Source organism: Paenibacillus sp. sgz302148, from assembly GCF_056120465.1.
In genome coordinates this window covers 1-57671 of the sequence record NZ_JBVYOJ010000023.1, presented here as the reverse complement: position 1 = coordinate 57671, position 57671 = coordinate 1, and the positions used below count along the sequence as shown (strand labels likewise).

Annotated in this window: 56 protein-coding genes, 1 rRNA gene and 2 other annotated features (1 of these 59 running past the window's edge); of the genes, 47 read left to right on the top strand and 10 right to left on the bottom strand. The window is 48.7% G+C overall.

Annotation, left to right across the window (positions count from 1 at the left end; genetic code table 11):
• The 5 genes from AC0LWM_RS27270 to AC0LWM_RS27250 all read left to right on the top strand — a co-directional run.
• Window positions 1–752, top strand: the 3' portion of a protein-coding gene (locus AC0LWM_RS27270) for an NAD-dependent epimerase/dehydratase family protein (protein ID WP_474678188.1). 172 nt of this gene lie to the left of the window's left edge; only the last 752 of its 924 coding nucleotides appear in the window; the start codon falls outside the window, past its left edge; its stop codon occupies window positions 750–752.
• Between the two features lie 104 nt (window positions 753–856).
• Window positions 857–1579, top strand: a complete 723-nt coding sequence (locus AC0LWM_RS27265; RefSeq protein ID WP_474678187.1) for an ankyrin repeat domain-containing protein — start codon at window positions 857–859, stop codon at window positions 1577–1579.
• Window positions 1580–1764: 185 nt separating this feature from the next.
• Complete coding sequence (locus AC0LWM_RS27260; RefSeq protein WP_474678186.1) at window positions 1765–2712, top strand: aminoglycoside phosphotransferase family protein; 948 nt, start codon at window positions 1765–1767, stop codon at window positions 2710–2712.
• A gap of 82 nt (window positions 2713–2794) precedes the next feature.
• Complete coding sequence (locus AC0LWM_RS27255) at window positions 2795–3319, top strand: hypothetical protein (RefSeq protein ID WP_474678185.1); 525 nt, start codon at window positions 2795–2797, stop codon at window positions 3317–3319.
• 164 nt (window positions 3320–3483) lie between these two features.
• Window positions 3484–3870, top strand: a complete 387-nt coding sequence (locus tag AC0LWM_RS27250; protein WP_474678184.1) for a YmaF family protein — start codon at window positions 3484–3486, stop codon at window positions 3868–3870.
• Between the two features lie 5 nt (window positions 3871–3875).
• On the opposite strand, the gene AC0LWM_RS27245 is transcribed toward AC0LWM_RS27250, so the two are convergent.
• Window positions 3876–4700 carry a DUF2935 domain-containing protein gene (locus tag AC0LWM_RS27245; RefSeq protein ID WP_474678183.1) on the bottom strand — a complete coding sequence of 275 codons (825 nt, stop codon included), beginning with the start codon at window positions 4698–4700 and terminating at the stop codon, window positions 3876–3878.
• 224 nt (window positions 4701–4924) lie between these two features.
• On the opposite strand from AC0LWM_RS27245, the gene AC0LWM_RS27240 reads away from it, so the two are divergent.
• From AC0LWM_RS27240 to AC0LWM_RS27230, 3 genes are all read left to right on the top strand, one after another.
• A complete protein-coding gene (locus tag AC0LWM_RS27240; protein ID WP_474678182.1) occupies window positions 4925–5389 on the top strand; it encodes an SRPBCC family protein in 465 nt (154 codons plus the stop codon).
• Between the two features lie 257 nt (window positions 5390–5646).
• Window positions 5647–7308 carry an RNA polymerase sigma factor gene (locus AC0LWM_RS27235; protein ID WP_474678181.1) on the top strand — a complete coding sequence of 554 codons (1662 nt, stop codon included), beginning with the start codon at window positions 5647–5649 and terminating at the stop codon, window positions 7306–7308.
• Window positions 7309–7333: 25 nt separating this feature from the next.
• Complete coding sequence (locus AC0LWM_RS27230; RefSeq protein ID WP_474678180.1) at window positions 7334–9784, top strand: hypothetical protein; 2451 nt, start codon at window positions 7334–7336, stop codon at window positions 9782–9784.
• A gap of 195 nt (window positions 9785–9979) precedes the next feature.
• Here the strand turns inward: AC0LWM_RS27230 and AC0LWM_RS27225 are convergent, their stop codons facing one another.
• A complete protein-coding gene (locus AC0LWM_RS27225) occupies window positions 9980–10879 on the bottom strand; it encodes an SDR family oxidoreductase (protein ID WP_474678179.1) in 900 nt (299 codons plus the stop codon).
• A 28-nt stretch (window positions 10880–10907) separates the two neighbouring features.
• Window positions 10908–12551 carry a thiamine pyrophosphate-binding protein gene (locus tag AC0LWM_RS27220; RefSeq protein WP_474678178.1) on the bottom strand — a complete coding sequence of 548 codons (1644 nt, stop codon included), beginning with the start codon at window positions 12549–12551 and terminating at the stop codon, window positions 10908–10910.
• Between the two features lie 143 nt (window positions 12552–12694).
• On the opposite strand from AC0LWM_RS27220, the gene AC0LWM_RS27215 reads away from it, so the two are divergent.
• From AC0LWM_RS27215 to AC0LWM_RS27160, 12 genes are all read left to right on the top strand, one after another.
• On the top strand, window positions 12695–12907 hold the full coding sequence (locus AC0LWM_RS27215; protein WP_474678177.1) for a hypothetical protein: 213 nt from the start codon (window positions 12695–12697) through the stop codon (window positions 12905–12907).
• A 16-nt stretch (window positions 12908–12923) separates the two neighbouring features.
• The gene (locus AC0LWM_RS27210; RefSeq protein ID WP_474678176.1) at window positions 12924–13205 is read left to right on the top strand and encodes a spore coat protein; all 282 of its coding nucleotides are present in this window, start codon (window positions 12924–12926) and stop codon (window positions 13203–13205) included.
• Window positions 13206–13398: 193 nt separating this feature from the next.
• Window positions 13399–14055, top strand: coding sequence for a radical SAM protein (locus tag AC0LWM_RS27205; protein WP_474678175.1), 657 nt, complete (start codon window positions 13399–13401; stop codon window positions 14053–14055).
• A gap of 17 nt (window positions 14056–14072) precedes the next feature.
• A complete protein-coding gene (gene nrdD, locus AC0LWM_RS27200; RefSeq protein ID WP_474678174.1) occupies window positions 14073–16007 on the top strand; it encodes an anaerobic ribonucleoside-triphosphate reductase in 1935 nt (644 codons plus the stop codon).
• Between the two features lie 58 nt (window positions 16008–16065).
• Complete coding sequence (locus tag AC0LWM_RS27195; RefSeq protein WP_474678173.1) at window positions 16066–16476, top strand: BlaI/MecI/CopY family transcriptional regulator; 411 nt, start codon at window positions 16066–16068, stop codon at window positions 16474–16476.
• 3 nt (window positions 16477–16479) lie between these two features.
• A complete protein-coding gene (locus AC0LWM_RS27190; protein WP_474678172.1) occupies window positions 16480–17322 on the top strand; it encodes a M56 family metallopeptidase in 843 nt (280 codons plus the stop codon).
• 123 nt (window positions 17323–17445) lie between these two features.
• Window positions 17446–18147: a YceI family protein gene (locus AC0LWM_RS27185; RefSeq protein ID WP_474678171.1), complete on the top strand. Its 702-nt coding sequence runs from the start codon at window positions 17446–17448 to the stop codon at window positions 18145–18147.
• Between the two features lie 199 nt (window positions 18148–18346).
• Window positions 18347–18868: a TetR/AcrR family transcriptional regulator gene (locus AC0LWM_RS27180; RefSeq protein WP_474678170.1), complete on the top strand. Its 522-nt coding sequence runs from the start codon at window positions 18347–18349 to the stop codon at window positions 18866–18868.
• 132 nt (window positions 18869–19000) lie between these two features.
• Window positions 19001–19957 (top strand): SDR family NAD(P)-dependent oxidoreductase, encoded by a 957-nt coding sequence (locus AC0LWM_RS27175; RefSeq protein WP_474678169.1) that lies wholly within the window; start codon window positions 19001–19003, stop codon window positions 19955–19957.
• A gap of 59 nt (window positions 19958–20016) precedes the next feature.
• Window positions 20017–20577 (top strand): NAD(P)H-dependent oxidoreductase, encoded by a 561-nt coding sequence (locus tag AC0LWM_RS27170; protein ID WP_474678168.1) that lies wholly within the window; start codon window positions 20017–20019, stop codon window positions 20575–20577.
• A gap of 68 nt (window positions 20578–20645) precedes the next feature.
• Window positions 20646–22112 (top strand): DHA2 family efflux MFS transporter permease subunit, encoded by a 1467-nt coding sequence (locus AC0LWM_RS27165; RefSeq protein ID WP_474678167.1) that lies wholly within the window; start codon window positions 20646–20648, stop codon window positions 22110–22112.
• A gap of 48 nt (window positions 22113–22160) precedes the next feature.
• Entirely contained in the window at window positions 22161–23102 is a 942-nt protein-coding gene (locus AC0LWM_RS27160) for a hypothetical protein (RefSeq protein ID WP_474678166.1), read from the top strand.
• A gap of 61 nt (window positions 23103–23163) precedes the next feature.
• On the opposite strand, the gene AC0LWM_RS27155 is transcribed toward AC0LWM_RS27160, so the two are convergent.
• A complete protein-coding gene (locus tag AC0LWM_RS27155) occupies window positions 23164–24990 on the bottom strand; it encodes an APC family permease (protein ID WP_474678165.1) in 1827 nt (608 codons plus the stop codon).
• 191 nt (window positions 24991–25181) lie between these two features.
• Between AC0LWM_RS27155 and AC0LWM_RS27150 the strand changes: the two genes are divergently transcribed.
• Entirely contained in the window at window positions 25182–26486 is a 1305-nt protein-coding gene (locus AC0LWM_RS27150; protein ID WP_474678164.1) for an MFS transporter, read from the top strand.
• A 105-nt stretch (window positions 26487–26591) separates the two neighbouring features.
• On the opposite strand, the gene AC0LWM_RS27145 is transcribed toward AC0LWM_RS27150, so the two are convergent.
• Window positions 26592–26693 (bottom strand): YjcZ family sporulation protein, encoded by a 102-nt coding sequence (locus tag AC0LWM_RS27145; RefSeq protein WP_474678163.1) that lies wholly within the window; start codon window positions 26691–26693, stop codon window positions 26592–26594.
• A 195-nt stretch (window positions 26694–26888) separates the two neighbouring features.
• Window positions 26889–27121 (top strand) — a binding site (T-box leader).
• Window positions 27122–27177: 56 nt separating this feature from the next.
• Between AC0LWM_RS27145 and gltX the strand changes: the two genes are divergently transcribed.
• The 13 genes from gltX (at window position 27178) to AC0LWM_RS27080 (ending at window position 39556) form a co-directional block, all read left to right on the top strand.
• Window positions 27178–28827 (top strand): glutamate--tRNA ligase, encoded by a 1650-nt coding sequence (gene gltX / locus AC0LWM_RS27140; RefSeq protein ID WP_474678162.1) that lies wholly within the window; start codon window positions 27178–27180, stop codon window positions 28825–28827.
• 312 nt (window positions 28828–29139) lie between these two features.
• Window positions 29140–29844, top strand: a complete 705-nt coding sequence (locus AC0LWM_RS27135; protein ID WP_474678161.1) for a response regulator transcription factor — start codon at window positions 29140–29142, stop codon at window positions 29842–29844.
• Window positions 29841–31223, top strand: a complete 1383-nt coding sequence (locus tag AC0LWM_RS27130) for an ATP-binding protein (protein WP_474678160.1) — start codon at window positions 29841–29843, stop codon at window positions 31221–31223. The genes AC0LWM_RS27135 and AC0LWM_RS27130 overlap by 4 nt, the downstream gene beginning before the upstream one ends.
• Window positions 31207–31776 carry an undecaprenyl-diphosphatase gene (locus AC0LWM_RS27125; protein WP_474678159.1) on the top strand — a complete coding sequence of 190 codons (570 nt, stop codon included), beginning with the start codon at window positions 31207–31209 and terminating at the stop codon, window positions 31774–31776. The genes AC0LWM_RS27130 and AC0LWM_RS27125 overlap by 17 nt, the downstream gene beginning before the upstream one ends.
• Window positions 31777–32008: 232 nt before the next feature.
• Window positions 32009–32449, top strand: a complete 441-nt coding sequence (locus AC0LWM_RS27120) for a phosphatase PAP2 family protein (RefSeq protein WP_474678158.1) — start codon at window positions 32009–32011, stop codon at window positions 32447–32449.
• A gap of 65 nt (window positions 32450–32514) precedes the next feature.
• Window positions 32515–33249, top strand: coding sequence for a class I SAM-dependent methyltransferase (locus AC0LWM_RS27115; protein WP_474678157.1), 735 nt, complete (start codon window positions 32515–32517; stop codon window positions 33247–33249).
• A 146-nt stretch (window positions 33250–33395) separates the two neighbouring features.
• Window positions 33396–34124, top strand: coding sequence for a hypothetical protein (locus AC0LWM_RS27110; protein ID WP_474678156.1), 729 nt, complete (start codon window positions 33396–33398; stop codon window positions 34122–34124).
• Window positions 34121–34672: an RNA polymerase sigma factor gene (locus tag AC0LWM_RS27105; protein WP_474678155.1), complete on the top strand. Its 552-nt coding sequence runs from the start codon at window positions 34121–34123 to the stop codon at window positions 34670–34672. Before AC0LWM_RS27110 ends, AC0LWM_RS27105 begins: the two co-directional genes overlap by 4 nt.
• Window positions 34669–34923 (top strand): hypothetical protein, encoded by a 255-nt coding sequence (locus tag AC0LWM_RS27100; RefSeq protein WP_474678154.1) that lies wholly within the window; start codon window positions 34669–34671, stop codon window positions 34921–34923. Before AC0LWM_RS27105 ends, AC0LWM_RS27100 begins: the two co-directional genes overlap by 4 nt.
• Before the next feature lie 60 nt (window positions 34924–34983).
• Entirely contained in the window at window positions 34984–35451 is a 468-nt protein-coding gene (greA, locus tag AC0LWM_RS27095) for a transcription elongation factor GreA (protein ID WP_474678153.1), read from the top strand.
• Between the two features lie 127 nt (window positions 35452–35578).
• On the top strand, window positions 35579–36538 hold the full coding sequence (locus AC0LWM_RS27090; RefSeq protein ID WP_474678152.1) for a hypothetical protein: 960 nt from the start codon (window positions 35579–35581) through the stop codon (window positions 36536–36538).
• Between the two features lie 7 nt (window positions 36539–36545).
• Window positions 36546–38537: an excinuclease ABC subunit UvrA gene (locus tag AC0LWM_RS27085; RefSeq protein ID WP_474678151.1), complete on the top strand. Its 1992-nt coding sequence runs from the start codon at window positions 36546–36548 to the stop codon at window positions 38535–38537.
• A gap of 5 nt (window positions 38538–38542) precedes the next feature.
• Entirely contained in the window at window positions 38543–39556 is a 1014-nt protein-coding gene (locus AC0LWM_RS27080) for an excinuclease ABC subunit UvrA (RefSeq protein ID WP_474678150.1), read from the top strand.
• An 18-nt stretch (window positions 39557–39574) separates the two neighbouring features.
• Here AC0LWM_RS27080 and AC0LWM_RS27075 read toward each other — a convergent pair whose 3' ends face one another.
• Window positions 39575–39988, bottom strand: coding sequence for a hypothetical protein (locus AC0LWM_RS27075; RefSeq protein WP_474678149.1), 414 nt, complete (start codon window positions 39986–39988; stop codon window positions 39575–39577).
• 343 nt (window positions 39989–40331) lie between these two features.
• Between AC0LWM_RS27075 and AC0LWM_RS27070 the strand changes: the two genes are divergently transcribed.
• The 3 genes from AC0LWM_RS27070 (at window position 40332) to AC0LWM_RS27060 (ending at window position 43188) form a co-directional block, all read left to right on the top strand.
• Window positions 40332–41228, top strand: a complete 897-nt coding sequence (locus tag AC0LWM_RS27070; RefSeq protein WP_474678148.1) for a cation diffusion facilitator family transporter — start codon at window positions 40332–40334, stop codon at window positions 41226–41228.
• A 118-nt stretch (window positions 41229–41346) separates the two neighbouring features.
• The gene (locus AC0LWM_RS27065) at window positions 41347–41460 is read left to right on the top strand and encodes a YjcZ family sporulation protein (RefSeq protein ID WP_474678147.1); all 114 of its coding nucleotides are present in this window, start codon (window positions 41347–41349) and stop codon (window positions 41458–41460) included.
• A 252-nt stretch (window positions 41461–41712) separates the two neighbouring features.
• The gene (locus AC0LWM_RS27060) at window positions 41713–43188 is read left to right on the top strand and encodes a protein adenylyltransferase SelO (RefSeq protein WP_474678146.1); all 1476 of its coding nucleotides are present in this window, start codon (window positions 41713–41715) and stop codon (window positions 43186–43188) included.
• A 163-nt stretch (window positions 43189–43351) separates the two neighbouring features.
• Here the strand turns inward: AC0LWM_RS27060 and AC0LWM_RS27055 are convergent, their stop codons facing one another.
• The gene (locus AC0LWM_RS27055; RefSeq protein ID WP_474678145.1) at window positions 43352–44014 is read right to left on the bottom strand and encodes a DUF1232 domain-containing protein; all 663 of its coding nucleotides are present in this window, start codon (window positions 44012–44014) and stop codon (window positions 43352–43354) included.
• A 552-nt stretch (window positions 44015–44566) separates the two neighbouring features.
• Window positions 44567–44829 (top strand) — a binding site (T-box leader).
• Between the two features lie 158 nt (window positions 44830–44987).
• Between AC0LWM_RS27055 and asd the strand changes: the two genes are divergently transcribed.
• The 4 genes from asd (at window position 44988) to aac(2')-IIb (ending at window position 49116) form a co-directional block, all read left to right on the top strand.
• On the top strand, window positions 44988–46073 hold the full coding sequence (gene asd / locus AC0LWM_RS27050; RefSeq protein WP_474678144.1) for an aspartate-semialdehyde dehydrogenase: 1086 nt from the start codon (window positions 44988–44990) through the stop codon (window positions 46071–46073).
• 150 nt (window positions 46074–46223) lie between these two features.
• Window positions 46224–46799, top strand: a complete 576-nt coding sequence (locus AC0LWM_RS27045) for a TetR/AcrR family transcriptional regulator (RefSeq protein WP_474678143.1) — start codon at window positions 46224–46226, stop codon at window positions 46797–46799.
• A gap of 85 nt (window positions 46800–46884) precedes the next feature.
• Window positions 46885–48291, top strand: a complete 1407-nt coding sequence (locus AC0LWM_RS27040) for an MFS transporter (RefSeq protein ID WP_474678142.1) — start codon at window positions 46885–46887, stop codon at window positions 48289–48291.
• 105 nt (window positions 48292–48396) lie between these two features.
• Window positions 48397–49116: a kasugamycin N-acetyltransferase AAC(2')-IIb gene (gene aac(2')-IIb, locus AC0LWM_RS27035; RefSeq protein ID WP_474678141.1), complete on the top strand. Its 720-nt coding sequence runs from the start codon at window positions 48397–48399 to the stop codon at window positions 49114–49116.
• A gap of 119 nt (window positions 49117–49235) precedes the next feature.
• Here the strand turns inward: aac(2')-IIb and AC0LWM_RS27030 are convergent, their stop codons facing one another.
• A complete protein-coding gene (locus tag AC0LWM_RS27030) occupies window positions 49236–49604 on the bottom strand; it encodes a cytochrome-c oxidase (RefSeq protein WP_474678140.1) in 369 nt (122 codons plus the stop codon).
• Between the two features lie 24 nt (window positions 49605–49628).
• The gene (locus tag AC0LWM_RS27025; RefSeq protein WP_474678139.1) at window positions 49629–50186 is read right to left on the bottom strand and encodes a cupin domain-containing protein; all 558 of its coding nucleotides are present in this window, start codon (window positions 50184–50186) and stop codon (window positions 49629–49631) included.
• Window positions 50187–50337: 151 nt separating this feature from the next.
• Between AC0LWM_RS27025 and AC0LWM_RS27020 the strand changes: the two genes are divergently transcribed.
• The 5 genes from AC0LWM_RS27020 (at window position 50338) to AC0LWM_RS27000 (ending at window position 56648) form a co-directional block, all read left to right on the top strand.
• Window positions 50338–52422, top strand: coding sequence for a helix-turn-helix domain-containing protein (locus AC0LWM_RS27020; protein ID WP_474678138.1), 2085 nt, complete (start codon window positions 50338–50340; stop codon window positions 52420–52422).
• A 158-nt stretch (window positions 52423–52580) separates the two neighbouring features.
• On the top strand, window positions 52581–53135 hold the full coding sequence (locus AC0LWM_RS27015) for a PadR family transcriptional regulator (protein WP_474678137.1): 555 nt from the start codon (window positions 52581–52583) through the stop codon (window positions 53133–53135).
• 37 nt (window positions 53136–53172) lie between these two features.
• Window positions 53173–54327: an MFS transporter gene (locus AC0LWM_RS27010; protein ID WP_474678136.1), complete on the top strand. Its 1155-nt coding sequence runs from the start codon at window positions 53173–53175 to the stop codon at window positions 54325–54327.
• Window positions 54328–54549: 222 nt separating this feature from the next.
• Window positions 54550–55449: an NAD(P)/FAD-dependent oxidoreductase gene (locus AC0LWM_RS27005; RefSeq protein ID WP_474678135.1), complete on the top strand. Its 900-nt coding sequence runs from the start codon at window positions 54550–54552 to the stop codon at window positions 55447–55449.
• 125 nt (window positions 55450–55574) lie between these two features.
• Entirely contained in the window at window positions 55575–56648 is a 1074-nt protein-coding gene (locus AC0LWM_RS27000; protein ID WP_474678134.1) for an NAD(P)H-dependent flavin oxidoreductase, read from the top strand.
• Between the two features lie 122 nt (window positions 56649–56770).
• Here the strand turns inward: AC0LWM_RS27000 and AC0LWM_RS26995 are convergent, their stop codons facing one another.
• Window positions 56771–56992: a hypothetical protein gene (locus AC0LWM_RS26995; protein ID WP_474678133.1), complete on the bottom strand. Its 222-nt coding sequence runs from the start codon at window positions 56990–56992 to the stop codon at window positions 56771–56773.
• 619 nt (window positions 56993–57611) lie between these two features.
• Here AC0LWM_RS26995 and AC0LWM_RS26990 point away from each other — a divergent pair.
• Window positions 57612–57671: ribosomal RNA gene (locus tag AC0LWM_RS26990) — 16S ribosomal RNA — on the top strand; the annotation flags it as partial.

Here is a 57671-nt window from a genome sequence, read left to right as displayed (position 1 = left end):
ATGGAGCCGACGTTGTGTTTCAGTGCGCGCAGCCGCCTTATCACAAGTGGCCGGAGCTGTTTCCGAGGCTGCAGGAAAGTATGATGGCCGGAGCCGTCGCCGCACGGGCGAAGGTCGTCGTCGCCGATAATTTATACATGTACGACGAGGTCGACGAAGAAATCCACGAAGAACTGCCGTATCGTGCGCAAACGAAAAAAGGACGCGTCCGTGCGGCGCTCGCCGACCGCTGGATGAAGGCGCACCGGGAGGGGAAGCTGGAGGTAGTTATCGGGCGCGGATCGGACTTTTTCGGGCCGCATGTGACGGACTCCACCGTTGGCGATATGCTGTTCAAACCGGCTGTCGCCGGGAAGAAGTGTATGCTCATCGGCAATCTTGACATGCCGCATACGCTGACGTATATCGAGGACTTCGGCAAAGCGCTGGTTACGCTTAGCGGTCATGATGACGCATTCGGTCAAGCGTGGCATGTGCCGAATGCGGGAACCGTCACGCGGCGGCAGTTTGCCGAGGCGGCTTACCGGGCTGCAGGCTTTCCGCCCAAAGCGGGCGCAATGAGCCGAACCATGCTGCGGATCGGCGGTTTGTTTATCCCGGCCGCACGTGAATCCATCGAAATGCTGTATCAATTCGACAAGCCGTTCGTCGTGAGCAGCCGCAAGTTCACCGAACGGTTCAACATGCAAGCGACGCCGCTGGACGAGGCGATCCGCACAACCGTGGCGTGGTACCGTCAAGCCAAAGGGTAAAGTGATGTGCCGAAAGCGGTTCAAAGGTATTCCAATACAACATGCCATCTCATGGTTTTTATGTTAATATTTTATCTGATTGAAGCATCCGAGGAGGGACGGATATGAACATCATATCAATGATCGAGCCGTTGGCCGCCGACACAGTTGAAGCGATTCGCACCGGGAATACGGCAAGATTAAAGCAATTATTAGCTGAACATCCAGAGCTGGTTGTGTCTAGAATTGCCGACCTTCGAGGGGGAATGCGATCCTTGCTGCACGTGGCGACCGATTGGCCGGGCCATTTCCCCAACGTCGCGGAAACCATAACTACGTTGATCGAAGCAGGTGCAGATGTGAACGCCGCATTCGTCGGCAGACATGCCGAGACGCCGCTTCATTGGGCAGCCAGCAGCGACGATGTCGATGCGCTGGACGCCTTGCTTGGCGCCGGCGCGAATATCGAGGCTGCCGGCGGGGTGATCGGCGGCGGCACGCCGATGGACGATGCCGTAGCTTTCGGCCAATGGCAAGCGGCTCGTCGTTTGGTCGAGCGCGGCGCGAGGACGAGACTATGGCACTCTGCGGCGTTAGGGTTGACGGAGCGGCTTCATGCTTATTTTACAAGCGGCATAGTTCCCGAGCCCGATCATATTACCGAGTCCTTCTGGCAGGCGTGTCACGGCGGACAAAAGGAGGCTGCCGAATTCCTGCTTGCGAAGGGAGCCGACATCAACTGGGTCGGATATCAGGATCAGCGGCCGCTGGACATCGCGCGTCAAGTTCATGCCGACGAATTGGTGGAGTGGTTGATCGAGCATGGGGCAAAACCCGCTCAAAGTTAAACATCTACCTCCAATTATGTAAGAGAGCTTGAAGTCAAGATGGAATCAAGACCTTTTCCGACGAGTCGGATGAGGTCTTTTTTCGTCGAATTGATTTTTCAAGAGGTTCTTAGCAATAAATCGCGAATAGGATAGGTCTCGGATTTATTTTGATTCGAATTAGACAAATAGTGAGAGAAGGGATAATGGTGGACAACAACCCAAACGAAGGCGAGCTGTTTCGAAACGCGATTATCATGCTGCGAAATAGTTCCAAGCTTGAACGAATCCATAAAGGTTACTCAAGTGACGGTAAGTTTATCGTATACGACAATAACAATAAACCCCTATACATACTAAGAACGTATAGCATCGATCAAGATCATAATAAAAGGTTGGAGTTCAATAGACTCCAACTGATGGAGAGACAGGGCGTGAAGTGCTCCAGACCGATTGAAATCGGTGTACTTCCCGATCAGGAGCTCGGCTATATGATTGTTTCCTACATTGAAGGGAATGAAGCATCGGAAGAGCTTCCGCTATTGAACGATAAAGAGCAATTTGCTATTGGTGTTCAAGCAGGTATGGAATTGCTGAAGATCAATCAGGTTCGTTGTCCGGATAGCGGTATCAGGTCTTGGCATGAAAGAATGGCCGCCAAGCATCTTCGATATCGAACGGAATACGCAACTTGTGGAGTTGTCATTGATCATGAGGCGAAGCTGCTAGCCTTTATTGACAACAATTTAGATATCATGGAGAACCGACCGAACCTTTTCCAGCATGATGATTTCCATATCGGTAACCTTATTGTTAAAGACGGGAATCTTTCGGGCGTCATTGATTTTAACAGGAACGACTGGGGCGATCCTGTCCATGAATTTGTGAAGGTCGGAATATTCTGCGCTGAGGTTAGCGTACCTTTTTCAGTCGGGCAAATCCGAGGATATCACAATCATAGCGAACCTGATCAGAAGTTCTGGCAGCTTTATTCGCTTTATCTTGCAATGACTTTGATTTCATCCGTCGTATGGGTCCTTAAAGTGATACCGGAAGAGTTAGAATCCATGTTGATGAAAATCCGCAAGGTCATGGATGATCATGACAACTTCGAGCTCACCGTGCCTAAGTGGTACAGCCAACAAAAGTATTGACCTGAAGTGTCGCCTTTCTGTAATATAATAAAAGCCCAGTACATAACTCGGCTTTAGATATGGAAAGGATGAACTTCTCCTAATGTACTTACGTTCGCTAATCATTTGCAGTTATTTGATGATTGCCTATTGGGTATCCACCCAATTCCCATCATTGAAGATGGTGTTTTATCCGACCCTAGGCGCATTCAGTTTCATATTTATCCAACGCGTCGGTCAATTGAAGGATGTGAAGCGAATTATACTCGGTGCGGCGATTGCCTCAACGATCGGGAGTATGATGTATGCTCTTGATAACGGGGTGATGTCGTTTTTTGCAACTGCGATCATAACGATTTCGCTCATCCATTTTTTCAAGTGGAACGCGGCTCCAATCCTTGCCGTATCTTTAATTCCTTACTTCGCTCATTCCGTTTCAATCTGGACCTTGCCGGCCGCGGTTGTTGTTTCATTGATCGGCTTGCTCTTGACTCTCTGGCTGATCGGAAAGGTCGAACAGATGACCTGGATATCCAAGCTTTCACTGATGATGCAAAAGACGATCCAGACCATAGCCAGACCCGCTAATCGCCAGCCGGTTTCTGAGACACGGGAGACAAGCAACTGAGCAGAAACCAATAACATAATAAAGATCAAAGGAGCGCCGGTTGGCGCTCCTTTTGCATCCTTTGAAGTCAAAACAATTTCAGAGTTTAGGCTCTAGCCGCTTCCTGACTTTGTTCATCCGCCATAGACTATCCTATATTTACTTCAAATAGAAGGGAGCTAACTATGGACATTCCGATAACAGGTTTCGTTATGGGTTCAAGCGATGCCGACGGCCATCATACTCATCAACTTTATATTACCTCTTGGAACGGTACTCCCGTTCATGTACATGCATTTGCAGGGAGAACGTCTTTTAACGACGGACATACGCATGATTATTCCAGTTGGACTGCTCCAGCACCTACAGGAGTACCGCACGTGCATGGATACAATACAGTCACCTCGTTGGATCAAGGCCATACCCATATCATTCAAGGCACGACCGGCCCTGCAATTGCACTGCCTGGCGGCGGTCACTACCATATGTTTGAAGGGCATACTACAATGAGCGGAGTCCGTCCTCATTCTCATGCTTACAGCGGTCGGACGGGGAATGAGGTGAGCAGATAAAATTCTTAATCGAACAGGAGCTCACGCATTTTAGGCAATGGTTTTCCGGTCAAACTATTTTCAAACATGTCGATAATGGTTAAGAATCTTTCGGCTTCGCGGAACACATGATCTGCGAGCAAAGGATGGATAATGCTTTTAATCCGGCACGCATCGATGAGATCGCGTGCTGTCTTTTTGAAGTCGCGCAGCGCCTTAACGGATACTCTGTTCTGATCCAGGAATTGATCGAGAAGAGGGACGGTTTGGGATTGAGGGCGCATCGATTCCAAATCTCTTGCTTGGAACAATAATTGGTCAAAGTCCTGACTGAAGTTATTTGCTTGCTCCACCAGTTTCCGCTCTGAAGGATCTAACAAATGGCTAATAAATTTTGCGTGATCGGCCATGATTCTTAGGAAAAACACATTTTCATCAATAATGGCGTCAGGAAGCGGCTCCAATCGTCCCGTATTCAGTTCCGTCAAGCGATTCCTGAAGTAATTGGCTTCTCTGCTTACATGGTCGACCAACAATGGAAAATTATTCGCCCCTGGAAGCTGACACCGCAAAATCAAGCCGAGCACTTTTCGTTTAAATACCCAAATGTGCGAAACCGCATTAAAAACTTCCTCATTGAATCTTCTGATCACTTGAGGATCCGTTCCAAGCGTAAATGCTTTCGACCTATTCTCGATGTTCTCAAACACCGCGTAGAAATGATTCGCTTCCTGGATTAATTGTGTGTCTTCACATCGAAATCCTAATTTAAGAAATAGGGAATGCTCCTTCATGATACGCGACCAAAACCGCAGCTCATCCAACGAGCGCGCAACAAATGCGTCTGACATCTAAAATTACCTCCTGAATTAGACCATTTCTTAATAACATATGTGCGAACGCCTAAGTTAGTTAAATGTCCAAATCATAATATCTTGATGACGCAATGTGCAGGAGCAAGTTGTGTAATTAATGGAATAAATAATTAATAATATTAATGAAAGTGGAGGAGATCATATCAAATGTAATATGCTATGATTGAAGAACATCTTGCACGAGGAAGGAAGGCAGCGTAATGGAATCTTTGAACCACGTACCGGTTGCAAAGGCGGAAATGCTGATTCGAAAACCGGTGGAAGAAGTGTTTGAGGCTTTCATCGACCCCACGATTACTTCGAAATTCTGGTTCACCAAAGCCAGCGGTCGGTTAGAAAAAGGAAGACGAGTTCAGTGGGATTGGGAAATGTACGGTGTATCCGCGGACGTTGATGTGAAGGAAATCGAGGTAAACAAGCGAATCCTCATCGATTTTGGCGGTACCACGGTGGAGTGGATATTTTCTCCTCGTGCAGAGAACGAAACCTTCGTTACGATTGCCAATACGGGTTTTCAGGGAGACGGGGATGAAATCGTAAAGCAGGCCATAGATTCGACGGAAGGTTTTACGATTGTTCTTTGCGGGTTGAAGGCACTTCTTGAGCACGGCATCGTCTTGAATCTCGTACGCGACAAGGCTCCTGACGCCAACGTCGATCGTTAGTTCAATTTATATTGAAAGAAAAAGTCGCGTAATCGCGGCTTTTTTTTTTGGACGAAAAAGTTCTTACCCTATTCGGAGGACATACCAGAGATTAAAGGAAAATGTTGAATGATAACGAATTCAAAGTCAGTACCAATGCAATGAAATGTACGTTAAAAAATATTTTTTTTGTGCGATTACGAAAAAAACGGTCAGAAATTTATGCCTGCCGTCGTCCATACATTATGTCGAATATGTAAGGGGGAGAACCGTACGAAATGCGGGATAGCGACATCTTAAACGATGTGGTTCTAGTTGAACGGGCAAAAACCGGTGATCATTCTGCGTTTACTGAACTCGTTCGGCGCCATCGCAGTAAGGCATTTGGGGTTGCGAGAAGCTATTCCCGCGATCGGCACTTGGCCGAGGATATCGTGCAAGAGGCGTTCATGCGTGCATTCCTTCATGTAAGCAGCCTTTCGAATGCAGAGAAGTTTGTGCCCTGGCTGAATAAGATCGTGCGAAACGAAGCTCACACGCGAATGCGCGGCGGAGGGCCGTTTGGCAAAGAGCGTCCGTTTTCCAGCTATGCTCCTGAGTCCGGAGAACGAGACTCGGAATGGGGCAGCTTGGAAGGACATTTGAACCGTATGGCAGAGCTTCCCGATCGTCATGGTACGGGTACTGTAGACGAACCGTTAGAAGAACTCCTTCATAGGGAATTGGTTCATTCGATCCGGCGGATGGTGTCCACATTAAAACCTCATGAACGACGTATTGTTGAAGCACATGTTTATCGTCAAATGGGTCCTTCGGAGATCGCCGGACTGTACAGCATATCGCCCGACCAAGTGTACAAGACGATTTCCCGATCGCGGGCAAAACTGAAGGATGCCCGATTCCGTATGTACCTGCAGGAATATTTATACAACGATAAAGAGACGGGCCAACCGAAGAGCGTGCAGCTTGCATTGGGCAAGGAGACGCAGGTTCGTGCTCTTGTCAGCAAAGGAGGTCATGGAAGCTCTTTTGCCTTATGCGTATATCGGATCCTTCGTCATAGTTATGCAGCGGAATTGTCATATCCGGAAGTGATGGGGCTGACCGGGCAAGCGTTTAGATTGAATGTGGAGACGGCCCGAATCGATGCTTCAGGTCCGACTACATACTTTTGGGAACCGGTGTTTGAAGCCGGTCTGGAAAGTTTGGGTATATCATGCAGTCGCACGGGAGACGGCGGGCTTCCTCCATCGCCTTTCGCATTATCGCTAGGGCTTGTGCACATGAAAAGCTCGCTAGCTTCAGGTCGGCCGGTAATGGCTTGGGATTTATTCGGGCCGGGTTTTGATTTGATCACAGGTTATGATGACAAAGAGATGATCATTCATGCAGACAACGGCAACAAGCAAAAAACGATTCCTTACGAAAATCTCGGCCAAGGTTCGACAAGCGGATTGTTCGTTTGCTCGATTGATCGATTAAAAGAAATGCCTTTTACCGAATCATTGCGCTATGCGATTAGGCAAATCCGCACGCACGCTCAAGGTGAGCTAGGCTTTCTTGGATATACAAGCGGCTTGGCCGCTTATCAAGCTTGGATCCGTGCATTCGAGAACGGTCAGATTGATGAAGTCGGCAATGCGTACACGGCTTCTGTCGCGGCTGATGCTAGACGACATGCCGTACTATTTCTGGAGATCGTTCAAACGAAGCTCATAGGCGTGAGTGAAAAGTTCGCGCGTCAAGCGACAGCGTGCTATCAAGATTCGGCAGACTTCCTGCGCCGGATGACCGAGCTTTTTCCTTTTCCGGGAGGAGGAATGCCGCATGATCCGTTTTTTCGTAAACAAGCCATTTGGCTGCTGAACGAAGCATATGTAGCGGAGAAAAACGGACTGAACTGGCTGGAGAAATTATCTCGAAGCATCGAATCGAAATGACAATCTTGGGAAGGTGGAATTCACAATGAACCTAGCTGAGCTAACGAACACTGCAGAGCAAGAAATGCATTTTCCTATCGAGTGTGAAGGGGAAGCGGGGTATTTGGCAGCAGGTGTTGCATGCAAGCCGCGATTCGAACCGGACGGTATGTCCATTACCGACGACGATTACCGTCATCCGGCATGGTCCAACCGGGAATTTAGAACGCCATTCATCTTGGATGCAAATCTGAAAACCGATTCGACCAATATTCGGCTGAAATATGGGACACATGGGAACCTGATTTTGAATTGGGAAGTGCAGCCGGGGACATTAGTTTTGTCGAACCCCGTGACCGAACAAGAAATTCGGATCAAAGAAGCCGGAACAGTGCCTACCGATACTTGGGTACAAGTACGGTGGATCGTTGATGAAGGGCGCATGACCTTGGTCATAGACAACGTGGAACGCTTTACGATGAAAGGAAATTTTGCCGGGATGAGCAAAAAGATAGCGATTGGCGCAGGTTGGGGGTCGCGAGTTACGATCAAGAGCTTTCGAGTCGTAGAACGTCCAAGCGGGACGGCCTTATCCGAGGGATTGCGGCTCCTGCATGGACTTGAGCCTGATGAACAGGCACCGGGTTTTCTCGGCTGTCTTAGAGGTGTGCTGCATTATTGGAACCGGATAATTTCCGATTCCAAAATGTACGCTCTTGCAGGGGGAGCGGGACGAATGGCCGTCGATCGGGAAGTAAGCCGGAAAGGCTGGCGGAAATGGGGGCAGCGTCTGCTGGAACAATATGCTCAAGCGATCGGAGTCGTTGCGGAGCGGTTAGGAAAGCACGGCGACCTGAAAGAGGAAATTCGTCAATCGGTCGATGACGGATTCCCTTGCCTTATTTTTGATGAAGAGATGGAAGATTTCGCACTTCTTGTCGGCTATCATGACAATGGATGTATCGTTCGGGCTTCCGGAATGGAGGCGGAACGCTCTTGGAATCGTTTCGGAGATTCCGATCACGCGGTGTACCGGTTAGTGCCTGGAAATGAAAAGGATGCATTTCGCGCGTTGTGCGAGATGATGATTCAGTCATCGAAGGAGAGGAATAATCCGTCTCAAGCGAGTCGTGATTTGCTATGGGGGACTTCCGCACTGGATGCGTGTTTACGTTTTGTTGAATCCGGTGCGTGTGACATGAGCGGACTTGCTTATTTTGCTGCTTTTTGGTCCAAATGCCGATCGCATACAGCGGAGTTCCTTTATGAGATCAGCGGCTTTTCGGGAGGGGCCGCAACATTAATCGAAGAAGCGGCAGGCACCATGGAGGCAGCTGGAAGTGCTTTGGAACAATTGCACCGTGTGTTGTTAACCGATTTGGACGTAGATGCAGCTATAGCTCTATTAACAACCATACGCGATAAAGAGGAACAGTCGACTGCGATCATTCGCAATATCGTTGGTATTTTAAGCATGCGGAAAGAGCTGCCTTCCTATCAATTCACAGGATTCCATATGTCGCGTGTAGGAGCTATGCGAGCATGCTTGGATCTTCATCAAGCAGAACGGATCATCAATGCTTGGCTTTTTGGAGCGACCGGTTATGCATTTCTCATGGCAATAGATGAGGATGTCACGAATCGCGCGCCGAATTTCGGACTTTCCATTGACCGCATTCATCGGTTGGCGGCCAATATCGGGCTCCAAATTCATGGCATTCGAGTGCATACGGACATCAATAATCATGACGAATGGCGGATGAAAGCAACGGAAGGGATCCGTCAGGCGATTGATGCAGGGTTGCCTTGTTTCGGACAGGGACTCGCCGAGCAAACCGAAACGGAAGTGCTTTACGGGTATGAACCGCAAGGTTTTCTGACACACGGATGGCATCAACGGGGATTGGTGATTCCATGGGAAGCTATTGGTGTTGCGTATTGTCCATGCGAACCCTGCTCCGCGAGGCGAAAAGAACAAACAGGCGATTCGCTCGACGTGAAATCGGGATTTATCGATATTCATTGGGCTGATCCGGTTCAGGCATCGGATGTAAAGACGACATTGAAAGAAGCATTTGCATATATTCTTGAACAGAACTCCGGAAAAGCCGAAGTTTCGCAAGCCGGTTACCGTTATGGCACCGCTGCTTATAAGCATTGGATCCATGTTGTTAAAGAAGGGAATGCGGTCGGTTTCTACGTGGGGTATTTGTGCGATGTATGGCGGGAATGCCGATCGTATGCGGCCTCATTCCTTAGGGAGGCAGCCTCGAAGTTAGGTCCAGATTGGACGAACGCACTGGAAGAGGCGGCACGCCATTACGACGCAGCGGCTAACAACTGGAAGCAATTGAACGATATGTACCCGTGGATGCAGCCGCACAGCAAGATCGTCGACGTGGAAAAACGGTTGAAAACCGTCGAGCTATTGGAAGGAATACTGGAATCCGAAGCAGCAGGTTTACGAATGATTGAGGAAATTTATCGCAAAATGTAACGTCAGACCCGATTCAGGAACTGATTGGCAGTTAAAGCAGGCGGCCTTGGCCGCCTGTATTTTTACCATAATAGAATTTATAAGTTTTCCGCAGATAACGCGGTGTCCTAAATTCTATTTGGCAAGAAAAGCTTCCTCTTACGCAGGGTCATTCATCGTGGAGAGGGCTCCGAACAGGAGCTTTTCTTATTATCCTTAACTGTTTACGATCACGCCGCCGGTGACATGAATGAATTGTCCTGAAACATAAGACGAATCGTCCGATGCGAGATAGACATAAGCCGGCGCGACTTCGAAAGGCTGCCCCGCGCGCTTCATCGGGTTTTTAGCCCCCCACTGAGCCACTTGATCCGCTGGAAAAGAAGCCGGAATGAGCGGAGTCCACATCGTTCCGGGAACGACCCCGTTCACGCGGATCCCTCTGCTATGCAAGGATTTGGACAAAGACCGGGTAAAAGCAACGATCGCACCTTTGGTTGCAGAATAATCCATCAGCAGTTCGTTTCCTTCATATGCCGTCAATGAAGCAGCATTCACGATCGTACTTCCTTTTTTCATATGAGGCAACGCCGCCTTGGTCAAATAAAATACAGAGAAGAAGTTTGTCCGAAACGTGGTTTCCATTTGTTCGGAAGTAATATGCTCGAGGTGGTGCTGAACATGCTGTTCAGCCGCGTTATTGACCAGAATATCTAACTTGCCGAAATGTCCAACCGTGCGCTCAATAATTTGCATGCAAAATGCTTCATCCCCGATATTACCGGGGATCGTCAAGCATTGGCGGCCTTGTTGTTCGATATATTGCTTTGTTTCTTCCGCATCGGAATGTTCGTTCAAATACACGATGACGACATCGGCGCCTTCCTTGGCGAAGGCGACCGCAATCGCTCGGCCCTGGCCGCTGTCTCCGCCGGTAATGATCGCGACTTTGTCCTTAAGCTTGCCGCTTCCCGTATATTGAGGATTATCGAAAACGGGTTTTGGGTCCATGAGCGATTCAAGTCCCGGTTGCTGATTCTGATGTTGAGGAGGGAAGGGAGGGTAGGGCTGCATCTTCGTTAAGGTTTGATTCGTATTTTGTGTTGTCGTTGTCATCGGCCTTATCTCCTTTATGTCGTCATCGTCAGTTGAAGTCAGGATGCGGTATCGCGGCTGTATGTACGTCGAGTAGAGCCGGTTTATTGCAATTCAGCGAATCCTTACATGCCGCTTCCATTTGTTCGACCGTGTCAATTCGATACGAGATCCATCCGCATGCCTCCGCTACCAAGGCAAAGTTCGGATTCGTAAGCAGGGTCCCTTCTGGTTGCATTCCTTTCATGAACATTTTATCCCGTTCCATTTGCAGTGCACCGTTGTTGAAAACGATAACGATGATCCGCAATCCGTATTTCGCTGCGGTTAGCAGATCGGCCATGACCATGGCGAGACCGCCGTCGCCGGTTATGCAGACAACCTGTTTATCCGGAAAAACCAGCTTTGCAGCCATGGCGGCAGGCAAGCCGAATCCCATTGTCCGCCAGCGCTCGGAGAGTAGCACTTGCTGGGAAGTGGCCCGAAAATTTCTTAGGAACCAGAGGGTTGAATCCCCTTCGTCCAAGGCGATTATTGCATCTTGGGTTATGTGCTGTTCCATGATCCGAATGATGTTAGCAGGATGAAGCCCTGACTCGACTTGTTCCAGCCTCTCCCGTTCATTTTGCGAGGACCATGCTTGTTTGCAATGATTGATCTGGTCGAACCATACCGAATTGGGTTCATAAGCTTCTAATCCTTTACTCAGGATCGGAATGATATTTGCCGCGTCGCCAACAAGTCCAAGATCTACCGGCACAGGAATCCCAAGATCTGTCGGTTGTTTTATGATTTGAATGACATGAGCATGAAGCGGGAATAGACCTTCCGGCCACCAAGATGATTCGATGCTCAGGACCATATCCGCTTGTCTGAACAGCCCGGCGAGAAACGGATTACCGCCCTCACCAAGACCGTTTAACATAAGCGGAAACGAATCGGGGATGATGCCCATTGCGCCATAACTCATGACAATACCGGCTCCCCAAAGCTGAGCCAAGGATTGAATGGTCTCCGGTTCCGTTCGGACATTTTTGCCTACTAGGACAATGGGGCGCCTGGAACAACGCATGATTTGCAATGCTTGCTCGATTTTATTCGGATCGGTGTTGCAGGGATTAGAGATATGAGGTTGCTCTTTGGGCAACGTTGTTGTAGATGAAATAAATACATCCGAAGGGATGGACAAGTGCGCAACGGTTTGAGATAAAATCGACTTTTGCATAGCTTGCGAAAGGGAGTCAAGGACTGCGTCCGGATGGACCACAAGTTCACTGCATGACGAGATGGCTATCATCAATTGCTGTTGATTGATGAATTGTTTGTATGGCGTGCCGATTTTGTTCAGCGGTGCTTGACCTGTAATCGCTAGGACGGGAACTTGATCAAGAAAAGCATCGCCTAGTCCATTGATCAAATTGGCCAGACCCGGTCCCATATGAGCGGTACAAACGCCGAGCCGCCCCGTTAATTTCGCTTCCGCCGAAGCCATCATCGCCGCGACGGACTCGTGTTTGACGGCGATAAACGAAATAGTTTCTTGCTTGGCAAAAGCGTCCATGAAACCAAAGATCGAATCCCCGACGACACCGTAAACCCGTCTTACGCCCCACATTCTGAGTTGCTCCAAGATGACCTCCGCAACTGTAGCGGGTGTTGAAGATGGTTTATTTTCCGTTTGCCGAATCTGCAAAGCGCCTACCTCCGCACGGATTAATGCTTTTAGTATGCCGATCGCGCGTGTATTTATTATGAATTCAACAAGTTTTATGGGGAGAAAGTGCATGAAGTTGATTCATGATTGCCATAATATCGTTTGGAAATGGAGGTGAAGCAATGAATCAATCGAGTCTGGCTCCACACGAAGCATTGGACATGCATGAGCTCATGTCTTCCAAAACCGTTTGCTTGACCGAGGCTAAAGCTCGTCTTAAGCTCGTTCAAGACCCGGCGCTTAAAACATTGATCGAACAAGAAATTCAACAAACGACTAACGCAATCACGCAGATGCAAACGATTTTAGCCGGCGCAGCAAATACTACGTTCTAGGAAGGGACGATTACCAATGAATATGGCGGTTCAAGTTCAATCAACGCTAACCGATCAGACAATTGCAGCCGACATGCTGATGGCATCCAAAGGTGCCGTCAAAGAAATCGCGTCGGCCATCACCGAAGCCGCTTCGCCGCAAGTACGCTCGTTTTTGAAGCAAGAATTCAATAGTGCGGTAGATTTTCAAGAGAAGATGTTCGGTTACATGCAATCCAAAGGGTTGTACAACGCCTATGCCATGAAGCAGCAAATCGCTTCCGATATTCAGCAGGCTACCAACGCATTAAACCTATAATTTATCGTTATTTGGCAAGCGGCCGCAAGAGGTCTGCAGCATAAAGATCTACCAGAAAGAAGCGCATCTTCGGATGGCTTCTTTTGTTTGTCTTGAAAGTGTGAATCAAGTCACTGATTTCTGCTATATATAGTTTTACAATGAAAGCGAAGACCTACATATGGTTATCTTTGAGGAGGAGGGGAGTGGAATCTTGCTTAAATTTTATCCGAAAATGATTCGAACGTTCGAGGATCTGCCCGGATGCACCTCGTTAGTGATTCATTCACTTGCGGGCTGCAATTTGCACTGTATCGGTTGCCATAACTATGACGAACTGGTTGCAGAACGTCATGAGCATTATTTGCTGGCAAACGATATTGTGGACCAAATCAAGAGAAACGGTTATTTGTTCGATGCCGTTATTTTCAGCGGCGGAGAATTTCTGATGGGCAATCTTGCCGAGATAACCGCATTTCTTGCGGAAATAAGGAAATGGTTTACGGGTACGATCATCATCAACACAAACGGCACCTTTCCCGAGAAAATACGTTATTTGCTGGAGAGAGAGCTGGCGGACGGGATCCATATCGATATGAAATTGCCGTACCATACTTTCGATAAGACGATTGACGCATCCGCCTATCAAACCGTTCTCGGTGTTTCTCCTACGTCTGAATTGATTGAAAGCATGTTAACGTCGGTCCAATCGGTTGTATGGCACAACAGTCCTTACAGTCAAGTCCGCACCGTGAAATACCCAGTTCTAAGCGAGGAGTATTTCGAACAAATCCGCACCTACGTCGATGAGTTGAACGAACGTTACAAGAGTGAGGTCACCTATAAGTTAAATGAGTTTTATCATCAATAGATAAGGAGGAACCAGAGATGTTTAATCATGTTAACGAAATCATCGGAAAGTTCACATCGGGGGTCGAGGACAAACAGACGGACTATTTAAAACGCGAGAACAGTAATTTTGTTTATTCTTTGCCTTTGTTGCGTCACAATCTTACAAACTATGCCGAAGAGGATTTTTTGCTTACGCATATATTGCCGTCCAAGCTGTCGGCGCTTTACCGGGAAGGCGTCGTTTATATCCACGATAAGCAATTAAGCCCGTACTGCATGAGTGTCGGATGCAAGGATATCGCGATGATGGGAATACCCAACTTGGCCAAAAATATGCTGTCATCCAAACCAACGAAGAAGTTGGATATTTTGTTAAGACACTTCAGCAACGTCATCGTCCTGATGTCGCAGCAAGTATCCGGCGCGGTAATGCTGTCCCAGCTGACAACCATATCCGCTTCCTATCTGTTTTTCGAAGAAGGGGAGAAAGGCAAAACTTATTCGGATGAGGAATTGAAACAATTGTTTCAAAGCTTGATATGGGAGATGAACATGCCGCTGCGCGGAGGTTCTCAATCCGCATTTTCGAACATGACGATGGAATTCGGCAAACCTTCGGGGGAAATCAAAGACGAACAAGTCATTATCGGCGGCGAGACCCAACAGATCAAGTATAAAGACATTCCGCCGATCTATTACGACCGGATCAACAAAGCGATTATCGATGTGATGAAAGAGGGGACCGGGACGGGAATTCCATTCACGTTTCCTTTAATCACCGTTCAAATTGACGATCATTTTGACATGCAGAACGAACTGTTTCTTTACTTGCTTGAGAAAATGTATTATTGGGGCGGCGTCTACTTTGAAAATTTCCGTACCAAACCGTTTGAGCATGAATACTACACAGAACGTAACCCTTACCTGAAACCGCGCGATCCGGAAGCGAGCCGAAGCTTATGCTGCAGGCTTCAGATCGATTTGTCCGTGCTTTCAAAAGCCGGAAGCGGCATATTCGGCAGTTCTACCGGCTCGACCGGTGCCGTGCAAGTGTTGAATCTGAACTTGAACCGTATTCTGATGGAATACGGATATGACGATACCGTGCTTTTGGATAAAATAAGAGAGGTTCTGGAGCTTATGCAGGAAGGACATCAAGCGAAAAGAGCGTGGATCGAAAAAAATAAAGAATTGTATCCGACGTTTTTCGCATTCAATAAGGATCTGAAAAACTATTTTAACGTATTCGCAGTGACCGGCATGCACGAGGGCTTGCACAATATGGGCTTTCAAGGCGGAATGTCGAACGAGAATGGCAAGAGGCTGGCTCATCGTCTCATGCAATATATGACGGACATCATCAATGAATTCATCGTGCGGGATCAAGTGGCGTGCGGGATTGAATATGCTCCCGGGGAGAATGCCGCGATCAAGTTAGCCCGGCATGATCTGAAATGGGGGAAGCAGCAGGGGCGGCAAGTCTATGTCCAGGGATCCGGCGATGATGTGTACTTGACATCCGGGTGCATGCTTCCATTCGGCGAGGAAGACTTCCTGAAGCAAATCGATAACAGCGCCGAATTCCAAGGGTATGCAACATCGGGTAGCATTCTCCATCATTTTCTGGAAAGCAAAGTTACCCCCGGAAAGCTTGCGCAGTATATCGGTAAAATATTTGAAAAACCGATCAATTATATCACGATTACGCCTACTCTTACGAGTTGTTTAAGCTGCAGTCGGCAATTGTTAGCCCAGGATGGAATCGATTTGGAGTCCTGTCCGGTATGCGGCAGCGACGATATCGCCACGTTCAGTCGTGTTATCGGTTATGTGAAGATGATTTCGAGAAAAAGCATAAAGGTGGATAAGGATGGCTTTTATACTGGGGACTACAACTTCTGGAGCAGAGCGAGAAGGTTTGATTGGAATGCGAGAACAAGAGTGAAAGAAGAACCGATTCATTCTTTTTAATTGAAGTTGACTTCCCGTCCTCATTACACTACAATTCGTAGTGAAAGGTGCGTGCGGAATGAAGAAGAAATTTACGTTTAACCAGCGAGGCTTGGAATTGTTTTTCGGACCGCTGGAAGCACAGATCATGGACATTCTTTGGTCCGCCCCCGATCTATCCATCAAAGATGTGCAGACGAAGCTGGGAAAAGACAAGGATCTCAATTTCAATACCGTGATGACCGTGATGAACCGGTTGATCGACAAAGGGATGTTGACCAAATCCGTCGTTGGAAGAACGTCGATTTATCGGCCCGTGTTATCCAAGGAACGGTTTCTTGAGAGCCAGTCCAAAGAAATTTCCCACAATCTCGTGGAAGATTTCGGTCCGATCGTCGTCAGCCACATGCTGGACGGGTTGGACGAAGCCGATCCGGAGCTGCTGGAGAAGCTGGAGCAAAAAATAAAAGCGCTCAAAAAAGGAAGATAGAAGATGTGGAGACGGCGATCAAAAATTCTGTTTTTCTCGAGTGCGATGATTTCACTGTTTATTACAATTCAGATGGGGTTGTATGTAGCCCAGAAGCTTTACGGCATTTCCGTCTCCAACGTATTTGAGCATTGTACCAGCTTGATGCAGAAGTTCGGCTTATGGTGGATGGCTACCCTGCTTGATCTGCTGGTCGTGTCCACGCCTCTGCTGGTCGTTTGGCTCGTTTGCAGACAGCTTTATTTGTCCCGCCGTGTGTACAAGAAGCTGTCTACGCTCCAAGATAAGTCACTGACAGCGGCCTTGAATGACGAATACAACGACGGGAGGGACGGCATTCTGGTCGTTTCCCATACGGATCCTATTGCGCTGACGATGCGTTTCTTCCGTCCCCGGATCGTAGTATCTACCGGGCTTCTGCAGCTGCTCGATACTAGCGAACTTGAGGCGCTCATCCATCACGAGATTTTCCATATGAAGCATAAGGATCCGCTCAAAACCTTTATCATGGTCGTATGCTCGTCCGTTTTATGGTACGTGCCCATTCTGAAGTGGTGCACCAAGCAGTATAAGGCTGCCCGGGAAGTATTGGCCGATTCCAGCGCGATCGATGCGATGGGATCCGCGGAGAGTCTTGGAAGCGCGCTGCTGAAGCTGCTAAGAAAACAAACCGTGCGTTATCCGTTCACCTATGCTTCGTTTGCGGAACCATCGATCAACATTAGAATCAAATACCTGATCGATCCGCAGGTAGGGCTAGCCTTACGGCTGCCTGTCATCACCACGATACTTTCCTTGCAGGTGGTCACCGGTTTATCGGTCGTATTTGCCGGCGAGCTTCTGTAATTTTTTTTAAACACATACACTACATCGTGTAGTGTATTCTGGCAAGGGGGCTGATACGACCTTACCGTTCGATAGTAAATCGATTTGGACAAGACTTGAAATGTATCATAAGGAGGAAATTTCATGAACGTTAAAAAAGCAGCCATATCTTTAGGAGTTGTCGTTGTATTAGCAGGCGGCGCATATGGATTATACGATTATTTTGCCGGCAACCACGTAGAAATTCAGGATGTAATCCCCGCGAATACTCCTGTACAAAAGGAGACGGGTACTGCGGGTACAGCAGCCGTAGATCCGAGCGACGTGAACGGAGAATGGACCATTCAGCCGGATTCGAAAATATATTTTTCCGTGACAACATCTAAAGAAACCGTCAATTTTGAAGGAGCAAACGTCTCTGGAAATTGGATGATCGATACGAACGATCAGACGAAAATGAGCGGGAACGGCGTTGTCGATATTAACGCGCTGCAATCGGGCAACTCGCAGCGGGACGGACATATTAAAGGGCCTCAATACTTAGACGCATCGGCTAATCCGGAAGCGACATTCACCGTCAAATCGTTCGAAAACTTCCCGAAAGAATGGAAGGAAGGAGCGAAAGCGTCCTTCACCATGAACGGGACGCTGACCATCAAAGGCATCTCGAAGGACGTAGCCTTCGCAGCCGAGGCGCTTTACACCCAAGGCGCTTTCAAAATGGAAGGCAGCACGGTCGTTACCTTTGACGATTTCGGCATGAAAAATCCTCACACGGTCATACTCGATACCGAGAACGACGTAACCGTACAGCTTCGGCTAAATTTGTACAAGAAGCTGGCATGATTCCAATTAGGCGCTGTGCCCCGAACGTGGAGTGCAGCGTTTTTTTCGTACGGAGCGGGCCGAGTGTAAAGTGCATAGCCTAAACTGAGTTGCCAGTACAGGCACTAAGTATGCCGCCTCTTTTATTCGTTGCCATTTTCGGATATACTGGTTATGTTAATTGATGAATCACTAACAAGTTAAGGAGGCGGCAATACAGATGGCAAAAATCGAAGTAACTTCTGTTAATCGTAGATCGGACATTATATCGGCGGCGATCGAAGTATTCGCGGAAATCGGATATTTCCGGGCGACGACGGCGCAGGTCGCGGAACGGGCTCAAATATCGCAGCCGTACATTTTTCGTTTTTTCTCCACGAAAGAGGCTTTGTTGTTAGCGGCGCTGGAGGTATCCTGGGAACGAGTGATCGATTCCTTCCTCAAAGTCGTGGAGTCCGCTTCACCGGAACAGCTTGAAAACGGATTGATCCGGGCCTACGAAGATATTCTGGAATCGTTTCAGAATGAAGTGCTGCTTCAGATGCAAGCACAGACGATCCGGGAAGAATCGATCCGGGAAGCGATGCGCAATGGATTCGGGGAAGTCCGCCGAATCGTTCTGGACGCGTTCCGCGCAGCCGGCATTCCGAATGCCGAGGAACGGACGATGCTTTTCCTGGCCCGGGGGATGCTGTGCAACGTATCTGTAGCGCTAGCAATGCCGGAATTAAAGGATATATGAGAAGGGGGTACGAGTTTTTCGAAATTTGTAATTGATCAATCAATCATAGTTATTGACTAATCAATAACTATGATGTATTATTGTTTTCAGGTTAGTAATTGATCAATAACTAAATTGGATGAGGTGATCTCTTTGGAAAAAGCAATTGTGGTCGGAGCAACAGGCGGTACGGGTGCTTCGGTTGTTGAGGAACTGGTCAAACAAGGGATTCGGACGGTGGCTTTCGGGCGATCTCGCCAGAAGCTGGAGCAACTTAGAACTCGGCTGGGGAGCCCGGAGCAATTGACGATTGCCGTCGGCGATGCTTTTCGTCCGGATAGCATTGTCTCCGCTTCGGAAGGTGCGGACGTTCTGTTCCATTGCGCGAACGTACCTTATCACGAAATGGTCAGCAAGCTGATTCCTCTTGGCGAATCGGTAATGGAGGCCGCCGACCGACTTAGCATAAAGGTAGTCGCAATCGACGGAATCTATCCTTACGGAAGAAGGCAGATGGATCGGGCGACCGAGGAGCATCCGAAGCAGCCGCATACGAAGAAGGGCAAGACAAGGCTCGCTTACGAGAAGATGCTATTCGACAAACGGTGGAGCCGGACCAAGGTTATGATCGTCCGTTTGCCGGATTATTACGGTCCTACAGCGAACGAAGCTTCTTATCTGGGCTCTACGCTCGAAGCAATCGCGGCCGGCAAGATGTCATTTTTCATCGGCAATATGCATGTTCCCCGCGAATTCGTGTACCTGCCTGACGCGGCGTTCATGATCGTCAAACTCGCAGGCAAAGACGATGCTTATGGGCAGAATTGGCATATTCCGGGTGCAGGCTTAATCTCGGGCAAGGATATCGTTCGAATAGCTAGGCAAGCAAGCGGAAGCGTCAAACCGGTTTTTCCGCTCGGAAGAATCGGGCTGTCATTGCTTGGCATGGCTTTGCCGGTAATGAAGGAGGTAGTCGAGATGCTCTACCTGACAGAAGAGCCGCTTGTCTTGAGCGGGGATAAATATGAGCGCTTGATCGGACCGGTACGGGCGACGCCCTTCGAAGAAGGAATTAAGGCGACGGTTCGCGCGTTGCAGAAAAATAAATAATGACTATTTTGCGTTTTGTTGTAATTGATCAATCACTAATATGAACGGAGGAATTGAAAATGAACCATCTGATTGTTTACACGCATCCAAGAAAAAACAGCTTAAATCACGCGATCCTGGACGCGGTGACGGAAAGCTGCCGACAAGCGGGGGATGATGTTGTTGTTCGGGACTTATACGGTGTCGGTTTCGAGCCCGTGCTTGGCTCAAGCGAAATGCTCGGTGGGGTGGGAGAGGATGTAGTCCTGGAGCAATCGTACGTTTCATGGGCGGACCATATTGTATTCATCTATCCGCTTTGGTGGTCTGGATTGCCTGCAATGCTGAAGGGGTATATCGACCGCGTATTTTCTTACGGATTCGCCTACAAGTATGAGAACGGGGTTCAAACCGGTTTGCTGAGGGGCAAAAAGGCTACACTCATCCATACGCAGAACAAATCCCGAGAAGAATATGAAGCAAGCGGCATGGGAAATGCACTGCGGCTTACGATCAATGAGGGGATTTTTGCTTATTGCGGCTTCGAAGAGATTCGTCATCACGTATTTGACTCGATTCTCTCCTCGACCGCCAAGGAGAGGAAGAAATGGCTTGAGCAGCTTTCTGAACCGATGCACTAGAAAAATAGTCTCGATGTGCATCAATGTAATTGATCAATCACTAATAAGTTATAAGGAGAGATGTATACATGAATTCTAAGAATCAACAGATGTCGGCGGCATCGCCCGTTATACCTTACCGCTGGTGGGCGCTTATCGTGCTTGCGCTTGCTCAGTTTCTCGTTGTGCTGGATGCATCCATCGTCAACATCGCCCTTCCATCCCTGGGCTCGGAACTTCATCTGGATACGAATACGCTTAGTTGGGTGATCACGGCTTACGTGTTGCCATTCGGAGGGCTGCTGCTTATGGGCGGGAGGCTGTCCGACCGGTATGGTCACAGGCGGTTGTTCATCGCCGGAGTGACCGGATTCGCCGTCGCTTCAGCGGCTGCGGGATTCGCGAGCTCGGGAGCGTGGCTATTGACCGCAAGAGCGGTGCAAGGCGCCTCGGCTGCATTGCTCGCTCCGGCAGCTCTCGCGCTTGTCACCAGACTGTTCGCGGATCCGCAGGACCGGGCGAAGGCGCTTGGCATCTGGGGGGCGGTCGCCGGCATAGGCAGCGCCGCGGGCGTATTGCTGGGAGGGGTGTTGACATCATCTTTCGGATGGCCATCCGTGTTCTATGTCAATGTTCCTATCGGCCTGTTGGTTATCGCTGCGACACCGATTATTATCGCCAAGGATAAGCCAGGCGAACGCACAAGTCTGGATATGCCGGGAGCGGCCGCGGTTACCGCCGGCATCGTGACGCTAGTGGCCGCGCTCTCCGAAACCGAACGGGCTGGTTGGACATCTCCGCTGACTTTGCTGCTTGCCGGCGTATCCGTCGTGCTGCTCGTCGCGTTCGTCCTGATCGAGCGCCGCGCCGAGAACCCTCTTATGCCACTTGGCGTATTTCGCAATAAGTCGGTATTGGGCGGCAATTTGGCGATGTTCCTCATCGGAGGAGCGACTACGGGACTGTTCTTCGCGCTTTCGGTCTACATGCAGCAGGTTCTTCACTACGACGTTATGAAGGCGGGTCTAACCCAGCTGCCGCTCGCGGGAGCGCTTGTCGCGATAGCGGGAGCCGTACCTGCGCTTATCAAAAAGCTTGGAACGCGTCGGACGCTTGCCGCATCATTGCTCGTGTTCTCCGCAGGACTAATCTGGCTGTCTTTGACGCCGAGCGATTCTTCGTTTGTCGTACATCTGCTTGGACCTAGTATCGTGATCGGATTCGGATTGGGAGGGGCCTTTGTCGCGGGAACGGAATTAGCGGTCCATGGAGTGGCCGAAAGCTTAGCAGGAATGGCCAGCGGCTTAGTGAATACGAGCCAGCAAATCGGAGGAGCTATCGGGCTCGCCGTTTTGGCGACACTGTCATCAAGCAGAACAAGAGATCTATTGAATGAAGGAATTACCGAGCCGCAAGCGCTAACCGGCGGCTTTGCATGGGTGTTCCTTGGGGGGGCCGCTTTTGCCGTCATCGGGGCGATGATTGTCCTCACCGTTGTTCGATCATCCATTTCACATCGTGTTTTGCAGAAAGATTCGATTATTGATGGAAAATGATGTGAATGCTACACTATTCGTAAGTAAAGTTGGGGAAGAGGTGCGTTGATGAAAAAAACAAGCCGGTTGCTGTTCATTGTGACGATCGTTGTTGCGGTTGCGTTGCTAGGTACGACAGTCTCGGGCGCGGAGGCGAATGCGAATACGTCCGCGACGACTGGCAAGGACACGGGCAGCGTTACGAATCTCCAGCAGCTTGAACCCGTTATTTTACCCGTGCCATCATTTAAATATGTTTTTAATGCTGTTCTCGATTCCCCAGCCCAAGTTACAAAAACGAAAAAATTGACTTTAACCAAAAAATCGGTCAAAAAAATATCTCCAACGACCGGTTACGCCGAAAGCGAAGCCTACGCATCCAATGAATATCTGGTTCCGAATCCTTTTCGCAATCAGAAAGGGGATTTGCCCAAAGCGATTCCGACCGAGTATAAGGGACAAATGCTTGTGCGCGCGATTAAAGGTCCAAACAACGTCCTCTTGATTTACGGATTAAATTTTGCCGAAAATCGATATCTAGTCGTCATGGATAAGTCGCTTACGAAATTTTTGAAGGCGTATGATTTTAGCAATTATGCGATTTCTCCCAAGTACATCAAAGCAGATTTCGATTTTATTTACCAGCAAATCAAATGGGCGGTCATCGAGAACGGAATCCTATATGTCTCGCATAGCCATTCGACTTACGCCAAAAGCTCAAACGGCATGAACGGATATATTACGGCCATTCGTCTTTCCGATAACAAAGTGTTGTGGCGAACGGATCCGCTTGTATGCAATAGCCAGAACTTTCAAGTCGTAGGCAACGTTATTTTGTCCGGCTACGGTTTCACGGCGGAGAAGGACTATCTTTATCAGATCGACAAACGAACCGGCAAGACTTTGGATAAAATTCTGCTGAAGGACGCACCCGATTATATCGTAAAACAAAAAAGCAACGTGCATGTGTACGGATATGAGCACCTGACTCAGTTTGCAATCAAGACATAATTAGAGTGGAGTAGCGCCGCGGCAGCTGCTCCGTTTTTATATGTGGCGAAGCAATTTGGATTTACTTCTTCAAATGATATGGAACCGTGGTGATAATGACTTTTCTTCGGTACAGCAAGTGCGTCCGAATCAACAAACTGGACTGGTTGTGTAGGATGTTGTGCCAACCCTTCTTCGGAATGAATTGGGGGATCACAACCGTAACCTGGTAGTTCGATTCGCTTGCCTTTCGCTGCACGGTATCAATGAATTTGGTTAGCGGCTGAATAATGCTTCTATAAGGAGAGTGGAGCGTCACCAGTCTAACATCGGGCTGCCACTTCTTCCATTTTTCCTGGAATATGGCCTCGTCTTCTCTTTCGAAAGGCACGTAAACGGCAATGATCTGCTCGGCCGAAAGGGATTTGACATAATTTAATGAGTTCTCGACCACGTGAGTAATGCCGGCCACAGGCAGAATCATGACATTACCTTCGATGGGCACGACAGGTTCACAGGTTGAAAGCCTCAATTGGTCGCCAACGGCATCATAATGTTTGCGAATGCGATGAAAGACGAGAATGATCAGAGGCAAAAAAACCAACACGGACCATACCTGCGCGAATTTGGTTAAAAAGAACATCAGAGTGACCACAAAGCTGATCATGGCGCCTGCAGAGTTAATCAATAATTTGCTTACCCAGCCATTCGGTTTTTCGCGAACCCATTTGACGATCATGCCGGTCTGGGAAAGAGTGAACGGGATGAAGACGCCAACGGCATAAAGCGGGATGAGATGTTCGGTTTGCCCTTGAAACACAACAATCAAGAGGATGGATAATAGTCCCAGGATTATAATTCCATTCGAATAGCCCAACCGGTCTCCTCTAACGGTGAACATTCGAGGTATAAACTTATCTTTGGCAAGATTGACCGCAAGCAAGGGGAAAGCGGAATAGCCGGTGTTCGCGGCAAGGATCAAGATCAATGCCGTTATCCCTTGAATGAAGTAATACATGAAGTTCCTTCCGAAGGTTTGCTCGGCAATCTGGGAAACGACAGTAACCTCCGGACGGGGAGCAATGCCATAATAATAGGCTAAAAAAACGATCCCCGAAAATAATACGGCCAATAAGGTTCCCATCGCCATTAATGTTTTGGCGGCGTTATTAGGAGACGGTTGCTTAAAATTGGGAATCGCGTTGGAGATGGCTTCGACTCCTGTTAGTGCGGAGCTTCCCGATGCAAACGCCCTTAAGAGAAGAAACAAACTGATTCCAGCTATCGGAGTCCCGATCGGCGTATGTAAGTTAGGCGGAACTGCACCTGTTCCAATGTTGTAGATGCCTGCGCCAATCAAAATGAAAAGCGCCAAAACGAATAAATAAACCGGATAAGCCAATATCGAAGCCGATTCGGTTACGCCTCTTAGGTTCAAGGTTGTAATAAATATCACGAAAACAATGGCAATAAGGACGGTATGAGCGTGTAAACTAGGGAATGCAGACGTAATGGCATCCGTGCCGGCCGAAACGCTGACGGCCACCGTTAAAATGTAGTCCACGAGCAAGGAGCCGCCAGCGATAAGCCCGGGGTACATGCCCAGATTCTGTTTGGATACGACATAGGCTCCCCCGCCGTGAGGGTAAGCAAATATAATCTGCCTGTACGACAGAATCAGTGCGATGAGGAGAATCAATACGAAGGCGCCAATCGGAATGGAGTACCAGAATGCAGCGACACCTACGGTTATCAGGACCAGCAATATCTGCTCGGGGCCGTATGCAACGGACGATAAGGCATCTGAAGAAAGGATTGCTAATGCCTTGGTTTTATTCAATTTCTGCTCGCCTAATTCCGTTGATTTTAACGGTCGTCCGATTAAAAATCTTTTTATGGCGGAAAACACCCGAAATCCCCCCGCAATGATAGTCTCACTTCTTCAGCTACATTAGTTTTTACAAATTTTATTTTTTTACTACATAAAAAAACGAGGGGAACCGCTGCCGCGGTCCAACGTGTTGTAATTTTGTTGACGAAATAGACATATTATTTTAAAATTCAATAAAACAATTGAATATAGAAAGGGGAGCTTCATACATGTCGAGTATCCCGAATGATCTAGCAATACTGAATAGTCGATCAACATTGCTACAAAGTTATGTCAATTCCCCTGAGAAACAACGGCGCCTTTATATGCGGACATTGGTCGTTGTTGTCATTTCGCAAATTTTCGGCGGTGCTGGACTTGCAGCAGGCGTTACCGTTGGAGCTCTTCTTGCTCAAGCCATGCTCGGCACGGACGGTTATGCCGGAATCCCGTCCGCGCTGCTTACCCTTGGTTCAGCCGGAGGAGCGCTGCTTATCGGTCGATTCTCCCAACGTTTCGGACGTCGATTAGGGCTTGCGACAGGATTTATAGGCGGCGGTGTAGGGGCCATTGGGGTCGTGATCGCAGCTTTAGCTAACAACATACTGCTGCTGTTCGTTTCATTGCTCGTTTATGGTGCCGGAACGGCTTCAAACTTGCAAGCCCGTTATGCAGGTACCGACATGGCAAAGCCCACGCAGCGGGCAACAGCAATTAGCATCGCGATGGTGTCAACTACATTCGGTGCCGTTGCCGGCCCAAATTTGGTCGATGTCATGGGACGATTCGCAACGTCAATCGGAGTTCCCGCTTTGGCCGGTCCATTCATCCTGGCAGCGGCTGCTTTCATCCTTGCCGGACTCGTGCTGCTGACATTACTCCGTCCTGATCCGTTTTTTGTTTCAAAAGCAATCGCCGAAGCGAAGATAAATGACCTGAACAACTTATCAGCCGCGAATACGAAACCATTAGCAAGCCGGGGGATTATTGTTGGAGCGACGATAATGGTCTTAACTCAAATTGTAATGGTTGCGATCATGACAATGACTCCGGTCCATATGATGCATCACGGACATGGTCTGGGTGATGTAGGACTCGTAATCGGCATCCACGTCGGCGCTATGTATTTACCTTCCCTTGTAACCGGTATCCTTATTGATAAGGTCGGGCGAACGACGATGGCGATTGCTTCAGGTGCCACTTTGCTTGTTGCCGGCATACTGGCCGCCATTGGACCTGGCGATTCCATGCCGATGCTCATTACTGCGCTTGCGCTGCTTGGACTTGGCTGGAACTTTGGTTTAATTAGCGGTACCGCACTTATTGTGGATTCGACTCCACCAGCCACACGTGCGACGACCCAAGGGACCGTTGATGTGCTGGTTGCGCTGGCCGGAGCATCGGGCGGGGCGCTGTCCGGTATGGTCGTAGCTCAGACGAGTTACGCAACGCTTTCATTTGCCGGCGGCATACTTTCGGTGCTGCTAATCCCGGTGATGATCTGGGCCAATATGAAATCGAAATCGCGCGGTTAAACATAAAACCGTTTGGTGAGCATCGGCTCGCCAAACGGTTTTTCTTGGTGCAGAACTAGGCCGAGGGTAGTTGAACGTGTCGAGTCGTATCGTTGCTGCGGTTTATTATAAGAAGGCCATACAACTGCAAAGTACGATTACCAACAAAATGAATAGTACCAAAATGGTTCCAGTGCTAGTAAAGATTCCACCTACATTACCGGACATGTTCAGCACCTCCTTCTTACTGAGTTCTCGATATTTTATGGGTCTTTTCTTCATATTGACTGGGCTTTTGTTCGTAGTCATTCGTCCAATCCTGATGATCGGCTCACGAGCACATAAGCCGGATGATGGCGATTGCCCCTTGACTCCCGTACTTCAGTGTGATAGAGTTTCAATAATTTAACATTTCCGATATTGAAAAATGCACTGAAGAGGAATAGTACTTAATTACTCGAATTACAGAGAGCCCATGGTGCTGAGAAGTGGGTATTCGAGCTTAACGAAAGAAGCCTCGGAGCATCGGACTGAAAAATGGAGTACGTCCGTCGGGACTTCCCGTTATAGAAGAAGCGTTAGAAGTATTGACGTGCAGAGTGGGTTGCATAACCAAACCAGGTGGTACCGCGGAAGTTGAGTCTTTCGTCCTTGTTTTTAGGACGGGAGGCTTTTTTATTTCCACCAATATCTTCAAAAGGGGTGATGCTGGATGAATTCATTTACCGAAATCGCAAATTTATTGTTGCCTGATGTAAATCTCTTGCCAGACGACATTTACCGTAAGTTTCCGCCAAGAAAGCGGAATGCTTCCGCAAAAGTGACGAGATTCGCTCCGAGTCCTACCGGGTTCCTTACGATCGGCGGGCTTTATGCAACCTTCATTTCAGAGAGATTGGCGCATCAGTCGGAAGGCGTTTTTTATTTACGGATTGAGGATACGGATAAAAAAAGGGAGGTCGTGGGCAGTACCGACGATATCATTCAATCCTTGCACTATATCGGAATTCGTACGGATGAAGGTATCGGAACCGATGGAGAGACAGGCGATTACGGACCATATAAACAAAGCTCAAGGGCTTCGATTTACAAAGTGTTTATTAAGCACCTTTTAAACCAAGGATTAGCTTATCCCTGCTTCTGTGAAGAGGATGAATTGCAAAGGATTAGAGATACGCAGCAGGCTTATAAAACGACTCCCGGTTATTATGGGAAATGGGCCGTGCACCGAAATTTTACTTTAAAGAAAATCAAACAAGAAATAGCGCAAGGCAAATCTTATGTCATCCGTCTCAAATCCCCGGGCTCAGCGGAGAGAAGAATCAAGTACAGAGATCTGATTAAAGGCGATATTGAAATGCCCGAGAACGATCAAGATATCGTAATTATGAAATCAGACGGAATCCCGACGTATCATTTTGCTCATGTCATCGACGATTTTTTGATGGGAACGACACATGTGATACGTGCCGATGAATGGATCGCATCGATTCCGATTCACCTGCAGTTATTCGAAATGCTCGGATTTAGGCGACCGGAATACGGTCATCTTGCTCCGCTCATGAAGATGGAAGGTAACTCGAAACGTAAATTCAGCAAGCGTAAGGACAAGGATGCGGCGGTACAATATTACCGGGAGCAGGGGTATCCGGGGCTGGCCGTGTCGGAATATTTCATGACGCTGGTCAATTCGAACTTTGAGGAATGGAGAAGAAGCCATCTAACGGAGCCATACTCTAGTTTCAATGTCGACATGAACAAAATGAACGCTAGTGGTCCGCTATTTGATCTCGATAAGTTGAATGACATAAGCAAAAATGTGATTGCTGGCAGGATGGCAGAGGAAGTATATGTGCAAGCGTGCAACTGGGCTGAAGTCTACGACAACGAGCTCTACAATCAGTTAATTCAAGATAAGGATTATTCCGTTCGTATTTTCAACATCGGTCGAACTTCCGCCAAGCCTAGGAAGGATATAGCCAAATGGTCCGATTTGAGATCGGCGATCGATTATTTTTTTGATGTGTTTTTTGATCAAGCGGTACTGGATGGGAGTGGGGCGCTGACCATTTCTGCCGATGAAGCGAAGAGTCTCGTTCAACGCTATCTACATCTATATACCACTGACGATGACCGGAATACATGGTTCGACAAAATCAAGAAAATGTCCGAAGAGCGGGGTTACCCAGATGTGAAGACTTATAAAAATAGTCCAAATCAATATAAAGGTCATACGGGGGATGTTGCAATGGTCCTTAGAATCGCTTTAACCGGTAGAACCCACACCCCTGATTTGTTCGATATCATGCAAGCCATGGGTGAAGACAGAGTTCGTACAAGGTTAAAGAGGTTTATTGAATAAATCGACCCTGCTCTCCTAGAAGAGAAACAGGGTCGATTTATCGGACTTCAATTCAAAACACGGGCAGCCGCAATGTAATGCGTGTTCCACCAGCCTTTGTTCATGTCACTGATCTTCACGTTGCTTACATGAGAATTTTCTCATCCAAAACTTATCGACTGCCGATGACAACGCACTAACCGGTTTCAGTAAACCTAAGCGATTACGTTTAGGTTTTTTTTCTTGATTCCGGCCTTTGTTTCAAATTTTCTCATTATTTTTTAATCATAATAAGTTATAATCGATTGCTGCGGGAGAGGAGTTGGGAATCCGATGGGGCACAAAGTTCTGATTATCGAAGACGAGGAGAAGATCTCCAGGCTTCTCCAGCTGGAGCTGAATCATGAGGGCTATCGCGTCGAGCTGGCCGGAAACGGCCGGGAAGGACTGGACAAAGCATTGGCCAAGACATGGGATATCATCCTGCTGGACGTGATGCTGCCTGAAATGAACGGGATCGAAGTGCTGCGCAGAATCCGGAAAACCGATATTTATACACCGATTATCATGTTAACGGCTCGTAATACGACTCCCGATAAAGTAAACGGGCTAGACCAAGGTGCTAACGATTATGTGACGAAGCCATTTGAAATCGAGGAACTGCTGGCCCGGATGCGAGCTTGCATAAGGAACCGCAGCGACGATTCCGGCAAAATCGAGGACACCTCCGTTCAAGAATTGCGAATTCGCGATTTAATTTTGAACAAAAAGACGCGCGAGGTGATCCGCGGCGGCCAAAAAATCGAATTGACGCCGAAGGAATACGATTTGCTCGTTTTTTTGATGGAAAACAAAAACCGCGTGCTGGAACGCGAGCAAATCATGAATCATGTGTGGGGATACGATTACGTCGGTGATACGAACGTGATCGACGTGTATGTTAGGTACGTGCGGAAGAAAATCGATTACGATTTTCCAGTTAAGTTAATCCAAACCGTACGCGGCATCGGATACTGCATGAGGGAGGATGGAGGGTGAAGCTCAAAAATAAAATCACGCTTCTAACTTCCGTTTGGCTCACCTTGATATTGATCTGCGTCGATTTAGCCGTTTATTTCGTATTCATTCATGTCGCTACTCAGAACGAAATCGAATCGATGCACAATAAAGCCGCACAAATCATTGAAAAAATAGGGCCTGAGGCGGTTATGCACAAAGACAAGTCGGGCCGGCTCTTGAACTTTGCCCCGGACGATACGGTGATTCGAGTCGTTAACCCGGCATCGGAAACCGTTAGCATGATCAATCAAGAAGTTATATTGGAGTTGCCTCCCCCGAAGTTTAGTAAGTTCGATGAATCGGAGCTTACCGAAATTAACGAGCAAAGGATGCTCTGGGTTCGCGTTCCCGTGTGGTCCGGCGGAACCGTTATCGGTACATTCGAGATGGGACAGAAGATGGACGCACTGGAAGAGAATATGGGGTTGCTCATTACGATATTGATCTGTACTTCAGCCGGCGCCGTGCTTCTTTGTTTTATTGGCGGTACGTGGTTATCGAAAACAGTCATAAAGCCGATATCCGACAGCATACGGACGATGGAGGAAATCGAAAGCAGCTTGACCTTCAAACGAATCCCTACGCCAAGCCGCACAAAAGACGAATTGTACAAAATGACAGCTACGTTTAACCGCATGATGGGAAGGCTGGAAGAGAGCTTCCATAAACAGCAGCAATTCGTTTCCGATGCTTCCCATGAATTAAGTACGACGTTGACTATTATTGAAGGCTACGCGAATATGCTTCGCCGGTGGGGAGCGGAAGACAAGAGCATCCAGCGGGAGTCGATCGAATCGATCTACGAGGAATCGAAACGGATGCGAGTGATGACACAGCAGCTGCTTGATCTAGCCTCATCGCAGCAGGGGATGGGGCTGGCGAAGGAGCCGTTTGACTTGCTGGCGTGCTGCGAGCAAGCGGCCGCCTTGTTCCGCAAGCTGCATACGCGCAAAATCCGCGTCTTTGCCGCCTTGCAGAAATTGATCATCAACGCCGATCCGGTCAAAATAAAACAGTTGATCATCATCTTGATCGACAACGCAATAAAGTACAGCAAAAGCGCGATTGAAATTCATGTATCCGCAATCGAAGGGGAAGTCGTCATTCGAGTCAAGGATTTTGGAATCGGCATTCCCCAAGACGAGATCCCGCTTGTATTCGAGCGGTTTTACCGTGTAGACAGAGCGCGCCATCGCAAGTCTGGCGGAACGGGACTAGGTTTGCCGATCGCCAAATCGATCGTCCGCGAGCACAACGGTACGATTCATATCGATAGTGAAGTAGGGGCAGGCACAGAAGTAATCGTACGGCTGCCTCTTACTCAAAAAGGAGATGAGCAAGATGAATCATTGGAATGAATATGTGTTCAACTTCATTAACCAATGGGCGGGTAAGTTCGTTTGGTTGGATGAAGCTGCGGTTATTTTCACGCAATACGTAGAGTGGGTTTTTGTCGCCATGCTGCTGTGGCTTTGGTATAAAGGGCATCAACGTACGGTCTTATACGCGGGCTTGACCGCGGTGACGGCCATGCTGATCGGGCAACTGATCGGACTTGTGTATTGGCATCCGCGGCCGTTCATGGTCCATGCGGTGCATCAGTTGATTCATCATGCGGCCGACACGTCTTTTCCGAGCGACCATGCGCTCGGCGCTTTTTCGCTTGCTTTCGCCATCGCGTTCCGCAACCGAAAATGGGGGGCCGGATGGATCGTATTAGCCGTGCTCACCGGGGTTTCTCGCTTATTCGTCGGTGTGCATTACCCCGCGGATATTATCGGAGCCATCGTGATTGCGGCGATTTCCGCAATGATGATTTCGCGGGTCGAGAAGCATCTTGAACCTTTTGTCGCATTCGTATTAAACGTATATGGCAAAATATTCGACAGATTGCGGCCGCGGACGAAATGACGCAGAACCATACAAAGGAGGCTCCGGATCTTGCAATGAATTTGAAAGCTCAACTATCCCGGGCCTTCTTTTTTAGTTTGCTATTTGCGGCAGGTTTCGGATTGATCGCTCTTCTTATGACGGGTCAAGGCATTGACCGATTTGACCTACGGGTCATCTCTTTCGTTCAAAGCTATGAATCGCCGGGTTTGACCGAAGTCATGAGCTTTTTACGTTCCTCGGTTCCGGAACGATGATCACCGTCACCGCCGTATTGGCTGCTGTCGTTCTTTACAAAGTGCTTGGTCATCGAAAGGAGCTCATCGTGCTGGGGGCTGGCGTCGGCGGTGCTTCTATCATGAACCTTGCGCTCAAGGCGGTATTTCATCGTACGCGGCCCAACATCCACCGATTGATCGAGATCGGTGGGTACAGCTTTCCAAGCGGACATTCCATGGCTGCCGCCGCTCTTTACGGTTCCCTTACTTTTTTGCTTTGGCGACACATGACGACTTCATGGGGCCGGAAGATCTTGGTAGGGGCTAGCGTAGTCATGATCATCGGAATCGGACTAAGCCGAGTTTATTTGGGCGTCCATTATCCGAGCGATGTAATCGGCGGATATTTGGCCAGCGGATTTTGGCTTGCCGTCCTGATCTGGGTATTCCAACGCTATGTTGAGAAGAATTCCTGAGGAACTTTTCATTCCCCGTTGCGTCCATAATATTAAATTGTATCAGACGGGAGGACGCAAAGATCATGAAGGATAAGGTTCTCGAAGCTTACGATAAATTGGCCAGAGACTATGAAAAGCATGTTGACACGGAGAGCGGATTTAACGCTTATTACGAACGGCCGGCCATGATGAAGCTACTGCCAAGCAATATGCATCGATGTACGGTCCTGGATGCCGGTTGTGCCGCAGGATGGTATACGGAGCAATTCCTAGATCTTGGCGCTCAAGTTACGGCTGTTGATCTAAGTCCCGAAATGGTGGAAGCTTGTAAAAGGCGTATCGGAAATCATGCAGAAGCAAACATATTAGCATGCGATTTAACCGAACCACTTCCGTTTGAGAACGAGACGTTCAACCTGATCGTAAGTTCGTTAACCCTTCATTACCTGGACGATTGGGCGCCAACCTTTCGCGAATTTCATCGAATCCTGAAACCAGGAGGAAACCTGATTTTCTCCGTACATCATCCTTTTATGGACTTTACGCATTTTGACAGACCCGATTACTTCGCCCACGAACTTCTTACGGATCGATGGAACAAACGAGAGTCAGGGCCAGTGGATGTAGTATTTTACAGAAGGCCTCTGCATGAAATCATAAACGTAACGTCGGAACAATTTATCATCGACCGAATCGTCGAGCCGCAGCCCAGCACGGATGTTATGGACAAACCGGAAGCCACTGAATGGAACAAGAGATGGTTTGAGCGACTTTCAACGAAACCGCATTTTCTAATTGTGAAAGCACGAAAATCATGAAGCTACCGGTATACATCGGTCACATAAGAGGCTGCCGCTTTTAAATCGGCGGCCTCGTTTCGTTATCGGGCCAAACACCAACACTTTGACTCATTTATGCGTCTTAAAAGGTAAATACATCATTCTCAGTGGAGGTTGAGCAGCCGATGAGTCAAACTACATCGCATGTCAATGAATTAAGCAAAAAGAGTATTTCAAGTGTCGGGGTTTTGGACCTAAGACATATGCAATCCATTGACGAGCTAAATCAAATTTCAAATATCTTTTCCGTTGGAACCATCCTTATATCGGATTCATTTCAAGGTACCCTTGCAAGTATCCCGATGCACAGTGTCGGCGGCATTATTTCCATTCCGGAAGGGAGCAAGGTCAACCAGATCAACGGCACAATGAAAATCGCGGGAGATTTTTTACATAATGCAAATGGAGACGGCTCGGACATATTATTAGTTTCAGGAGATTTGATCATCACTTCTCCGATAACGACAATCGGGTATAAACAGCTGATCATTTCCGGCCAACTTTACGTCCCCAATGGAAGTGAGCAAATTCTTAGTTCGGTCGTATCGCATGTGACGGGCCAAATCATTTATTACAATCATCATCATCGTCCTAGAATATTTATGGGGAGGGATCGATTCGGCAAAGATTTTTTCACCTACCTCAAAGAACCGATAACGATGATCCTCATGGGTGAATTTGAGATCGAATCCGATGTTGGCGTCGAATTATTGCAAGAAAAAATCCCCGAAATCATTTTAATGGGAGTTTTAAAGACGGACGATAAAAAGCTGCTGCCTCTTCTGCAAGCTCTGACAGAAACAAAGATGGGAGATATTATCCTCACCAGTCCTTTAGATGGTAGTTCTTTATGAATGACCAGGCATACGAGTCCTTTTTCAATGAGATCTATAGCGAGCATTACCGGGCTATATATGCCTATATTATAACGCGAGTCGATAACAAAGAGATTGCAAAAGAATTGCTTCAAGAGGCATTCCTTCGAACATGGAATCAGATTCATGTGGGGTACGAAATGGGGCGTCAACATTCCCGATACTGGATATTCAGGATAGCAAAAAATTTAGTAACCGATTACTATCGCAGGCGGACGTCCCGCGAGAAAGCCGAAGAACGGATCAAAGCGGAGGCCCTTACGATTACGCAGTCTGACAAGTCTCCGGAAGAGGCATATGAAATCAAATATCAAACACTGCAAATTAAAGACTCCATGCAAAATCTACCGGAAGATTTGCGAAACGTACTCATGATGTCTGTCATTGGACAGATGAACAGTTCGGAAATTGGGGAAATGATGGACGTCCCCCCAAGCACGGTAAGATATCGTTTAAGCATGGCGCGTAAACTTCTTCAAAAGGAAATGAAGCTTCTACATGCATTCGAGGAGGCGAACAGCGAGTGAAAGATTCAAATATCGATGATTTATTTATCCTGCAGGAATGGTCGAGAGATCTGCAATTAACCGGGGAAGAAGTGGAGCAAATACGTTGCTCGATATTCGAACGGAAAAACATGTGGAATGAATTCCAGTCGGCGAAGCTGCACTGGCAGATCAATCGCACCGTCGCATATACGAATAGCTCCTTGGAACAATTGTTACAACATCGTTCTCGGATGGAAGCTTACCGCCATAGGTACGCAATTCATCAATGATTAGGACTTATCGTGTCAAATGAGGTACAATGAAAAGAAGTCCATGTGAAGGAGAGAATTATGGAAAGTAAAGAAACGATCTTGACCCCGGAAGGCTTGGCAAAAATCGAGCAAGAACTTGAGGAACTAAAAGGACCGAAGCGCAAGGAGCTTGCTGAACGGCTCAAAGTTGCGATCAGCTACGGCGATTTGAAAGAAAACAGCGAATATCATTCCGCCAAGGAAGATCAGGCGTTCATGGAGACAAGAATATTGACGCTGGAGCGGATGCTGCGAACCGCTACTGTCGTTGAGGCGGGAGACGTGAGTAAAGTTGTTGTCGGCGCTACCGTCTTGCTGCATGACATCGAGTTCGACGAGAAGATCGAATATCGTCTTGTCGGCCCTGCCGAGGCGGACGTGGCCAATAACTTGATTTCCTACGAAAGCCCGCTCGGCCAAGAGCTGCTGGGCAAAAATGTTGGCGATATCATCTCTGTAAGCGCTCCGGCAGGCATCATTCAATACGAGCTGCTGGAAATTAAATAAGGTAAGCATAAGGAGTCGCGCACTGCGCGGCTTCTTTGTTTTATTTTGAAAAAAATTCTACCTTTTTTTACATAAAACATGATAGATTATTACCAGGATTGGCATCTATTCTTTTGGAGGTGCATTTATGGACAACATGGCCGCTGAACGGATGACGGCGTTGTTTCGCAAAGCGCTGCAAACTTTTATCGGCAAGGTCGAGCGGGATGATCAAGTGATCGCGGCGGTACTGCTGGGCAGTCTTTCCTACGATCAGGTGTGGGAGAAGTCGGATATCGACCTGAAGCTCATTGTGCACGATCAGAAGCTGAGGACCGGGTACGCCTGCTTCGTCGAAAACGAAGTGCCCATCAACGCAAGCATCCAGACGCGGAACGATTTCAAACGCTGGATGGAGAAATCCGTGCAAAGCTCGATCAGCCATTCGATGCTCGTCCGCAGCACACTGCTGTTCACGAAGGATCCGTCGATCGCCGAGTACTTCGAGCAGATCCGTTACGTTGGCGAACGCGACCGGCAGCTTCAATTGGTGCAGCACGGATGCTATGCGCTTAGTTTGCTCGCCAAGGCGGAGAAGTGGCTGTACGTGAGGCACGACGTCAATTACAGCGCTTTCTGGCTCATCAAAATGGTCGATGTGCTGTCGCAGATCGAAGTGGTGATTCATGGCGACATCCCGATGCGGGAAGCTGTTCAACAGGCGCTCGGCTATAATCCGGCCTTCTTCGGGAAGGTGTACACGGATATGGTAGGCGGTACGATCAACAGGCAGCTGGTAACAGAGGTTGTCCGGCTCGTCAATGAATATTTGAACGACAGAGCGGAGCAGTTGTTTCTGCCGATACTCGACTACTTGAAGGAAGAGGCGGATGTGCGCACGGTTACGGACATCGCCGAGAAATTCGGCGTCATCATTCACATGGACACCGGTTCGGCCACGACGGCATGCGATTGGCTGGCGGAGCGCGGCTTCCTCGCGAAGATGGAGTCGGAGACGAAGGCGACGCCGAAGAGCCGGCTTATGCTGACGGAACCGGCCTATCTCTATGAAAGTTTCGATGACTTGATACCGGAATGGGAGATGTGAGAAAGGAATGAGGCAATTCATTGAAGTACGGGGCGCAAGGCAGAACAATTTGCAAAATATCGACGTCGACATCCCGCGCGACAAGCTGACGGTCATTACCGGGGTAAGCGGCTCCGGCAAATCTTCGCTTGCATTCGAGGTCGTGTACGGAGAAGGGCAGCGCCGGTTTTTGGAATCGCTTTCGACGTTTGCGAAGAGCCGGATGAACCAGCTCAAAAAGCCGGATGTCGACTTCGTCTTCGGGCTGTCTCCGGTCATTGCGATCGAGCAGAAGAAAGGGATCGTCAATCCGCGCTCGACCGTCGGCACGATGACGGATATTTACGATTTCATGCGCCTGCTCTTCGCATCCGGGGGGGAAGCAAGCTGCCCGTTCTGCGAGCATCCGATTCCGATCCGGACCGCCGCGCAGATGGTCGACCACATCCAGCAGCTGCCGGAAGGAACCGAGGTCGAGGTACTTGCGCCGATTTACAAAATCTACGGCGAATCGTATGAGACGACGTTTGACGAAATACGGGGAAAAGGGTTCCGAACGGTCAGCATTGACGGCGTCCGGCATAGCCTTGGCGATCCGATCGAGCTTGAAGAGGAAGCCGACTATCAGATGGAGGTTGTCGTCGACAAAGTCATCGTCCAGCCGAACGTGTTCAAGGTGCTGACCAAGACGATCGAAAACAGCCTTAAGCTGGTGGGTGAAGGCTATATTCGCTTCGAGATCGTTAGCCCGCTTGATTCGGCGCGAATCGTTGCATTCTACAGCGGCTTCGCATGTCCGGAGCATCATCTGACGATGGGCGAGCTGCAGCCGAACTTCTTCTCGTTTAACGATCCGGACAGCGCTTGCAGAACTTGCGGCGGCATCGGCACGTTTATGCGGACGGAAGCCCGCTTTTTGATCAAATACGAGGAAAGGTCCATCCTGAAAGGGGCGATGGATCCGAAGCTGTTGAATACGAGCAATACGACGTCATGGTTATGGTCGATCGTGCGCAGCGTCGCCAAGCATTATGGCTTCAGCCTCGATACGCCTTTCTGCGAGCTGCCGGAGTCGATCCGAAACATTATGCTTTATGGGACGAAAGGCGAGAAATTCCCGTTCGTCGTTGAAGGCGAAGGCAGCAAAACGCAATCCCGCCACGCGGGCAAGCCGATGACCTTCGGCGGATTCGTGAACATCGTCAACTGGTGGTACAAGCTGTACCTGAAACGAAACGCGAAGAGCGCAGTCGATGACGAGTTTTACAAACGGGTCATGGTCGAGCATACGTGCCCGGACTGCGAAGGGAAGAAGCTGAAGCAGCAGCGCTTGTTCGTCAAAGTCGGCGGCTCCGATATCCACGAGCTCTGCGATATGTCGATCAAGGAGCTTAGCGAGTTTTTGGACGGCGTCGCTTATTCCGCCGAGAAGTCGAATGTCGGCATGCAAATCGCGCACGAGATTCAGACGCGGCTGTCGCTCTTGCTCGACATCGGCCTTGATTACTTAAGCCTCGGACGTCGCTCGGACACGATATCCGGCGGCGAGGCGCAGCGCATCCGTTTGTCGACGCAGATCAGCTCGGGGCTAATGGGAATGCTGTATGTGCTGGACGAGCCGAGCATCGGACTTCATGCAAGGGACAGCATCCGCATCATCGATACGCTCAAGAAGCTGCGTGACATCGGCAACACGATTATTGTCGTCGAGCATGACATCGACACGATCTGCAGCGCCGATCACATTATCGAGATCGGTCCGGGTCCCGGGCAGCACGGAGGGCGGGTGATCGCCGAAGGCACCGCCAAGCAGCTGCGCAAGCATCCTGAATCGATCACCGGATCGTTCATCTCGGGCAAACGTAAGATCGAAGTTCCCGCCGTTCGCAGGGCGCTAACTGAGATGAAGCTGTCAATCCGTGGCGCGCGAGCNAGCTGCGCAAGCATCCTGAATCGATCACCGGATCGTTCATCTCGGGCAAACGTAAGATCGAAGTTCCCGCCGTTCGCAGGGCGCTAACTGAGATGAAGCTGTCAATCCGTGGCGCGCGAGCGAACAACTTGCGGAATGTAGACGTCGACATTCCGCTCGGGGTCATGACGTGCATTACCGGCGTGTCCGGCTCGGGAAAAAGCACGCTCATCAACGAGATCATGTGCAAGCAGCTGTATGCGCTGTTCCACGACGCACGCATCGTTCCGGGTGCACATGACGCGCTGGAGGGACACGAGCACTTAACCGGCATCATCAACATCGATCAGTCGCCGATCGGGCGAAGCACGCGCTCTAATCCGGCTACCTATGTCGGCTTCTTCGACAGAATCCGCGAGCTGTTCGCGGAAGCGGCGGTCGCGTCAGGAAAAGAGATGGGCAAAAACGACTTCAGCTTCAACCAGAAAAACGGCGGCCGCTGCGAGCACTGCCAAGGTGAAGGCGTCGTGACGACGCAGCTGCAGTTCATGCCCGACGTCGAATCCGTATGTCCGGCGTGCCAGGGAGCCAGATTCAACGCCGAAGTGCTGGAGGTCAAGATCAACAACAAGCATATTGCCCAAGTGCTCGATATGAGCATTGAGGAAGCGGTCGAGTTTTTTACCGACCAGCCATACATCCTGCATAAGCTGAACGTGCTGAATCAGCTCGGTCTCGGCTATTTGCGCCTCGGCCAATCGTCGACGACGCTGTCCGGCGGGGAGGCGCAGCGCATCAAGCTGGCGACGGAGTTAAGCAAGATCAAGCGAGGCTCGCACAACCTCTATGTACTCGACGAGCCGACGACAGGGCTGCATCTGCGCGATATCCAGAAGCTGATCGACTGTTTGCACCAGCTGGTCGATGCGGGGCATACGGTTGTCGTCATCGAGCATCATCTGGATATGATCAAAGTGGCTGACCACATTATCGACATGGGACCCGAGGGCGGCAAAAACGGCGGAATGGTCGTTGCATCCGGGACGCCGGAAGAAGTCGCAAGAACGGAAGATTCCTTGACCGGGAAGTTTTTGAAGGAGATGCTGGTTGTCAGCAGTTTGCAGTAGTTTTACCCGAGTGTATCTCTACGTGAAAATGGCTGATCCACATGTCATATGGATCAGCCATTTTTTACCGATCAAATCTAGCTTATCTGCATTTGCAAGAACCGTGGGAGCCATGGGATCCGTGAGAGCCGTGGGAACCGCGAGATCCATGGGATCCATGGGATCCATGAGATCCATGAGATCCATGAGATCCATGAGATCCATGAGATCGATGAGATTTGTGGGATTTGTGGGATCTGTGAGATTTACCGTGAGATCCGTGAGATTTACCGTGGGATCCGTGAGATTTACCGTGGGATCCATGAGAACCGTGAGATCCGTGAGATTTACCGCGAGATCCGTGAGATTTTCCACGAGAACCATGGGATTTACCTCGAGATTTACCGTGAGATTTACTTCGAGATTTGCCGTGAGATTTACCGCGAGAACCATGAGATTTACCGCGGGATCCGTGAGATTTACAACGAGATTTGCGAAATTCGCAGATTTCCGCCGTCTCCTCCATATTTTCGACTAATCTTTCTTCCTCCATCTTAAAGCCTCCTTATATCTGAGATCATATTAGATTATGTTTGTTCAACAAATTTGTTAGGGATAATAATATAGAAACAACAATTATTTTGGATAAGCGGGCGTAATAGAATATTTAAGTAACCCCGGCACAATCACCGGGATTTGTTTCACATTAGGATATAGTGAGTTGAACAAGGGAATAATGAATGGGTTGGCGCAGTGGAAAGCCATGCCAATACGGAGTAGACAGCGGGGGAGAGCCATGACAAGGGAAAACAAACAATCAACTATTGCGATTTGGATCAGTTTTATTAGCAATATCGCATTAACCGTCTTGAAATTAGCTGTTGGATTCTTGGCCAATAGCCCTGTGTTGATTGCCGACGGCGTTCATAATGCAGGCGATGTGGTTGCTACCGGAGCGGCACTCAGCTCCATGCGTATATCGAAGCAGCCTCCCGATGAAGATCATCCTTACGGTCATGGCAAAGCTGAAGTTGTAGGGTCCGGTGTAGTTGCTATTATTTTGGCACTTGCCGCAATCTATATGGCGTATCATTCTGTGCTGGTGCTTTTTGAGCCTCCGCATAAAGCGACTTGGATTGCATTGGTTGCCGCGGCGTTTTCATTCGTTTTGAAGCAGGTCCTTTACATGTATACCATGTCAATAGGGAAGAAGACGAGAAGTAACGGATTAATTGCAACGGCTTATGATCATCTTGCGGATGTGTATGCATCGATTGCGGCAGTTATCGGTATTGGGTTGGCCATGATCGGAGAGTATTATCATATCGGTTTTTTATCCTATGGAGATCCGATTGCTGGAATCGTCGTCGCTTTTTTTGTGCTCAAGCTGGCGGTTCATATGGGAAAAGCTTCAGTGGATGTATTGATGGAAAAGAACGTCGATTCGGTCATCATGAACGCGTTCATCGAGCTGGTTCAGTCTGTTCCGGAAGTGAAGCGAATTGACAGAATCCGTGCTAGAGAGCACGGACATTACATTATCGTTGATGTTAGGGTCAGTGTTCCTGCGGAGCTCACCATTCAAGCAGGACATGATATAGCCCGAAACATTAAGCAAACCATTATGAATGATCACCCGGATGTCAAAGAGGTGATGGTTCATTTAAATCCATGGTATGAAGGGCATAACTAGACTTTTGACTACCGCCAAATGGAAAAAACCAAGACCATCGAAAAGATAGTTATATGCCCCGATCAACATGCGGGCATTGTACGTATAATGATCTTGTTTCAGGAAGGAGGTTGAAGTTGTGGGCGGTATTGGAGGTTTCGGAGGTAGCTGCGGCGGAATTTTCACGAGCACAGGAGTTATCTTAGTACTTTTCATTCTTCTCGTCATTGTCTCGCGGTCTATTCTTATCTAATCGTCTTAGGATGATTCTAACTTCCTGTCGGCCGGGTTTTACTTCAATGATTTTGCGGTAGAATCCGTTCAGTTCGATGATGAACAGATAAATCCCGCTAAGCCTATTCAAGGCTGGCGGGATTTATTATTGTTTATATTGGACAATCCATCCTTCAAATGAAATAGGCGCCATCTATGCGAAGAAAGAGTATAATAACTTGGAAGAAGTAAAACCTAACCTACAAAAAGACAAAATAATCAAGGAGATCCAATGACAGAGGAAAAAGCAATCCTAAACGCCGGATGGAACTTCGACAACAGTTATGCCGGCCTGCCGAATTTATTTTATACCAGGCTTGATCCGACTCCTGTACGCTTACCGAAAATGATCGTTGTGAATAGTCCTTTGGCGACATCCCTTGGATTGAACGTCCAAGCGCTGCAAAGCAATGATGGCGTGGCGGTTCTTGCCGGCAACAAAATACCCGAAGGCGCTTTGCCTCTTGCTCAAGCTTATGCAGGGCATCAATTCGGACATTTCACCATGTTAGGGGATGGCCGGGCAATACTTCTTGGCGAGCAGATCACTCCCGTTGGCGAACGGGTAGATATCCAGCTAAAAGGTTCAGGCATAACGCCATATTCGCGCCGAGGCGACGGACGGGCGGCGCTTGGGCCGATGCTGCGCGAATACATCATCAGCGAAGCGATGCATGCGCTTGGCATTCCTACCACCCGAAGCCTGGCGGTGGTGGCAACCGGCGAGACAATCATCCGCGAAACCGAATTGCCGGGCGCAATTTTGACCCGCGTGGCCGCCAGTCATTTACGCGTAGGCACTTTTCAATACGCTGCCAATTGGGGCACTACTGAAGATCTCCGAATGCTGGCTGATTACACATTGCAAAGACATTTTCCGGAATCCAAAGCCGATGAGAACCGCTACCTTTCCTTGCTTCGGCAAGTAATCAAACGTCAGGCCGGGCTGATTGCCAAATGGCAGCTTGTAGGCTTTATTCATGGTGTAATGAACACCGATAACATGGCCGTTAGCGGTGAAACGATTGATTACGGTCCTTGCGCCTTCATGGACGCCTATGATCCGGCAACGGTTTTCAGTTCCATCGATATTCACGGCCGCTATGCCTATGGCAATCAACCGAAAATCGCCGCATGGAACTTGGCGAGATTTGCCGAAGCCCTGCTGCCTTTGCTGCATGACGACGAAGAGCAGGCGATCAAACTAGCCGAAGAAGCGATTTCGGACTTTGGCGAGATGTTTCGCCGGAACTGGCTCGCGGGAATGAGGGCGAAGCTGGGAATATCCAATGAAGAGCCGGGGGATGAATCCCTGATTGAAAGCCTGCTCAGTATGATGCAGAAGCATCGTGCGGACTTCACCAATACGTTCCGAGCATTAACTTTTGATAAGACGGAAGATATGTTTCTGTTCGGCACCACGGAATTTGCTCAGTGGAAGGAGCTGTGGCAGGCAAGGTTAGGCAGGCAGCAGCAATCCGCAATCTCCTCTCATCAGTTGATGCGGGACAACAACCCTGCGGTCATCCCGCGTAACCACCGGGTGGAAGAGGCACTGGAAGCCGCGGTGAATGATGGAGACTACAGCGTGATGGAGCGGCTTCTCCATGTTCTTTCGAATCCTTTTGCGCACTCTCCCGAACAGGCTGAATACTGCGCACAACCCGCTCCATCAGCTCGTCCTTACCGAACTTTTTGCGGTACCTGATCATAGCAAAAGATTGATCCACAGAAGGGACAGTACTAACTTTGTACGTTTGAAGTTAGCCGCTGTTCTTTTTAACGACTGGCATTACGATCGAGTTCCATGAGAAGTCTTTGTTTTACGACGTCGATTCCAAATCGCAATACGAAGAGCTGCTGACACGGATTTAAGCCGGATATCCTTTTCGATTCAGTCGTTCCAGTACCAAATGAACAGCGATGGCGTCATCCAAATAACCGATAGGAAAGATGTAGTCGGGAATGATATCCGCGGACAGGATAAAATATAACAAAGCGCTTCCTAACACGGACCGAACATGTCGGGGAGTTTCTTCATCGCAATATCGCAAGTGCATTTCCTTCAAATGCTCGATAAACGGTCCCACGCCATTTACCTGATTTACTTTGGCGTTGAAATCTTGGCAGATCATGCGATGTCCTTCTTCCGTCTGCGCGTATTGTTCGTACTTGATCAACTCTTGTTCGATACGTGCAGTCGTAATCTCCGGGTCGAATAATTTCGAGTTCCCGAGAACTTCCCTTATCGCGTCGAGCGAATTGAGGATGTCCGCGTCGTTGTCTTTTTTTCCTTCTTCCACATCATAACCGGATGCTTCAATCAATTTATCCAATGAGATGTGGAGATGTTCGGAGAAAAGCTTCAAGTGCATCAGCTTAGGCTGTTGCTTTCCGTTTACGATCCGTGAAATGGTGGCGGAGTCCATTCCGCTTAGGCTGCTTAGCTTGCGCATGGTAATGGAATGCTTTTTCAATAGAAACTTGATCAAATCTCCGATACGGCTTTCCCCCGATTGATCAAACGATTCCATGTTGCATCCCCCTCCAAGCCCATTTATTGTTAATATATGAGCTCTCGCCTAGAAATTTTCCTTTGCATATCATCCCATTCAATAAAACAATTGTTGAGTTTTTCGCATGGACATGCACTTTTTTCTCATCGGCACATACATTAATAGCACAATTGATGTGAACGAGGTGGCTGCATGACCTAAAATTTTCATAATGCGGAGCTTCTATTAACTGCTATTTATCGATCATCAATTATCATTTATAATGAGAAATCGAAAAGGCTTACACAAATATGTAGTATTGAGGGATGCGAATGCCGAAAATTGTATACGACTATTTGTACGTTAATTTGTGGATTTTAATCTTGTTAGTCATTATGTGGACCGGAGATCATATTATATCTGCAAGTGAAGCCATGATTCTTATCTTCGCAGCATTCGTTGGGATTGCTTATGTCGCAAAGAAACAGTCTCGGACTCGGACGCCCGGCAGCTCTTGATTCTTTATGGGGATTTGAAATTTTCAAAAAAATATTTACCTATGCATTGTTTTTTGATAATATAAACGCAATATCAAATGCGATGAAGAGAAGAGTAAATAAATGGATTCTTTCACAGAGAGCTCCGTTCGTTGAAAAGGAGTAAAGAGTTCTTTATTGAAAAAAGGCTCAGAGCAGCACATCGGAACTTCTATTTCGGGGATGGTGTGCCAGGGGCTCCTGTTACAGAGCTAGAGTATAAGCATTACAACGTAATGCCGTACTTGAAGAGGCGAATATGGCGACGTCTTCGCGAATCTGGGGTGGTACCACGAGCATACAAATCTCGTCCCTGAGACTATATGTCTTGGGGGTGGGATTTTTTTATTTACACCAATTCAACCGTTTTGAATAGTTATTTAGGGTACCCCCTTGCGTAGGTTTTTCGGCAAAAAAACAAATGAACAATTAGGTTCTCACTCATTACGCCATCTTAGAAAGGATTTGAAATGAATATGTCAAGCAAACTAAAAGTCGGTATTGTCGGAGGAACGGGCATGGTCGGCCAGCGGTTCGTGGAGCTGCTGGATCAGCATCCTTGGTTTCAAGTAACGTCTATTGCGGCAAGCAGCGGTTCGGCAGGCAAAACTTATGAGGAAGCCGTGCAAGGCAGATGGAAGTTATCTACCCCGATTCCTGAAGAAGTGAAACAAATCGTTGTTCAGGATGCTTCGAAAGTGGAAGAGGTTGCTTCTCAGGTCGATTTTATTTTTTGCGCAGTGGATATGAAGAAAAATGAAATTCAAGCACTCGAAGAGGCTTACGCCAAAACGGGTACGCCTGTTGTATCCAATAATTCGGCTCACCGGTGGACGCCTGACGTCCCTATGGTCATTCCCGAAATTAATCCTGAGCATTTGGAAGTGATCGCTGCGCAAAGAAAGCGGCTTGGCACCACGACTGGATTTATTGCGGTGAAGCCTAATTGTTCGATTCAGAGTTATGTGCCGATGCTTCATGCGCTGCTTGACTTCAAACCGACTCAAGTGGTTGCGTCAACGTATCAGGCGATTTCCGGTGCCGGCAAAAACTTTACCGATTGGCCCGAGATGCTGGATAACGTCATTCCTTACATCGGCGGCGAAGAAGAAAAAAGCGAGCAGGAGCCGCTGCGCATCTGGGGCAGCGTTGCAAACGGCGAAATTGTCAAAGCAAGCGCGCCATTAATTACGACGCAATGTATCCGCGTTCCGGTAACGGACGGACATTTGGCTACCGTCTTCGTATCGTTCGAGAACAAACCTTCGAAAGAAGAAATTCTCGCTCGCTGGCGCGAGTACAAAGGACGGCCGCAGGAGCTTGGTCTGCCAAGTGCGCCTGAGCAATTCATCACGTATTTCGAAGAAGACAACAGACCGCAAACGAATCTGGATCGCGATATTGAGCGCGGAATGGGAATTTCCGCGGGCAGATTGCGCGAGGATTCCTTATACGATTATAAATTCGTAGGCCTATCGCATAATACGCTGCGCGGAGCGGCCGGCGGTGCCGTTCTGATCGCCGAATTGCTTAAAGCGGAAGGGTACATTCAGGCAAAATAATATCGGGAACGAGAGTGGAGCAGTGTGCCGCGGCAGCTGTTCCACTTTTTGTTGTATCGATAAATTTGTGCTTCCTGATCTTGACAATGCACGGAAACTCAAATACAATTTAGGATGTAAGTAAGTACTTGCATTAAAGAGGGTGAATCTATGAGCAACAATCTAAGCACAAGTGATAAACTTCTGTTGGCGGCCATCGATCTGATGGCGGAGAAAGGGTATGACGGGACGACGACCAAAGAAATTGCCGCCGCTGCCGGGGTGAACGAAGTCACATTGTTTCGCCATTTCGGGTCGAAAGCGAAGCTGCTCGAAGCCGTTGTGAAACGTTACCATTATGCCGAGGAGATGACGAAGCTATTTAACGATTCCTTGACAGGGGAGCTGCATGCGGACCTTCTCACGATCGCGAGAACGTATCATATGCTCATGAACCGGAACCGCAAATTATTCTGGATCATCCAAAAAGGAAGCAGCACTCTCCCTGCCGAGGTTTATCAGGAATCGGCGCGCCACCCTCAACAGCTTAAAAAGCTGTTAGCGAACTATTTGACCGACATGTCGGAACGGCATAAAGTTACGCCGACGGCGAACCCTGAGCTGCAAGCGTTATGCTTCATGCAGATGAACCATGGCGTGTTTGTCAGCAACAATCTGAATGAGGAAGAATTGAACGCATATATCGAGGAAGGCGTAAGGATATTCGCTAGAGCATTAACCCCATAATTATTAATGGCTTCGATCAGAAGCTTTTTTTAATAAAGTAAATGCAAGTATGTACTTGCATACAACAAGAACAGGAGTGATACTGATGAATTCGAATTCTCGGCAGCAGAAAGGTCCGATTTTAATGCGTTTCATGATGTTTACCGTCATGATCTCGGCGATGAGCGCCCTTATGTTTAACGTGGTGCTTCCGCAAATTAGCGAGGAGTTCAATCTCACCCTTGCTCAGGTAAGCTGGTTGTCTACCGCCTATACGTTGATTTATGCGTTTGGAACCGTCACATATGGGAAACTGGCGGACCGATTCCAACTGAAGAGCTTGATGACATTCGGGCTATTTTTATTTGCGGCGGGTTCGCTGATCGGGCTTGTTTCGCAAACGTTCTGGATTGCGCTCCTCGGACGATGCCTGCAATCTGCGGGGGCTTCAGCCGTTCCTGCAATCGCCCTGATGATCCCCGTCCGATATTTCGCGCCCGAGAAGAGAGGCTCCGCATTAGGCATGACAGCCGTCGGGCTTGCGCTCGGAAGCGCTCTGGCTCCCGTCATAGCGGCCATTGTTGTTAGCCTTACGAATTGGCGCTGGTTGTTCGTTCCTTCACTCTTCATCTTATTGCTGCTTCCCCTGTATCGCAAATATTTGGAGCATGAACCGAAAGAAACGGCTCCTCCCAAATTCGATTGGCTTGGCGGAAGTCTGCTCGCTGCATCCGTTGCGCTGCTTCTGCTTGGGGTCACGAATCGTGCCTGGTTGTATTTCATGCTGGGAATTGCGGCTTTAATCCTGTTCGTCATACGAATCCGAACCGCCAAGGAACCCTTTATTCAACCGGTGCTGTTTCGAAATAAACAGTATACCGTCGCGCTGGCTCTAGCCTTTCTCATTAGCGGCATAGGAGTATCGTTATATTTTCTGACTCCGATTCTGTTGTCGAAAGTTTATCATCTAGACTCAAGCTGGATCGGTTTCGCGATGGTTCCCGCAGCAGTCGCTTCCTCGATTATGGGGAGAAAGGGAGGGAAATTGGCCGATCGGAAAGGTAATACGTTTCTATTCTCCGTCGCTTCCAGTTGTTTAATTGTTTGTTTCGTCTTATTGTCCGTCTTTACGGGAATCTCGCCGCTCTGGATTTCGGGATTCTTGATATTCGGCAACATCGGCCAGTCGTTCATGCAAATCGCGGTATCGAATTCCGTATCCAAATCATTGCCCAAAGACCAGGTCGGCGTAGGGATGGGGCTCTTCTCGATGATCAGCTTTATTGCCCAAGGCATGCTCGCAGGCGTTTACGGCATGGTGGCAGTGAATGGCTCATCCGTGAGTTGGAATCCGTTTAATACCAATCCGGGCAGTTATACGTTCAGCAATATTTATCTCGTTCTTGCCGTTCTGCACGTCGTAATTTTGTCGTTCTACCGTGTGCAATTCCGTTCGGAAAAATCAAGCGCCGCTACAGCGATGAAAGACAATTCGCAGTCTGCACATGGATAAATTAATTATGGTCAGACATTCTCACATCATTTTTGGATATTTTGGTACGATTGAACGTGTTAAACCATTTAAGCAGTTCATTTCATTGATGGGAGGGATGGAAACATGAGTGAACGGAGAAAAATCCAACCAACCGCCCATGAGCTGATGGAGTTTCATGTTGAAGCGTTGTTTACGCATGACCGGAACATGCGGCTTTGCTCGATTAACGAGCCATGGCCCGGAGATTCCCCTGCCGCCCGGTTTTTCTTAGGACGGACGATAGAAGGAACGGCTCTCTGCAGGTTTCGGCATGATGTCCCGGAGAAGCTTGTTGAGCAATTGGAGGCACTGTGTGCTGACGAACCAAGCGTGCGGGATTTCCGGACGAAGCCGAAGCATTTCGAGGCCTACGTGAACCTTCTTCAAGGGGAACGGTATACGATGGGACCTTGTTTTCTTGTACCTGATGAAGCCGCACCGGAAATGCAGGTGGTGAGTATCAACCAGGATAATATGGCGGAATACTTGCATGGTGGATTCGAATGGCTGACCTCAGAAGTAGACTACTCGCAGCCTTGCGTAGCGCTCGTTCGCGAAGGCCGGGCCGTCTCGGTCTGCCGCAGCGTTCGCATCACAACTAAGGCACACGAAGCAGGGCTTGAAACCTTGGAAGAGTTTCGCGGAAGGGGATATGCCGGCTCGGTCGTTGCCGGTTGGGCAATCGAGGTACGGAAAACAGGAAGCCTACCGTTATACAGTACATCATGGGAGAATCTTGCATCCCAAGGCGTCGCAAGAAAATCAGGCTTGACTTATTATGGAGTCAATTTTACAGTCATTTGACCATGGTCATCATAAGCTTCAAGAAGAGAGTGGAGCAGCGCCATGGCAGCTGCTCTAATTCTTGTTCCATAGACCGCCTTGAGTAACCGGGGACGTGATCGGTTTCGGTTGCCAAGCGGTCAGTTTGCGGCATATACGTTACGCACGACGTTGATGAAAAATAGCAAAGTACCGAGTACGATCAAAATGCCTCCGACAGGAATAAGCGGAGCGAGGCTTGTGAGACCGTAAATATAGGCGGCAAGTCCGCCCATCATGAGCGGAACTCCGATGTTATGCATCCAGAAATGCAGTTTGCCCAGCGTACGAGCTGCCGCGGGGAAGCGATCATACACGAAACCCCCGATTGCCATCGATACCCATCCGATTAAGTTAAGATGGACGTGTACAGGACTGAGACTAAAGCTTTCGGTCATGGACATACCCATTCCCATCACAACTCCGACAAGAAAATAAAACGATGCGATTTTTAACATACGAATTCCCATTAGGGATCATCCTTTCTTTTTCATTTATTTGCAATAAGTTTGAAGCAAACGTTCATCCACGCCGCGCCACTTGGCCATTAAGTACAGCATGCCGAAAATCCCCTTTTGAAGCGCTATTGGGATCCCGTTCAGATACGTTTCGCCAAGCTCGAAGATCACAGCCAGCTCGAGGAGGTTGCGGGGAATTCTGGTCTTTCGATTAACTTTGCCATCCCGAGCCAGACCATATGAAATGCGAAGCATCTGTTCGAATCGTCTAGCTGGGACGACCTTGACGCGGAAAACGATCTTCTCAAGGCCAGGATTGTAAAAGCGGTGTGACGATCCTGGCGGAGCCGAAGCGGTCTGACCGGAATGGAGCTCTCGAGGCGAGCCGTCCAGATCCAGATGGAGTACGCCATCCACAGCCTCAAAGTGCTCCGTATAGGCGAGGTGGTAATGAAGGCCCACGCCTCCTCCTGGGGCCAGTTCAACCTCTACATACTCAAATTGTCCGCCGGATTCAGCTCCGGTCGTAATGAAGGTGACCCGGTCTTGAACGAGCGGGTTTTCGATTGTTCTCGGCAGATTTGCATCAGCCACATCCGTAAGCCTCCTTTCATGCTATCTGCATGTTTTCTTATGCTTCAACTTTATCACCCGGATCGCGGGTCAGAGTACTATACCGGCGTATAAATTGGTAGTATACTTTAGGGGAATTTAGGAGCGGATGGTCAAAGATGGGGGTTCTGCCATGAAGGGTGACGTTATACGATTCGAGCGGGGAAAGGCAAAAACCATGCAGTCTGCCCCAAGAATAGACGACCGTGAAGATGAATTCCTGGTCGGTCGCGCGCAGGAGAGAGCGTTATTCGAGCGGTTTTTGGCCGGTGAGCCGTCGAGCAAACACATTTGGAGTCTGTATGGCACAGGGGGTGTGGGCAAAAGCACGCTGCTCGATGCGTTCCGCAGACAAGCGATCAGGCGCGATGCCGTTTTCCTGCTGCTTGACAGCCGGGAATTCAGACGGGCGGGAGACGATTTCTGCAGGCAGCTGTTGTTGCATTTGCCATCAACTAGAGGAAAAAGCCGGGGGAATGAAGAACCGCTTGTTGCCGTGCAAGGCAAGCTCAGTCGTTTGGCGGAAGACCGCCAAGTCGTTGTGGCGCTGGATACGTACGAGGAAATGGCCGGAATGGACGGCTGGCTGAGAGAGCAATTTTTGCGAGAATTGGATTCGAGAATACTCGTTATTCTGGCTGGACGATACCCGCTGAAAGGACAATGGCTAATATCCCCGGCTTGGAGAGAGCGTACGCTTTGGCTCGCCATCGATCATTTGACCCGTACGGATGTATTGGATTATGCACGCAAATGCGGTCTGACCGAAGAAGCTCAGGGAGAGCGGCTTTGGGAGCGGACAAGAGGACATGGGCTATCGTTATCCTTGGCTGTGTCAGCGGAGCTTCTCGAAGGAAGCGGCCCGTTGCATGACAAGGGATGGTCTTCGGAGCTTGCTTCCTCGTGGCTGAAGGAAGTGCCGGACGAAGAGTTCAGGCGGCTCGTAGAGGCGGCCTCGATGCTGAGGCAGTTCAATCAAGAGATGCTCGCATATGTCTTAGAATCGGAAATAAGCGCAGATGCTTTCGGGAGACTCACGGCACTTTCTTTTGTCAGAAAGATAGATCGGGGCTGGAGACTGCATGACCTCATGAGAGAATCCGCGCAAAGTCATTTAAGGGAACGGGCGCCGGGACGATTCGGCAAGCTCATGGAGCGCTGTGTCCGCTATTACGTCTCAATTATCAGGGAAGCTTACGGAAAGAAGGATGTAGCCTGGGAAGTGGGGGAGCTGTTTTTCTATATCGGAGACGCCATGATCCGTGCGCACTTGTCCACATTGTGGAAGAAAGAGTTCAATTGGGAGCCTCTATCGGCTGATAATCTTGCGGAAGGTCTCCAGTACTTGCGGAAGCGCCGCGACGAGGCGAGGACGGTGACCCGAAGAGGCATCGACCCTGCGACAGGCAATCTGTTGGAGTTAACGCTATCGAAAGAAGAGATGCTGTATTCCATCGAAGGACTGGATTTGAAAGAGCTGCTCGGTTTAGGGCAGCAGTCGGTCATGTTGATGAAAGATCAGGACGGATCGGTACATGGGCTGTCGGCGATTATCCCGATTAATCGAGGGACGCTGGATTATTTGGAGCAAAACCCATTCTCCGGTCCTTACATTCGCAGTCTCTCGGCAGCGGAGCGCAAGGAGCTTAGCGTTCCGGAGTCGGAACAAGCCGGCTGGTTTATCAAAAGCATCGACATTCTGGAGTGGACCGATTCCGCCCTTCTCCAGGAAGCCGCCTCTCAAATGTACAACTACATGTGCGCCGGCAAGCTGTTCTTTGCTTCCCCGCCTCCACTGCCGATGTTTCACGATTCGCATCTCGGTCTTGGGTTCGAAATGGTACCCGGCGTGTTCCATAACAGCTATGACGGAAAGACGCCGACGCCTACTTTTGTGCTGGATACAAGAGGGGAGAAGCTGGACGCTTTTCTGGCAGCGATGCTGCACCGAATAGGGATTCATCCGGAACCGGCAAATGGCGCCGGAACAGAAAAATCGGGGAGCGGCGAGAAAAAGGATCCGCTTCTCAAATTCGAGCTGACGGAGCGCGAGCGGGAAGTCGTTCTATGCGTGATCGAAGGCTGCTCCAACCTCGAAATCGCAGGGCGGTTATTTGTTAGCGAGATTACGGTAAAAAAGCACTTAAGCTCCGTTTATGCTAAAATGCAGGTGAAAAACCGCAGTCAACTCATCAAGGCGGTTTTGCAGGACTCTTGATATTGAACAAGCTAAAAACGGCTGAGTTGCCGTTTTTTTGTGGTTTACAGAAGTCCTAAGAAGTTTTTTTAAAATTAGAAAATGATGGACACATATGTCGAATCGACATATAATATATATCGAAACGACATATATTTGAGAAGTGGTGAATTTTGGGGATGTACGAATTATTCATCTTAGGCGAGCTGATGACGGGCGAGAAACATGGATACATGCTGCAGGATGTTCTGAATAACGCCGTCGGGCTTGGACGAAAGATCAGCTCGGGAACGTTGTATCCACTCCTCTCCCGCATGACGGAAAGCGGGTGGATCAATTTGCGAGTCGAAGAGGAAACGAGCGGGGGACGTACGAAAAAAATTTACGAAATTACCGAAGTTGGGCGTGACCGGTTTCAACAGCTAATGGCGCAGCCGCTCGATTCGATATTGGATGCGGAAACGCAGAGTACCTTCCGATTCAAGATGGTGTACTTTCAATATGTTGACAAGGAGGTGCGGCTGGCTTGTTTGAAACAGTATCTGCAACTTATTGAGATGAGTTTCGAACATGTATCACGATTAGAATCTTATCTGTTGTCAAAAAAGCCGGAACCTGAGAAGCAACGCGTCCAATTGCTGCGGGTGTTCGATCACCGCAAGCGGCTGGGCCTGGTTGAAATGGAGTGGGTCCGGGAAGAGATCGAACGAGTCCGAACGCAACAAGACGAATGATCGGCAAGAAAGGTTGTAGTCATAAGGAGGGGATTCTATGGAACGAATATGGACGAAGTCTTTTATCCAAATGACATTGGCGATGTTGATCTTATTTACGGGGTTTTATCTGCTTCTGCCTACGATGCCGCTGTTCATCAAATCGATAGGCGGCACCGAGTCGCAGGTCGGACTTGCGGTTGGGATTTTCACACTAGCCGCGGTTGTTTTTCGTCCCATTGTTGGGGGGTTGCTTGATCGTTACGGTAGAAGGCCGTTTATGATCTGGGGGCTTTTGCTCTTTATTCTGTCGATGTATCTCTACGACTGGGTTGGCACAATTGCGGTTTTACTTGTGCTTCGCGTGCTGCATGGAACCAGTTGGGCGCTATCGACGACGGCCGTCAGTACGACGATCACGGACATCATCCCGACATCTCGCCGTGGCGAGGGCATGGGTTGGTTCGGCATGGCGATGACGGTTGCTATGGCGGTCGGTCCAATGCTCGGCGTGTGGGTGCTGGAAAACGGATCGTTTCATCGTTTGTTTTTGCTTGCAACAATTTTATCGGCGGCAGCGTTCTTGTTGGTTTTTACTACACGTATTTCGTTCCAAGCTAAAACAACCGCGAGGAAAATCGTATTATTCGAGAAATCCGTATTACCTCTTACGACCGCGCTTTTTTTCTTAGCCGTTGCCTATGGAGGAATCACGACATTTTTGCCGTTGTTCGGGGATTCGATCCGTATAAACTCCGGCACTTTCTTCTTGGTATACGCCTTAGCGCTTACGTTATCCAGACCGATTGCAGGCAAGCTTTCCGACCGGTTCGGCGAAGCTTACGTTGTCGTGCCCGCACTGGCAGTTACGGCATTGTCCCTTGTCGTATTAAGTTTCTCAAACGGACTTTTCGGCGTTATCTTCGCCGCGGTACTTTACGGGATCGGTTTCGGCTCCGCGCAGCCCGCTCTTCAAGCGGCTAATCTGAGGCTCGCTCCTCCGGACAAAAGAGGCGTAGCCAGCGCTTCTTATATGACCGCGTTTGACCTCGGGATCGGACTCGGATCCATCATACTCGGTTCGATTTCACAATATACCGGATACAATGGTTTGTTCATCGTTTGCGCCGGGTCAGTCATCGTATCTGCCGTCATATTCTTGGTATTTGTCAGACAACGGTTGTCCGAGAAACGGAATGATACTTCCAGTTAAAGAGGGGTGACTTGACAAATTGGCCAGATCAAAGATATTATAGACATGATAAGTCTTTGATTGAGGCACAACCATGGATTTGCGACAGTCACGGATTATTTTTGCTCTCCATGAGTGAATCGGTTTCCGGAGCTTTTGAGTAAGGATCGCAACGCCATATATTTTTTTGATTTATAGTAGATATAATAGGTCTACAATATCTGACTAAAGGAGATCATCAGCATGATTTACGATTGCGCTATAATTGGCGGAGGTCCCGCCGGGTTGAATGCAGCCCTCGTGCTTGGCAGGGCAAGAAGAAGCGTCGCTTTGATAGACAATAATCGGCCCAGAAATGCGGTTACGCGTGCATCTCACGGCTTTATTACGAGAGATGGCATAACGCCGGCCGAGTTTCGCCGAATTGCATATGAAGAGGTGCTTCGTTACCCTTCTGTGGAACATCTGCAAGCCGAGGTGGTTTCGGTTCGCAACATCGATTCCGGATTTGAGATACAGGATTCGTCAGGCAGCTTCATCCAATCGCGAAAACTGATCTTGGCCACGGGCGTTAAGGAGATCTTTCCCGAGATCGAAGGCTTCTATCCGCTTTACGGCAAAAGTCTGTTTGTTTGCCCATTTTGCGACGGCTGGGAGCTAAGGGATCAACCGCTCGTCGTTGTTTCCGATTCCCCGGCAGTATTTCATACGGCCAAGCTGCTTCTTAATTGGAGCAAGGACTTGGTCGTCTGCACGAACGGCCAATCATCCCTTTCAGTCGAGCAAAAAAATCAGCTTCAATCCAAGGGAATCAAGGTGATGGAGCAGCCTGTCGCAGCTTTTATCGGCCAAGAAGGGCGGCTTGAGCTTGTTCGCTTTGCGGATGGAACTCAAATTCCGAGAACCGGCGGCTTTGTGACTCCGAAATTTGTGCAAAGCGCTGCGTTTGTTGAAGGTTTGGGTTGTGAAAGAACGGACAACGGCGGGATCCGAACGAATGGAGGGGGAAAAACTTCGTTACGAGATTTATACGTTGCCGGAGACGCTTCATATTTTATGCCTTCCCAATTGGTTTTTGCCGCGGCTGACGGCAGCAGAACCGCTATGAGCGTAATGAAGGATTTGACGGAGGAAGATTTTTAACCCGTCGAAAACGAAAGTGGAGCAATAATACCGTTGCAACTGCTCGCTTTTAATCTGTTTTATCGTATCTGGTATAATAAAGGGTATGTGGATTGAATTTGAGTTGAACTAAAGGAGGTAACGGTATGGCATGGCATGAGACGCGCGTGACGAAACAACTGGGAATCGCATATCCGATTTTATTAGCGCCGATGGCGGGAGGTACGACGACGCCCCAGTTGGTGGCAGCTATCTCGAATGCCGGCGGACTCGGTTCGTTAGGAGCAGGTTATTTGACGCCGGAGCAGATACAGGTGGCCATTCGATCGATTCGAGACCAGACTGACCGGCCGTTCGCCGTTAATTTGTTTGTGCCAGAACCCGTAACCGAACAGCCGGAGAAGATTAAACAGGTCAACGTTATGATGCAGAAATACCGCGATGAGCTCGGGATTGGAGAAGCTCTTGTGTTGAGCCGTTTCGCAGAATCTTTCGAAGACCAGATTGCTGTTGTGCTGGATGAAAAAGTGCCGGTGTTCAGTTTCACATTTGGTTTGTTGCAACCGGAGTGGATCGAGGCGCTGAAAGCGAGTGGGACGACAATCATCGGCACCGCGACGACCGTACAGGAAGCGATGGAACTCGAGAAGTCCGGCGTAGATATAATCTGTGGGCAAGGCAGTGAGGCCGGCGGACATCGCGGGACGTTTCTCGGTGCACACAGCAGCGCATTGATCGGAACAATGGCTTTGATTCCGCAGATGGTGAATCATGTGAACATCCCCGTGATTGCGGCAGGCGGCATCATGGACGGTCGCGGCGTAGCAGCAGCTATGGCGCTTGGAGCGGAAGCAGTGCAGATGGGCACTGCATTTATGACCACTCCGGAGAGCGGAACGCATGTGAAACATAAAGAGGCAATCTTGCACAGCACGGAGGAGAGCACAACGATCACCCGTGCGTTTTCCGGAAAACCGGCGCGCGGCATCCGCAATCGCTTCTTAAACGAAATGGAATTGCATGAGAACATCATCCCAGATTATCCGGTCCAAAACAGTCTGACCCGTGTCATTCGCAAAGCGGCGGCGGATCAATGCTTACCTGAATATCTCAGCCTCTGGGCGGGCCAAGGCACGCGACTAAGCCGAAGCAAGACAGCACAGGAAATTTTCTCTGACGTTGTGGAACAAACGGAATCGGTCATGCAAAAGTTCCGGTAACAGCCTGCAACCGGAAGTGTTCAAAAGGTTAAATCTTAATGATGCAATAGTTGAAAGCGGCAGCAACAGCGTAATGATTTATTTCTGAGCTATATACTGCCGCATTTTTTTGCGTTTCTAAGCTAACTTTGATTTTGATTCGGAATCGTTTGGACTGTATTGACATTGGCACCTGCCCAGCTATCGGCATGCGTGAATGATTGAATACTATCCAAAGAGCTCCTAATTTTTTGGATTTCCGCTTCGAGCTCCTGCGGAGAATTCACATTGGCTTGCATTCGGCGACCCGATTCCTCGATTTCTTTTGCGACTCTATTCACCGTTGCAACATCAAATTGCATCATCGATGTCCTCCTTTACAAATGATCAATGCTGCTGACATTGCTGAAAAAGACCAAGACCAACATTTTTAGTTTCTCCTCAAAAAGGTTGATTATTAATGCTTTTGTTTGGAAGTTGAGGATATCAATTTACCGTTACTTAAAAATTCCGGTTTCATATTCGGATAGATCAAATAATTGTAACACAAGCTACAATAGCTGTAGCATTCGTCAACTTGCAGACGGTTATGTATTATCCGAAGAACGTTTAAATCCAAGGATAAATACAACTAAGCCTTCTTCGTGATGACTACGGTAAGAGGATCTATGTGGTTGATAGTATAGAAGAAATGAGTTTAATTTATCATTTGGAAGAAACTGTTGTTGCATTGGCTCGATAATCTATGATACATTATAAATCCAGCCGCGAGAGACAAGCGGTTAGGACGAAAACAAGAATGAATGAATTGTTCTTTGAAAACTGAACAACGAGCGAATAAGCCAAAACGGAACCCCAAAAAGTGAAGAATGAGCTGCGAAGCTTAATCCGATTACTTAAAAGTTTGCGAAGCAAACTTGCATCGGAAGCGTTACTTCGGGGACCCCGAAACAGCAATAAACAATGAGCACAATCAGCTTTTCTTTAATGGAGAGTTTGATCCTGGCTCAGGACGAACGCTGGCGGCGTGCCTAATACATGCAA

What these genes read in the sequence shown, in the direction of transcription:
- AC0LWM_RS27265 (WP_474678187.1), top strand. Translation starts at nt 857, where the DNA reads ATGAACATCATATCAATGATCGAGCCGTTGGCCGCCGACACAGTTGAA.
- AC0LWM_RS27260 (WP_474678186.1), top strand. Translation starts at nt 1,765, where the DNA reads ATGGTGGACAACAACCCAAACGAAGGCGAGCTGTTTCGAAACGCGATT.
- AC0LWM_RS27255 (WP_474678185.1), top strand. Translation starts at nt 2,795, where the DNA reads ATGTACTTACGTTCGCTAATCATTTGCAGTTATTTGATGATTGCCTAT.
- AC0LWM_RS27250 (WP_474678184.1), top strand. Translation starts at nt 3,484, where the DNA reads ATGGACATTCCGATAACAGGTTTCGTTATGGGTTCAAGCGATGCCGAC.
- AC0LWM_RS27245 (WP_474678183.1), bottom strand. Translation starts at nt 4,700, where the DNA reads ATGTCAGACGCATTTGTTGCGCGCTCGTTGGATGAGCTGCGGTTTTGG.
- AC0LWM_RS27240 (WP_474678182.1), top strand. Translation starts at nt 4,925, where the DNA reads ATGGAATCTTTGAACCACGTACCGGTTGCAAAGGCGGAAATGCTGATT.
- AC0LWM_RS27235 (WP_474678181.1), top strand. Translation starts at nt 5,647, where the DNA reads ATGCGGGATAGCGACATCTTAAACGATGTGGTTCTAGTTGAACGGGCA.
- AC0LWM_RS27230 (WP_474678180.1), top strand. Translation starts at nt 7,334, where the DNA reads ATGAACCTAGCTGAGCTAACGAACACTGCAGAGCAAGAAATGCATTTT.
- AC0LWM_RS27225 (WP_474678179.1), bottom strand. Translation starts at nt 10,879, where the DNA reads ATGACAACGACAACACAAAATACGAATCAAACCTTAACGAAGATGCAG.
- AC0LWM_RS27215 (WP_474678177.1), top strand. Translation starts at nt 12,695, where the DNA reads ATGAATCAATCGAGTCTGGCTCCACACGAAGCATTGGACATGCATGAG.
- AC0LWM_RS27210 (WP_474678176.1), top strand. Translation starts at nt 12,924, where the DNA reads ATGAATATGGCGGTTCAAGTTCAATCAACGCTAACCGATCAGACAATT.
- nrdD (WP_474678174.1), top strand. Translation starts at nt 14,073, where the DNA reads ATGTTTAATCATGTTAACGAAATCATCGGAAAGTTCACATCGGGGGTC.
- AC0LWM_RS27195 (WP_474678173.1), top strand. Translation starts at nt 16,066, where the DNA reads ATGAAGAAGAAATTTACGTTTAACCAGCGAGGCTTGGAATTGTTTTTC.
- AC0LWM_RS27190 (WP_474678172.1), top strand. Translation starts at nt 16,480, where the DNA reads ATGTGGAGACGGCGATCAAAAATTCTGTTTTTCTCGAGTGCGATGATT.
- AC0LWM_RS27185 (WP_474678171.1), top strand. Translation starts at nt 17,446, where the DNA reads ATGAACGTTAAAAAAGCAGCCATATCTTTAGGAGTTGTCGTTGTATTA.
- AC0LWM_RS27180 (WP_474678170.1), top strand. Translation starts at nt 18,347, where the DNA reads ATGGCAAAAATCGAAGTAACTTCTGTTAATCGTAGATCGGACATTATA.
- AC0LWM_RS27170 (WP_474678168.1), top strand. Translation starts at nt 20,017, where the DNA reads ATGAACCATCTGATTGTTTACACGCATCCAAGAAAAAACAGCTTAAAT.
- AC0LWM_RS27165 (WP_474678167.1), top strand. Translation starts at nt 20,646, where the DNA reads ATGAATTCTAAGAATCAACAGATGTCGGCGGCATCGCCCGTTATACCT.
- AC0LWM_RS27160 (WP_474678166.1), top strand. Translation starts at nt 22,161, where the DNA reads ATGAAAAAAACAAGCCGGTTGCTGTTCATTGTGACGATCGTTGTTGCG.
- AC0LWM_RS27150 (WP_474678164.1), top strand. Translation starts at nt 25,182, where the DNA reads ATGTCGAGTATCCCGAATGATCTAGCAATACTGAATAGTCGATCAACA.
- AC0LWM_RS27145 (WP_474678163.1), bottom strand. Translation starts at nt 26,693, where the DNA reads ATGTCCGGTAATGTAGGTGGAATCTTTACTAGCACTGGAACCATTTTG.
- gltX (WP_474678162.1), top strand. Translation starts at nt 27,178, where the DNA reads ATGAATTCATTTACCGAAATCGCAAATTTATTGTTGCCTGATGTAAAT.
- AC0LWM_RS27135 (WP_474678161.1), top strand. Translation starts at nt 29,140, where the DNA reads ATGGGGCACAAAGTTCTGATTATCGAAGACGAGGAGAAGATCTCCAGG.
- AC0LWM_RS27125 (WP_474678159.1), top strand. Translation starts at nt 31,207, where the DNA reads ATGAATCATTGGAATGAATATGTGTTCAACTTCATTAACCAATGGGCG.
- AC0LWM_RS27120 (WP_474678158.1), top strand. Translation starts at nt 32,009, where the DNA reads ATGATCACCGTCACCGCCGTATTGGCTGCTGTCGTTCTTTACAAAGTG.
- AC0LWM_RS27115 (WP_474678157.1), top strand. Translation starts at nt 32,515, where the DNA reads ATGAAGGATAAGGTTCTCGAAGCTTACGATAAATTGGCCAGAGACTAT.
- AC0LWM_RS27110 (WP_474678156.1), top strand. Translation starts at nt 33,396, where the DNA reads ATGAGTCAAACTACATCGCATGTCAATGAATTAAGCAAAAAGAGTATT.
- AC0LWM_RS27105 (WP_474678155.1), top strand. Translation starts at nt 34,121, where the DNA reads ATGAATGACCAGGCATACGAGTCCTTTTTCAATGAGATCTATAGCGAG.
- greA (WP_474678153.1), top strand. Translation starts at nt 34,984, where the DNA reads ATGGAAAGTAAAGAAACGATCTTGACCCCGGAAGGCTTGGCAAAAATC.
- AC0LWM_RS27090 (WP_474678152.1), top strand. Translation starts at nt 35,579, where the DNA reads ATGGACAACATGGCCGCTGAACGGATGACGGCGTTGTTTCGCAAAGCG.
- AC0LWM_RS27080 (WP_474678150.1), top strand. Translation starts at nt 38,543, where the DNA reads ATGAAGCTGTCAATCCGTGGCGCGCGAGCGAACAACTTGCGGAATGTA.
- AC0LWM_RS27075 (WP_474678149.1), bottom strand. Translation starts at nt 39,988, where the DNA reads ATGGTTCTCGCGGTAAATCTCACGGCAAATCTCGAAGTAAATCTCACG.
- AC0LWM_RS27070 (WP_474678148.1), top strand. Translation starts at nt 40,332, where the DNA reads ATGACAAGGGAAAACAAACAATCAACTATTGCGATTTGGATCAGTTTT.
- AC0LWM_RS27060 (WP_474678146.1), top strand. Translation starts at nt 41,713, where the DNA reads ATGACAGAGGAAAAAGCAATCCTAAACGCCGGATGGAACTTCGACAAC.
- AC0LWM_RS27055 (WP_474678145.1), bottom strand. Translation starts at nt 44,014, where the DNA reads ATGGAATCGTTTGATCAATCGGGGGAAAGCCGTATCGGAGATTTGATC.
- asd (WP_474678144.1), top strand. Translation starts at nt 44,988, where the DNA reads ATGTCAAGCAAACTAAAAGTCGGTATTGTCGGAGGAACGGGCATGGTC.
- AC0LWM_RS27045 (WP_474678143.1), top strand. Translation starts at nt 46,224, where the DNA reads ATGAGCAACAATCTAAGCACAAGTGATAAACTTCTGTTGGCGGCCATC.
- AC0LWM_RS27040 (WP_474678142.1), top strand. Translation starts at nt 46,885, where the DNA reads ATGAATTCGAATTCTCGGCAGCAGAAAGGTCCGATTTTAATGCGTTTC.
- AC0LWM_RS27030 (WP_474678140.1), bottom strand. Translation starts at nt 49,604, where the DNA reads ATGGGAATTCGTATGTTAAAAATCGCATCGTTTTATTTTCTTGTCGGA.
- AC0LWM_RS27020 (WP_474678138.1), top strand. Translation starts at nt 50,338, where the DNA reads ATGAAGGGTGACGTTATACGATTCGAGCGGGGAAAGGCAAAAACCATG.
- AC0LWM_RS27015 (WP_474678137.1), top strand. Translation starts at nt 52,581, where the DNA reads ATGTACGAATTATTCATCTTAGGCGAGCTGATGACGGGCGAGAAACAT.
- AC0LWM_RS27010 (WP_474678136.1), top strand. Translation starts at nt 53,173, where the DNA reads ATGGAACGAATATGGACGAAGTCTTTTATCCAAATGACATTGGCGATG.
- AC0LWM_RS27005 (WP_474678135.1), top strand. Translation starts at nt 54,550, where the DNA reads ATGATTTACGATTGCGCTATAATTGGCGGAGGTCCCGCCGGGTTGAAT.
- AC0LWM_RS27000 (WP_474678134.1), top strand. Translation starts at nt 55,575, where the DNA reads ATGGCATGGCATGAGACGCGCGTGACGAAACAACTGGGAATCGCATAT.
- AC0LWM_RS26995 (WP_474678133.1), bottom strand. Translation starts at nt 56,992, where the DNA reads ATGATGCAATTTGATGTTGCAACGGTGAATAGAGTCGCAAAAGAAATC.